Genomic DNA, 57,476 nt, shown 5'->3' on the forward strand with positions numbered 1-57,476 from the left:
GCCACGGTGATGGCAACGGCCACGGTGATGGCAACGGCCACGGTGATGGCAACGGCCATGGCGATGGCAACGGCCACGGTGATGGCACCGGCCACGGCAACGGAACCGGTCATGGCGACGGTATCGGCCATGGCGATGGCAACGGCCACGGTGACGGCAACGGCCACGGCAACGGAACCGGTCATGGCGACGGTAACGGCCATGGCGATGGCAACGGCCATGGCAACAATGGCGGACCAGGTAGCGGATCGTCAGGCCATGGCGGCGGTCACGGCGGCGGTCACGGCGGTGGCAACGGCGGCGGTCACGGCGGCGGCAACGGCGGTGGAAACGGCGGTGGAAACGGCGGTGGTAACGGCGGTGGTAACGGCGGTGGAAACGGCGGTGGAAACGGCGGTGGAAACGGCGGTGGAAACGGCGGTGGAAACGGCGGTGGAAACGGCGGCGGAAACGGCGGCGGCAGCGGCGGCGGTCACGGCGGCGGTCACGGCGGCGGTCATGGAGGCGGCAACGGTGGTGGCAACGGCGGCGGTGGTGGCGGCGGCGGAAACGGCGGCGGTCACGGCGGCGGTCATGGAGGCGGCAACGGTGGTGGCAACGGTGGTGGCAACGGTGGTGGCAACGGTGGTGGCAACGGTGGCGGCGGCGGCGGCGGAAACGGCGGCGGTCATTGAAGCAGGCAGCGCTTTGTGTGAACGAGGGGACACGGCGACAACTTCCGCTGTGTCCTCCCGGACCCGATCTCGTTGCTTCCGTGCGGCCAATCGATCAGCATCGCGAATGCGTTATTTCGCTGGTGCTTGTCGGCAGAAAATAATCGCCTCGGCGCACGTCGCTGCTTGGCGCGTGCACCGATTTACTTCAGGCGTTGGCGCTGGAGCTTTAAGTCTCGCTGCTACACGCGCTCCAAGTGTTTGCGCATCAATCAGGACGATCCATCCGCTGTTTAGATTGCGTCGTGCAGCGTGTCCGGGAATCAATTGACACATGCAGCCACGTGCCAGCCTCTAACGCTTCTCGCGCGAGCCTGTTTTGCATCATGCTCAAACCGGCGACAGAACTTCGCCATCGAGCCCTGCCATTTACCTGACACCATTCGAATAGGCTTGTCATGCCTGCCCTTGACTAAGCAGCTCATATTCTGCCTCGGCAATACTTAGCCGCAATGGCAGCGTAAGACTCCACCTCAATCGACGCGTTCTTAAAGAAAAAACGCAGCGAAGATTGCCGAAATCCGGGTGCAGCTTTGCTATTTGCGTGCTTAGCCACAGCGATCCTTTGCCGCGGTTCGCCAAGATACTATTCCATCGTTACCCCAAAAATATATTTGGCCATGACGACGATGACAGATGTCAATTCTCCCTAGCTGTTTATCGAGGCTTAAAAAACTCGACGACGGCACACGTGGCTTATCAACAGCCATGCTTTCAAATTCCTCGGTATATTGACGAACGCGTCGGCATCCCGTGACTGCACTCGATGCCGAGTGAATCTCCTATCTCGATGCGGCGCACAATCGCCCGACAAGATCAAGCGATACGAATTCCGAGCAAGACGTAGAATTCTGTCCAGTCTGGACCCGTTGCTCTTAGCATTCGTTCTGAACAAAAATAACAACAAGACTTAAAACAAGAACCAAAACCGGAATACAAGCACGCAGCGATTCAATGGCGTCGGGCGACTTATCGCGATGCCTAAGCAGCAACGGCCAAGAAAAAGACAACAGCGGATTTATCCCGAAGACTTTCTGGCAAGGCTTGTGAGGTGAGCTATGTCGCCGTGGCGCACCGGAGTATCGGAGCGTGTCAGGGAACCGGGCAATAAGCTGTGTCGATCGAATGCACTTGTCCTGGTCTGCACTGCCGCCATTTTTCGACATTCATACGATAAGGAGAGGACTTGATGTTCAGCTTTTTCACGCACGCCGCCTGCTATTTTGCCAGCATGCTCACCGGTGTCTTCGTGTGCGCTTTATGCGTCGCGCGAGCCAAAACGCCGGCCGATGACACGTAAGTCGGCGCCGAAAAACTCAGCACGCGATCCGGACGAAGCTGTGGTCGCTGAAAGAAACAACGAGAGGGCGTTCTCGAAAGATTGGAAAGCGATAGCGAAGCGGGCGGCACGCATCCAGGCGCGCCATGCAAACATCGATGCAGAAAAAATGTTGCAGCCAACCTCAGACGAACGGTCGCACGTAGCAGCCAGCGCGATTCCGGTCCATCACTCAAGGTTGAAAACCGTGCGCGCACACCACTACGTTTATTCCTTGAGCCTGCTCGGGCTGTGTTTCATATGGACGATGACCGGTTCGACCGCTTAGTCTCGCTTTTACTACGCGGCCGAGTTAGCGGGACTTTTATGTTTCACGCAACAATCAACGGTAAATTTGACGACGACACGAAACAATAAACGGGCCCCTTGAAACTGCCCCGCGAAGTTCGAGGTCGGAAAGATTCAAAAGATCAAGGTCGCTTGTCCGACCAAGCCACAAATCCTCACGCTAGCGTCCAAAGTGCCTGACTTCAGATACGTCGGACAATTAGAGCCTGGGCCGTTAATTTCCTGCTTTTTACGTTCACTCGCCCGGCACACTACAATCTAGCCCGTCGATGTCCTTCGTTTCATCCTGCCGACTGTCATGCACACCCTGTTTGCCCACTCGCTTGTCCGCCTCTCACTCGCATTACCCCTGCTCGCCCTCGCCGCTTGTGGCGGCAAGGCCGCGCCCACGCCTAGCTACCAGGCCGAAATGTTCTCGACGGGCGCGAGTCCCTTCGCGCACAACTACGACGCCACCAGTCAGGAAACCTGCGAAGCCTCGCGCCGCGCGCTGCTGAGCCAGGGTTACATGACGACCATGGCGCAGCCCGATACCGTCGATGCCACCAAGAACTTCCAGCCGGCGGCGGACACGCACGTGGTGGTGTCTTTTCATGTGGTCTGCACGGCGGGCGAGAACGCGAGCAACACGAGCATTGCGTATGTGAACGCGGTGCAGGACGGTTATACGCTGAAGAAAAGCGATACGTCGGCCAGCGTAGGATTGAGCGTGCTCGGCTCACTCTCGCTGCCGATCCGCTCGAACAGCGACTCGATGGTGAAAATCTCCAGCGAAACCGTGCCGGCAGGCAAGTTCTACGACCGCTTTTTTAGTCTGGTCGGCCACTATCTGAAAACGGTGCCGCGCAGCTCTCCCGTTCCTGGCGAGAACGTCAGCAGCCAAGCGCTTGCGCCGTCGCTGATCCTGAATTCGCCGGAGCTCACGCCGACGCCTATCGTCGTGCAGACGCCGGCCGCCAGTTCGGCCGCCCGCGCGGAATTGAAGGCCGGTGCCGTTTCAGCCGCCAGCGCCCCGGCGGTGACCGCAACGACAGTAACGGCTGCTGCTCCGGCGTCCGCGCCAGTGGCGGCATCGGCGACTACGCCTTAAGCGCTTGAAAAAGAGCGGGATCTGATCGGCGAGAGCAAATCCCCTTCAATTCGGCACATTCACACTGCCACCGCTAAACGTGATCGCATTCGCCCCCGGCGACGCCGATATCGCCGGCAAATTGCTCACCGTCAACACTGGCGCAGACCCCGCCGTACCGCCCCGCGGCACCGTATGCACGACCTGCGACGGCGGCAACGGCGCTCCGTTCTTCAAATGCGCCCACATCAGGTTCAGCGCCTGAAGGTTGTAGTAGTGCAGCGGCACGAAGCGTGTATCGAAGCCTGCGACGCCCAAGAATGCATCGAAATGCTGGCCGTTCGTAATCTCGTAAAACGACAGATTGCTTGAGTTACCTTCGGCCAGCTTGTTCATCGCGGCATACGGGCGCGACGCATGGTTGATCGGCACAAGCGTATCCGAGCGTCCCTGCACGATGATCGCCGGCTTGCCGCGCAGATTCGCATTTACGCGGATTGCGTTGACGCTTGTTGTCATCCGCGCATCGCCGTTCGTCCACAAGCCGCGAAGACAAAACGCGCCGGCAAAACTGGCGTCGGCGGTAGCGAATCGATGGTCCGCCGCACCCGCATTCCCCAGGTTGTAGACGAGGTTGATGCCGTTGGTTGGCGGCACGCCATTGCCGTTACCGAACACGGTTGGCATCGGCGATACAGCCGGGCTGACTCCCGCCGCGCCCGTCACGGCATTGGTCGTGCCGAAACTGAAATTGCAGAGGTTATCGGCGACGCTAGACCGCGTGTATGCATTCGCGTACGTCACGGCCACGGCCGGCACGGCTTGCGAATCCCACATCGGCGCCTGCAGGAAGTCGGAGTCCGTCTGATAACCCGCCTGATGCAGCAGAGCGAGCGCACTGTTGGCCTGACTGGTTAGGTCGCCGCCGGTAATCACGCCGTTCACGGCCAGCGACGCGCAGCGCGCCGCCCGGATCGACGCGGTCGTGGCCACAGGCAAGGTCGTGAGATACGGCGCGCCCGCTGCGGCCGGCGCCAACGCCGCGCACGGCTGCAGCAGGTTCGCGAGCGACATGTAATCGGCAAGCGGCCGGCCGAACGACGCCACCGCCACGCCGCCCTGCCTCACCGACACCTGCGATGGCACGTTCAGGTTAATCTGCGGCTCACCCACGACCACCGCCGTAATCCATCCTTGCGTGTCCTGCTCGGCTGCCGCGAGCGACGCGCCGCCGCCGTTGCTCACCGACGCCGCGATGGTCGTCACATCGCCGCGGTTATAGCGAACCTGGCGCGTGCTACCGTTGACGGAACCGTAGGTATCGTTGAGCGCCCAGTACGCAAATTGGATCGCCTGAAGCGTATTTGTGCCCCAGTTTTTCTCGGGATTTTGCTGCGAGTGAGCGTGCTTGAACGCGTAGCGATTCGGGAATTGCGCGTTGAACGTGGCGAGACCCGTGCTTCCAAGGTTCGCCGTGAACACGCTGGTCTTGCCGGCAGCGGCCGCATTGGTCAACCTGCCGTCGATCAGCGTAACCGTGTTCGTCGCCAGTTCGTGCGCGCCGTTGCCACTGCCTTTATCGGTGTAAGCGACCGCGCAGCCGCGTTTCAAACCCCATTCCCCCGCCGCCGATATAGCCCCGTACACGCCGCGCGAGCCGGACGATGTGGCAGTGACAATGCATGGCTGGTCGGGGTTGAAGCTCGCGGGAATCTGCACGAGCAAACTCACGTTGAGCGTGCCGCTGCCGTCGTCGGCGAAAGCCAGATATTCCTTGCCGGCGATCATCCCCTGGCCGAGCGTGTCGTTGCCGTTCAAGTCGACGTTCGGCCCCCAGAAGCGCCCGTAGCCGCCATTGGCGGACATATCGACGAGCGCGCGATAGTTCGAGTAAATCGCGAGACGGCGCAATTCAGCGGCGCTCGGCGCGGCTGGATTAGAGATGCCCGGTGGCGTAGCCGATGCCAACCCGTCCTTGCCCAGTCCCGCCGTCAGCAGGTCGTCGGTCGTGCCGTCGTAGGTTTGCGTACGCACGCCGCCGGAGATGAAGTTCGGCAGGGCATTGTTCTTGGAGCCATTGCCGTTGCCATGATCGTCATCGTCGCCATGGCAGGCCGTCAGTCCGAATACTGCCAATGTCAGGGCAAGCGCCGTGGCCGCCGTGGCCGCCGTGACCCGCGGGAAATTTTTCATCGTCGCCTCCACCCTGTCGTTTTTATCCGGCATGCTTCTTTCGATGCACCACGTCGCGAACCTGGCACCCGCTCTCAACCAGGAAGCCCGAGCCCATAACGCATAACGGGCTTCGGTGCTTAGCACCGGAGCCCGTTATTTAAACCACTGGAGAAATCCGCGTCGCTCGCTGCAATACCGCTGCAACGACGCGCGGCAGTCCAAGACTCAGCAGAGCATCAGCCTCCGCCATTCGGTGCAGCCACCGTAATCTTGTTGGACACTGAGGTCACTCCAGCGACGCCCTTCGCTGCTTCCTCTGCCTTCGGGATCTGTGCGGCGTCTGGCACCGTACCCGACAGTACGACCGCACCGCCGCGTGCGCGCACAAAGATCTTCGACACGTCGACGCCCTGTGTCTTGCTCAATGCACGGCGCACATCGAGGCCGAGCTTGCGGTTGACCTTCTTGGTGGTCTTGGCCGACATTGCTGCGTCAGGCGCGGCCATGGCATCACTTGATTGAGCATAAGCGCTCGACGCTACTGCAACGCATACCACGACGCTCAGCGCCTTCAACATATCGACTACTTTCATGACTTCTCCTTTTTGTTTCGCTTTGGACTTCGCAAAGTGTTGCTCTTGTGCTTCTTTGGACCGCATCAACCCAGCGGCTTGCTACGACATCTTGCGGTCTGTGTATCACCGGCGATCCGACGATCGACGACCCTACGACACAAACAAACCGGCGATGCTGGCGACACGGTGTTGCGAGAGACTGGCGAAAAAAAACGAATGTCCGGCCATTCTTATACGGAAGTCATTACCGCTGGCACAAGGACATAAGATGCTGCACATCATGCGACACGGCCGGTTCTGCTCGGAGTATTTTTCCGAATGCCGGTTTGGCGGCGCGGATGCTGGTTCTACGGCGGCGAACGTCAATTTAATCCAGCCTCGCGAGAAGCGCAAAGCATTTAACACGATGAAGCGCTGACTCGACCGTACTTGTCGTTATTGTCATACCAAGTTAGGGCCTGCCCGTGATCCACCGGCACGGGTGATCATGTACCATCGGCGAAAATTGCAACACGGCACTGGCAATGACCGTAACAGCATACGTATCGCTGTATTAGCACAAGCATATTTCATCGCCGCGACGGAATAAAAGGCTTATCGCGTAGGACAGGAAGATTTTAACCATCGCTAATGGATTGATGAATGACTGAATGCGAGGGTTTTCCCTTTCCCTTTCTCTTTTCCGCTGTCGTTTATAAAATCCGCTGCTTTCAAGGTTTGCGGTTTTGCGTCAACGCAGGTCCCCGCTCCATCGAACCCGACAATGACCCAAACTCCCGGCCAGGAACCTCCCCTTCAGGACACCCCGAAAAAATCCCGTGCGCGGCGCCTGCCGCCGACCATGGCGCGCTTTGTTGCCATCTCCTGGCGCGACCTCGCCGTATCGTTCGGACCGATCCTGCTGATCAGCGCCGCCGCAATCTATTTCGCCGTGCGCCTGATCCAGCCCGCGCCGCCCAACACACTGACCATGTCGGCGGGAACCAAGGGCAGTTCGTTCTGGAACGACGCGCAGCAGTACAAACGGATTCTCGCGCGCAACGGCGTCACGCTGAACGTGTTGGAGTCGCAAGGTTCGCTCGATAACCTGCAAAAACTCGAAGACCCGAAACAGAATGTCGATGTCGGTTTCGTACAGGGCGGCATGTCGGCGCCCGGCGCGCCGGACAAGCACGAGAATCTGGTCTCGCTCGGCAGCGTGGCGTATGTGCCGCTGGCGGTGTTTTATCGAGGACCGACGCTGACGCGGCTTTCGGAATTGAAGGGTAAGCGGCTCGCCATCAGCACCGAAGGCAGCGGCACGCGCGCGCTCGCGCTGGCGGTGCTGAAGGCAAATGGCATCGAGCCGGGCGGCGACACCGAATTGCTGCCGTTGAGCGGCGATGAGGCAGCCAGCGCGCTAACGGACGGGAGTATTGACGCCGCGTTTCTCACCGGCGACTCCGCGCAGCCGCCGACCATGGGCAAGCTGTTTCGCTCGCCCGGCATTCATTTCTTCGATTTCACCCAGGCCGACGCCTACGCCCGGCGCTTTCCGTACCTGAAGGTGATCGTCCTGCCAATGGGTTCGCTCGATCTGGCGAAGAACGTGCCGCCGCATCCCATCCACCTGATTGCGCCGACGGCCGAACTCATCGCCCGTGACGGGCTGCATCCGGCGCTGTCCGACCTGCTGATCGAAGCCGCGAAACAGGTGCATGGGCGCGCGAACCTGTTGCAGACGGCCAACGAATTCCCCGCGCCGCTTCAGCATGAATTTCATATCAGCGACGACGCCGAGCGTTACTACAAGTCAGGTAAAAGTTTCCTGTACCGGACGCTGCCGTTCTGGATCGCGAGCCTGGCGGATCGCGTGATCGTGCTGCTGGTGCCGATCATCGTGGTGCTGATTCCGGGGTTGCGGCTCGTGCCGAGTCTGTACAGATGGCGCGTGAAATCGCGGATCTACAAGATCTACGGCGCGCTGATCGGCATTGAACGCGAAGCCATGAGCGACCCCGAGCCGGCGCAGCGGGAGGCGCTAATCGAGCGGGTGGATGGCATCGAAAATGCGGTCAACCAGATGAAGATGCCGCTCGCCTACGCCGACCAGTTCTACGTGCTGCGCGAGCATATTGGCTTCGTGCGGCAGCGGCTGACCATCGCGCAGGCCGCCGCACTCGACGCTCAGGGAGACAGCGTTCAGCACACCACGTAATATCGATAGAAGAAACGACGGTAGCCGGTGTGACGGCTACCGCGACGAGCACCGCAACAGGGAGATTCATATGAGCGCCTCGCCTTCCATCGATCCGCGCCAGCCGTACTTTTTTTTCGATTTCAACTCTCCCTTTTCGTATCTGCTGCTCGAACAGCATGAAAAGTGGCCGAACATACCGTTCGAAATCCTGCCAATCGACTATCTAAAGCTGCTCAAGCATTGGGGCCAGCCGATGCCGGGCCTGATTCCGTCGAAGCGCGTGTTCATGTATCGATACGCGCTCTTTCGCGCCGAACAGCTTGGTATTCCGTTCAAAATGCCGCCATCGCATCCCTTCGATTCCAGCAAGGCGCTGCGTTTAGCCGTGGCGTCAGGCGGCGAGATCGGCTGTATCCGGGAGATTTTCCGGTTCATCTGGAAGGACGGCCGCGATCCGTCGACCGAGCAGGGTTTCGATGATCTGTGCCGCCACGTGGGCCTGCCCGATGGCGCGAAAATGATCGAACTCGAGGGCGTGAAGGCGAGGTTGATGGCAAATGTGGAACGAGCGATCGAACTCGGCGTGTTCGGCGTGCCGACTTTCGTCGTGAACGAGCAATTGTTCTGGGGCGAAGACACGCTTCCCATGGTGCTCTACGTTGCCCGTTCGCCAAACTGGCTGGAAGCTGCGGAAGTGCAGCGAATCAGCAATCTGCCTCGGACTGCGCCGGCCGTGTAGGCGGCGTGCAATGACGTTTGGCCAGATCGCCCGCGCTGTTCGACCGAAGGGCCGTATCCCACGCATAGCGTGCACGCTATGGCGTGAGCGCCCGGCCGGGCTTAATGTGGCACATACCGTGGCACATTCGGTGGCGCGTTCCGTAGCGCGTTCTCGACCAGGCGTGCACAACGCCTGATCGCCCCGCCACGCATTGCTACGCAACATTTAGCCAAGGGTCCACCCGAAGACCGCGCTCTCTCAATGACCAAATCCACCGATCCGACTGATCCCGCCGACTATGCCAGCTCCGCCCCGGATTCCCTCGACATCTGGTTGATCCGCGTGCTGCAAACGCTGCTGACCGAACGCAGCGTGACGCAGGCCGCGCTGCGGCTGGGGCAGACGCAACCCGCCATTAGCACGGCGCTGCGGCGGCTGCGCGAACTCCTGCGCGACCCCATTCTCGTGCGTGGCAAGCAAGGCATGGTGCCGACCGAGTACGGCGCGTCGCTGCTGCCGGCGGTGCAGCGCACGTTGCGCGAGGTCGAGTTTGTCGCCACGCCGCATGGCGCGTTCGATCCTGCCACGTCACGCCGCACGTTCCGGGTTGCCGCGCCGGATTACCTGAACGACTTTTTCATGCCGACGCTGATTCGCGCGTTCCGCGTGGCGGCGCCCAACGCGCGCCTGGAGATCGAATCGCTGACGCCGACGCTCGACCACGAACGCGCGCTCGATGAAGGCGAGCTCGATGTGGTGATCGGCAACTGGGAAAATCCTGAACCGCGTTTTGCGCGCCGCGAGCTTTTCACCGACAGCTTCGTGTGCCTCATGCGCCGCGGCCATCCGCTCGCACGCGAACCGCTGACGCCCGCACGCTACGCGCTCGCCGCGCATCTCGCGCCCACCACGTATAGCGGTGCGAAGCGTCATCCTATCGATATAGGTCTGGCGGGCGCGGGCATCCAGCGACGCATTGTCACGACCATTCCGTACTTCGGGCTCGTGCCGCAAGTGCTGCTGCAATCGGACTTGATCTTCACCGCCACGCGACGCTTCGCGCTGCATTACGCGGCGCTGCTACCGCTGGCGGTCATGAACTCGCCGATCGAGTTTCCGCCTATCGAAAGTTATCTGATGTCCCTGCCCGAAGTCAGCCGTCCCACCGATCTCGCCTGGTTGCAGGCGCTGATGGCCGATGTCTCCCTGGAATTGACCGGGCAGCCCGCGGCTGCGGAAAGCCGGTAAGAGTTTCTCGTTTCATCGCTTGATGCTGGGCGGTTGCCGCCCCGACTCAAAATTCTCTGCCGCAACGCAAAATTCCGCGAGCCCTTCTCCAGCAAGCCTTTCCGCTATTCTGCGGGCCCTGAAAACGTGTCTAACGAGTCACGTTCGTGCCCAACCTATGGGAAAATCACGCTTCTTCTGCAATATCAACCCCGCACTTACCCCAATGTCCACCGAAGCCCCTCTTTCCCGCCGTGCCGATCTAGCCATTACCGGACGGATCGTCTCGGTTGTCACGTTCACGTTCATCTGTTACCTGACCATCGGCATACCGCTCGCGGTGCTGCCGGGTTTCGTGCATACGGATCTAGGCTATGGGTCGGTCATGGCAGGCGTGGCAATCAGCGTCCAGTACTTCGCGACGCTTGCTTCGCGCCCGCTTGCCGGGCGCACGGCAGACACGATCGGGCCGAAGCAGACCGTGCTGTACGGACTGACCGCTTGCGCGATCAGCGGCGTGTTGTTGCTCAGCGCAGCGCTCGCATCGCAATGGCATTCGGTGAGTCTGGGGCTGCTGATTATCGGCCGTCTGGTGCTTGGTTTCGGCGAGAGCTGGGTCGGAACCGGTGCGATTACGTGGGGAATTGGACGGGTTGGAACCGGCAGCAGCGGACGGGTGATCTCGTGGAACGGCATTGCCACGTATGGCGCGCTGGCTATTGGCGCTCCGCTTGGTGTGGCGATGGAACGCTCGATCGGCTTCGCATCGCTGGGCGCGTTGGTGATCGCGCTTGGCGGCCTTGGATATTGGCTCGCCACACGGATGGACGCGGTTCCGATCGTGCATGGCGAGCGCATGTCGTATCGCAGCGTGTTCTTTCGCGTGTTGCCGCATGGCATGGGTCTCGCGCTGGGGTCTGCGGGTTTTGGATCGATCGCCACGTTCATCACGCTGTTTTATGCCGCGCACAACTGGCCTGACGCGGCGCTTTCGCTGACCGTGTTCGGCACGATGTTCGTCGGTTCGCGGCTTTTGTTTGCCAACACCATCAAGGTCTTCGGCGGCTTTCGCGTGGCTATTGTGTCGTTTGCGTTCGAATGCGCCGGCTTGCTGATGCTCTGGCTTGCCGCCGATCCTGCTTTCGCGCTTGCGGGCGCGGCGCTGACCGGGTTTGGCTTTGCGCTGATATTCCCGGCGCTCGGCGTGGAAGCGGTTGGGCTTGTGCCGCCGGCCAGCCGAGGCGCGGCATTGTCGGCGTATTCTGTGTTTTTAGATTTGTCGCTGGGCGTGACGGGGCCGCTGGCCGGGTATATCGCGGGAGAGTTCGGGTTCAGCTCGGTGTATCTGTTCGCTGCAGTTGCATCGGCGGCGGGCGTGGCGCTGACTGTCGCGATGTATATGCGCACAGGGCGCGGCGTGGGTGGGGCGGCTACGGCCTAAAAACCGGATCGCCTAACCGGTGACAACCGTCCGCTTCGGCGGACGTTTTGTTTGGCGAGTTCGAACGGATGAGAACAACGGGTGAGAACGGACGAGGGAGGACCCGAAGACAGCGCTCAACATTCTCCATGCCATAATTTCTGGCCTTCGTCCTTCGATAGCAATCGTCCTGCTTCACGACCCTGCATCACGAGCCCGTTGATCATGTCAAACCTGCTTTCCCGTCACTTCCTCAGCATGGCCTATAACAACGCGTGGTCGAATCATCGCTTGTTGAAGGCTTGCGCTCAGCTGAGTCAGGCGGATTTCGTTGCGTATCGAGCCAGCTTCTTTCCGTCGATCAAGACAACGCTTAACCACAATCTGACCGTCGACTGGCTTTACATCGATGCGCTCGAACGCGAGCAAAACAACCAGCCGCCCCATCCAGAGATCGTGTCGTTCTTCGAGCCGGAAGAACCTTACGACACCTGCGCCGACCTGCAGCGCGAGCAACGGCTGGCAGACCGCAGGCTGATCGACTACTGCGCCAATCTCACCGATACCACCCTCGAGCGCCAAGTCACCCTCCTGCGTCCGCGCGCAAAACAGCAGGAAACGCGTGCCCGGCTGCTCTGCCATGTGTTCCAGCATCAGATCCATCATCGCGGGCAAGTGCATGCGATGCTTGCCGACACATCGGTCGAACCGCCGCAGCTCGACGAATTTTTCTGCGATATCGATGCCTCCCTGCGCGCCGCCGATCTCGCCGAAATGGGCCTCAGCGAAGCGGCCGTCTGGGGATAAACAAAGCAATCAGCACTTTCCCCCGATCCGTTTAGCTTCTCATTCAATCCCCGTCGCCGCGCTGCTTGTCTTAGAATCGGCCCTTGGTCCCAACTTCTGCGCACTATGAACACGACATCGGAGGACCGCTGGCGCGACTTGCGCCCGGACCCGGACAGTGACACCCCGCTGTATCTCCAGCTCGCCCGCAAGCTCGGCAACGCCATTCATGACAATCGCTGGAATGCGGGCGAAGCGCTGCCCTCGGAACGCGTGCTGTCGGAGGCGCTCGGGGTATCGCGGATCACGTCGCGCAAAGCGATCGCGCTGCTGGTCGAACAAGGGCTGATCCGGCGCACGCAAGGCGCCGGTTCGTTCATCACGCCGCGCTATGAAGATCCGCTCTCGCGGCTGTCGAGCTTCAGCGAAATGCTGCGTCGACGCGGTTTTACCCCCGGTTCGAAGTGGCTTTCCCGCGTGATCGAACCCGCGAATCGCGATGAAGTGATCCAGCTGGGGTTATCGCCGGCAGCGGCCGTGACACGCTTGCGGCGCTTGCGCACGGCCGATGGCATCGTGATGGCGGTCGAGAACTCCACCTTTCCAGCGGCGCTGATTCCAGACCCGCAGGCCGTCGGCGATTCGCTTTATAGCTTCCTGGAACAGCGCAACTTGTCGATTGTGCGAGCCCTGCAGCATTTCCGCGCGGTCAACGCCAGCGATGAGATCGCCGAGCAAATGGGCATTGCGCCGCACGACGCGCTGCTGCTGATCACGCGCGTGGGTTACACGGCGGACCAGCGCCCGATCGAACTCACCGATACGTATTGCCGCAACGACTATTACGATTTCGTCGCGGAGCTGCGCAAGTAGTCGCAAGCAATCACCACCAGCGCGGCTGGTCAGTCCCGATAGGCACCGGCGGCGAGCCCCAATACGGCGGCGTCAGCGACATGCGTTCAGGCGGCTGCGTGCATGTGAGCATTCCAAACGGCGAAGCGGTGGTTTGCAGCATGTCGCGGACATCGTCGAGTTGGGGATCGGGCACGTTCTGGCCGTCTTCGACAAGTCCCATCGATTGCAACCAGCGCCCCGTGCTCGCCAGCGATACACGCACGTGCCAGCTTCCACCTTGCGTGGCGCGCCGATGCAACGCGATCATCGCGCCGAATGCCGCGAGATACCCCGTGGCGTGATCCAGCGCCTGGCAAGGCAAGTGTCGAGGTTGCGTCTGACCCGCTGCTTGCGCTTCCGTCCACGCGATGCCGCTCGCCGACTGCACGAGGCTGTCGAAACCGCGCCGCTGCGACCACGGGCCTTTGTGCCCATAAGCCGATATCGTCACGTACACAATGCCCGGCCGCAAGCGCGCGGCTTCATCGGGTCCGAATCCGAGCGCGGCCAACGCGCCGGGCCGATAACCCTGCAGGAACACATCGGCATCTTTCAATAACGTGCGCAGCGATTCACGGCCACTTTCTTCGCGAAGGTCGAGCGTCGCCGAACGCTTGCCGCGGCCGTTATCGATCACTAATGGCGGGATGTTCGGCAGATGCGGACCGTTGATAAGCAGGACGTCGGCGCCATGCTCGGCGAGCGTGCGACCCGCCACGGGCCCCGCGATGATCCGGCTCAGATCGAGCACGCGGACGCCTGACAACGGCCGATGCGGCTCGTCGCGGCCTATTGCTTCGGGCGGCGCATCGTCGAGTTTGACGATTTCCAGCAGCGGTATTTCCGCGATTGCGTGAGCCTGCGGTAAGCTCGCCCACTCTTCCGGCGAGCGGATCAGCGCAGCGCACAGGCCGGCATCGGCGAGTGCCTCGTCCAGGTTGGCGCCGTCCCAATGACGGATGGCATGCGTAACACCAGCGAGATCGTTCGCGCAACCGAGCAACTTCACCACACCGTCCCGATGATGCTTGAAGTTCGTATGAAGCTGGATCCAGCGGCCGTCACGGGTCTCGTAGAAGCCCATCAGCGGATCACGCAACTCGGGCGGGTTATCGGCGCCAATGCGCAGATAACGCTCGCTGCGAAACGCGATGGCCGCACGCCGCGTGTAGACATGCACGTCTTGCGGCCGCCCCGTGCGATGCCTGAAGCATTCGGCCGCCGCTAACGCGGACGCGCCCACGCTCGCCGCCGCCAACGCGCTCACCCGATACACCGACGGAAGTTGCCGTTCGTCGCCGCTGACCGTGAGATGGTTCAGCGCCTCAGGGTTTCCTTGCGCCAATCGCCAGAGTTCTTCGACAGCTTTCATCGCCATGCTCCCTTTCAATGCTGTATGCCTGGCCTTCGAGACTTGCGCATCCATCCTCGCTTGATATGGACCGCGGGCGCTCCGATCGGTTTCAAGCGTAGACCATTCGGCCCATCGATTGCTATGAAGATCGGCACGTTATGCCTGCCCACATCCACGTAAAATCACGGCACTCCCTCCGCCGGCTTCCTTCATGCCCGACACAATCCGCTCGAACGTTACACCTCCACCCTCCCCCCAATCGCTCACGGTCATGTTGTGGCTGGTCGCCACGGGTTTTTTCATGCAGACGCTCGATTCGACCATCGTCAATACGGCTCTGCCCGCCATGGCGAAGAGCCTCGGCGAAGCGCCGTTGCGCATGCAAGGCGTGGTCATTGCGTATTCGTTGACCATGGCGACGGTCATTCCGTTTTCCGGTTGGCTGGCCGACAAGCTCGGCACGCGCCATGTGTTCTTCAGCGCGATCCTGATCTTCACCATCGGCTCATTGCTTTGCGCGAATGCTCACTCGCTCATGCAACTAGTGATTTATCGCGTGGTGCAAGGGGTGGGCGGCGCGATGCTGCTGCCCGTCGGACGCCTTTCATTGCTACGCGTGGTGCCCGCAGAACGGTATCTCAGCGCGATGTCGTTCGTTGCCATTCCGGGGTTGATCGGGCCGCTCATAGGACCGACGCTCGGCGGCTGGATCGTGCAGATTGCCTCGTGGCACTGGATCTTCTTGATCAACGTGCCGGTGGGCGTGATCGGTTGTATTGCCACCCGGCTCTTCATGACCGATAGCCGCAATCCAGCGACGGCGCCTTTCGATCTCGCCGGTTATCTGATGCTCGCGGTCGGCATGGTCGCGTTGACCATTTCACTCGATGGCCTCGCCGATCTCGGCCTTCAACACGCTATCGTGCTCGTGTTGCTCGTGCTGAGCCTGGCGTGTTTTGTCGCTTACGGACTGCACGCCGTGCGCGTTCCGCAACCGATCTTCTCGCTTGATCTTTTCAAGATCCATACGTTCAGCGTCGGCTTGCTCGGCAACCTGTTCGCGCGCATCGGCAGCGGCGCGATGCCGTATCTGCTGCCGTTGTTGCTGCAGATCAGCCTGGGTTATTCGGCGTTTGAAGCCGGTCTCATGATGCTGCCCGTGGCGGCAGCCGGGATGCTGTCGAAGCGCATTGTGACGAGCCTGATCATGAAGCGAGGTTATCGAAAGGTACTGATGGTCAACACGGTGCTCGTCGGCCTCACAATGGCAAGTTTCTCCCTCACCAGCGCCGATCAGCCTCTGTGGCTGCGGCTCGTGCAACTGGCGTTCTTCGGTGGCGTCAACTCCATCCAGTTCACCGCGATGAACACGCTCACGCTGAAAGACCTTGGGACCGGGGGCGCCAGTAGCGGCAACAGTTTGTTCTCGCTCGTTCAGATGCTGTCGATGAGTCTTGGCGTCACGATCGCCGGCGCAGTGCTTGCGACCTTCACCGGCATTTTACCCAAGGTGACCGCGACGAATTCGCTGCCCGCCTTTCACGCGACGTTCCTGTGCGTCGGAATTATTACGGCTGCGTCAGCATGGATCTTTGCGCAGCTCGGGCCGGAGATTCGCGCGGTGAAGACGACGAAAACAGATCCGTCGGAAGCGCATTAGCGCGCGGAACTTGCGACCGTATTGGCGATGGCCATCCACGTGCCATCGCGAATCATCGCGGCGTGCGCGCTGCACTATGAAAGTGCACGCGCCCTCGCCCCATCGTCACGATAAAAACCGCCATCACGCCCCAGCCCCAGCGGGAGCCGGTTTCGGCGGGAATATCTCAATCGTCGGGCAAATGCGCATATTTCTTGCTCTTCAGGGAGCGGCCCTATCCTGTAAACTAGTTCTTCCCGATGTTTACTCCCACTCGAGCCGCGTTCGAACGCCTGCCAAAACCACCATGAGCATGGTTGATCTGGACCCTCCCCGCTTTCAGCCCCCTCGTCCCGTCGCGGGCGATGACGGCACGCGGCGCACTGTCCTGTACGGCGAGTACACGGTGTTCAGCGTTTTCCAGCCCGTGTTTTCCGTGTCGCATCGACGCGCAATCGGTTATCACGCATCGTTGCGAGCGCGGGATGATTCCGGCCGGCAAGTTCCATCGCATGAAGTCTTCACGCAGGCGGCGCGGCGCGGCGATCTGCTCGAACTCGGCCGGCTGGCTGAATCGCTGCACCTGGGCAACTTCTTTTCCTTCGATAGCGACGACGAATGGCTGTTCCTCAGCCTCCACCCGGCCGCGTTGATGGACACGAGCTACGGCGATGCGCTGCTGGCATCGCTGAAAAACATCGGACTGCCGCCGCAACGCGTGGTGCTTGAAGTGCCCGAGCAAGCCGGCGGCGAGACCACGCGCTTTGCTGAGATCATCGATTCATTGCGCAAGTCAGGCTTCCTGATCGCGCTGGACGGCTTCGGCGTGAAGCATTCGAATATCGACCGCGTGTGGCATTTGCGGCCCGATATCGTGACGCTCGATCGCTGCATCCTGCAGCAAGCGAGCGAACATTCGCATATCGAACGCGTATTGCCGGGGCTGGTTTCCCTGCTGCATGAATCAGGTCAACTGGTGTTAATGGGCGGCCTGAGCACCGAGCGCGATGCATTGATCGCGCTCGAATGCAACGTGGATTTCGTGCAAGGCGCGTATTTCGCCGGGCCCAGTGTGGAAGCCGTGAAGCCACAAGCTGCACAAGGCGTGCTGGATGCGCTGTCAGCCGCGTCCCGTGAACGCGTGGCTGCACGTGAACGCACGCAGTCGGCGCGGTTAGCGCCGTATGTGGGCGCGCTGGAAACGGCGGCGGCGCGTCTTATCGAAGGCGAAACGCTCGCCGATGCAACCCGCACGCTGTTGCAGCTTCACGAAACGGCGCGTTGTTTCCTGCTCGACTCATCCGGCCGGCAGATCGGTGACAACGTCTTGCCTGCCGCGCGTGCCTCGCAACGGGCCAAGCGTTTTCGGCCCTTGCTGCATTCGGAAGGCGCGAGCTGGGAACGCCGGCCGTATTTCATCGAAGCATTGCGCACGCCGGACCGGGTTAATCTGACTGCGCCTTATCTGTCGATCAACGAGGCGCATCTTTGCGTGACGGCGTCTATCGCCGCGCATACGCCACGAGGCTTGCAGGTCCTGTGCGTCGATATCAACTGGGACGTGACATCGCAACGGCGTTAAGCGTTGTGCGTTGTGCGTTTTGTGCCGCGGTCACACATGCGAGCGCGTCAGCGCAGCCTTCACGGTGCGCGCAAGATCCCCGATCTGAAACGGCTTCCTGAGCACCGCGTATCCTTCCACGCGGTCCTTCGATACATCTACATCAGCGTACCCCGTCGCCAGGATCACAGGCAGTTGTGGACGTGAGCGCTTCGCTTCGGCAATCACTTCCAGGCCGTTCATGCCGGGCATGGCGAAGTCGACCACGAGCAAGTCCGGATTGTCTGCGGACAGCCGCTCCAATCCCGCCCGACCATGCGCGGCCTCGGTGACCGCATAGCCGAGCATCTTCAGGCAATCGACGAGAGAGGTCCGTACGTCGACATCATCTTCAATCACGAGAATCCGTTCGTGCGCGCCCGTGATCTCCTCACCCGGCTCCGCAACCTCCGCCTCGACCACCACGCGCTCGCGCAAGGGCAGCCATATTTCGACCGTCGTGCCGTCGCCCGGCTCGCTGTGAATGCGCGCCGTTCCGCCAGCCTGACTCGCAATACCATAAACCTGGCTCAAGCCGAGACCCGTGCCCTTGCCGACCGGCTTGGTCGTGAAAAACGGATCGAAAACACGCGTCAGCAACTCCGGTGGAATGCCCGTGCCCGTATCGCTTACGCCGATCACCACATAGTGTCCCGGCGGCACCGTTTCGTCAGGCGCTGCGCGCTGGCTCACGCGAATAGTGAGCAAGCCGCCGTCGGGCATCGCGTCGCGGGCATTGATCGCCAAGTTGAGAACGGCGAGTTCGAGCTGGTTGGCATCGGCGTCGGTCCAGGCCTCCTTGACGTCAAAGCGCGTGCCGAAATGAATGCCCGTTCCCAGCGATAACGTCAGCATGTCGCGCATGCCATGCAGCATCGAAATGACGTCGATGGCCTTCAGGTCCAGATTGCTGCTGCGTGAAAACGTGAGCAGTTGCCCGGTCAGCTTCGCGCCGCGCTCGGTCGCGCGCTTGACCGTCTGCGCCATGGTCTGCACGCGCTCATCGCGGCTCACGCGCGTGATGAGTTCCGCGTTGCCCATGATCACGTTCAGGAGGTTGTTAAAGTCATGCGCGATGCCGCCGGTCAGTTGCCCGAGCGCTTCCATTTTTTGCGACTGCACGAGCACCGCCTGGACCTTCGCGCGCTCGTGGATCTCTTTCATCAGGCGGTCGTTCGCCGACGCCAGTTCCTGCGTCCGTTCCGCGATACGGCTCTCCAGCGTGTCGTTCAAACGCTCGACCACCATCTGGCTCGCGAGGATCTTCTCGTTGACTTCGTGACGGTCGGTGACATCCAGCGACACGCCGATAATCCGGGTCGTAGTCGTCCCCGGGACGCTGCCGGGCGCACGCATCGGGTGGCCGCGGGACTGGACCCAGTGAACGGTGTTGTCCGGCCAGATCACGCGATATTCAACCGTGAGGTTCGTGTTGTTATCGATGCAACTATCCAGTGCATGCTGACGCATCTCGCGGTCATCGGGATGCACGATCTGAATGATCTGCTCGTAGTCCACCGTGGGTCCCTTGTGCCCGTAGATCTTGCGAAACGCTTCGGTGGATCGCAGCGCGCCGGTCTCGACATCGAGTTCCCACGATCCCAACTGCCCCGCCGCCAGCGCCAGATGCAGCCGTTCCTGCGCTTCCACGCGCTCGGCGAGCTGGCGCCGCGCTTCGTATTGCCGCAAGCGTGCACGCAGCGCCGACGATACCGCGCGCCGCAACGTTTCGGCATTGAGCGGACGCTCCAGCACGACGACGTTACCCAGCAATTCGAGCCGGTCGAGCGCGTGTTTTGGGCGTCGTTCGGGGCGTTTAGTGGCAAGCAGAATGAGTGGAAAGTCGGACCACGTTGGCTGCTGGTTGAGCCACTGGAAGACCTGCGGCATGTCGTTATCGGAGAGTGCTTCTTCCGCGATCAGCGCCGTACCCGCATTGCTGCGCAGCTCGGTGTGAAGCATCGCGGCGTTCGCGCAAGCGACGCAGTTGCGGCTATCCTTGCTCAGCACTTCGCCGACTACGTCCGCGTCGCGGCCGCGTGGGGCGAGAATTAGGACACGGTTTTCCACGGCTTAACGACCCCTCGCGTGGGGGCCCAACATGGTTGACTCGCCGCGATACGTCGGCAGGCCGGCGAGCACGCCATCGAAGTCGCGCAATGCTTCACTCAACTCAAGGCCGCCGTGCGTCAGCCTGAACTGGCGGATCGTGCGTTCATGTGCGTTGCCGCGGCTTTTCACAGCGGCGAGCGCCGTCAGCACTTCGCCCTGATGTTCAAAGTATCGAAACAGGACCATGACGTCGCTGAGGTAGCTGATGTCGATGTCCGTCTGCACCTCGCCAACAATTCCATGCTGGCCGAGCACGAGCAAGGTCACGATGCCGCGCTGGTTGAGGTAGCCGAGCAACTCGTGCATCTGCAGCAGCAGGTAGCGCTCGCCGGGCATCGCTTGCAGATACGCGTTCAGGCTGTCGATGGCAACGTAGGTCACGCCGTCGTCTTCGACCGCCTCGCGTACGTCGCTGGTGAACTGGCCGGGCGACATCTCGGCGGGATCGACCTGGCGCAACGTCAGCAAACCGTTGTCGAGATACGTCGACAGATCCATGCCGAGCGACTTCGAACGCATCAACAGCGTGCCGAGCGTTTCATCAAAGAGATAGTAGATGCAACGCTCGCCGCGCTTGAGTGCCGCCACGAGGCAACACACCACGGTCGTGGTCTTGCCCACGCCGGATGGTCCGGTCAGCAGCGCATTCGTGCCGGGGATCAGGCCGCCGCCGAGCATGGTGTCGAGACCCTTAGACCCTGTCGATACCGGTGCGTTTGCGAATTCAGCGTGATGCTCGGCGGCCACCAGACGTGGATAGATATCGATACCGCCAGTCTCCAGCGTGAAGTCGTGGAAGCCCTCGCGAAACTTGATGCCGCGCATTTTTGCCACGCGCACACGGCGACGCGCGCCGCCGTAATCGTGGACTAGCTGGTCGAGGCTGATCACGCCGTGCGCGATGCTGTGAAGCTGGAGGTCGTTGGGGTCGGAGGTGTTGTCGTCGAGGAGGTAGACGGTGCATTCGCGCGTCGCGAAATAGCGCTTGAGCGCGAGGATCTGGCGGCGGTAACGCAACGGGTTCTGCGACAGCAGCCGGAGCTCCGACAAGCTATCTAGTACGATCCGTACGGGCTTGAGGGTTTCAACCTGGCGCATGACGTTTTCAACCGTCTCGCCCAGTTCTACTTCGGCCGGGTGCAGGATAGATTGCTCGTACTCGGGGTCCAGGCCTTCATCGGAGAGCAGTTCGATGATAGATAACGGGTCGACGTTCCAGCCATGGGCATCGGCTACGGCGAGTAATTCATCGCGCGTTTCGGACAGGGTGATGTATAAGCCGGCCTCGCCCAGTTCGGCGCCCTTCAGTAAAAATTGCAGGGCGAGAGTGGTTTTTCCAGCCCCCGGAGACCCTTCGACCAAGTACACGCGGTTCGGCGTCAATCCGCCGCCCAGGATGTTGTCTAGCCCGGTGATGCCCGTCGACATGCGTGGTGCGGGAAGGGACGGCTGACGTTGTGTGCTCATAGTAAGGATAGGATTCAATAGGCGCAGCGGTCTCGCAAGGGAACAGGGCCAGGGGCGGCTTCGCTCCCGATTGGCAGTCGCATATGTCAGGTAAAAGCAAAGATCAGGCCCAAGGGGTTGCTCGCGCCGGTGAACGGTTTTGAGGTGAGGCGGGGTTAGCGGTCGGGACAATTAACCCGACCGCTAACCTCAGAACCTAGCAACCCGCCACAAATCCCGCCCGCTACCCTCAAAACCTGACACCAATGCGCCCGCTAAAACCGCCCCTATGACCTCAAGACCGATGACTATCAAACACCACGTACTGCTAGCAGCTTCACTAGCATGGACAGCATCGCACTTGGCATTCGCCACGGAAACCATCGAAACCGCGCAACCATCCGCGCTAGTCAGCGACATCCACACCTTTGTTGTAGCCGAAGACGGCTCCCAGACCGAAGACGATGAAACCACCCTGCGCGCAAACACACCCGCAGGCGTCGGTGAAATCGCCCAACGCTACATCTGGTTCGACAAATCGACGTCAACCATCGACATAACCGACGCCTACTCCCTGGGCCGCGACGGCATCAAACACATCGTCGCCCCCGAACAGATCCGCGAGGTCCAAGAACCGCGTTCCGCAGGCGCACCCACGTTCGAAGACTCGCGCCTGAAAGCCGTCGTATTCCCCGGCGTAAGCACAGGATCCACCGTGCATCTGCGGTTTCACAAGACCCAGTCGAAGCCAGTCATCGCGGGGCAATTCGATTATTTCGTCGAGCCCGGACGTACCCCAGTGGAAGGACAACGGCTGATCTTCGACCTGCCCGCCGATAAACCGCTCTATGCCGACGCACGCGGCTACGTCGCCGTGCCGCCGGTCACCCAGGGCGGCCGCACGCGCTACGAATTCGACTACAGCCGCGCCCACTACGATCGGGTGGAAGCGGGCTCAGTCGGTTATGCGCAATACGGCGACCGGCTGATGGTGTCCACATTCCCGGACTTCCGCAGCTTTGCCGCGAGCTATCGCGATGGCACCATCGATCCGAGCGCGAACGATCCAGCCGTGCGCACCCTCGCGCAATCGCTTACACGCAACGAGTCCGACCCGCGTGCGAAAGCAGCCACGCTCTACGACTGGGTGCGCCACAACATCCGCTACGTGTCGCTGTTCCTGGGACAAAGTCCCGCCATTCCCCACCGAGCCGCCGATATCCTCGCCAACCGATACGGCGACTGCAAAGACTACGTCGCGCTCTACGGCGCGTTGCTGTCCGCGGTGGGTATCGAGAACGAGCCGGCCCTGATCGGCCTCGGCTCGGTCTACACGCTGCCGTCCGTTCCGGGCTATGGCGGCAGCGCGATCAATCACGTCATCACATGGATGCCCGGGCTGGGACTGTATGCCGACTCAACGGCGCTGAGCATCGAGTTCGGCAATCTCCCGCTCGCTGACATGGACCGTCCAACGCTGCTGGTCAACAGTGGCTCGCTGTCCCGCACGCCCGCTACCGAACCGCTGTCACGCACAGCGCGCTTACAAATCGATGTAGCACCCGATGGCTCCGCCGCGTTCGCCGATCAGGTGGAGGACGCCGGATGGAGCACCGGGCCGGAGCGATCGAACTTGCTGCACGCGACGGCCGAGCGCCGCAAGCAAATCGCCGATACCCGCCTTCGGGCCACCGGCCTGCGCGGCGTCGCCACGCTCACGGCCAGCGACCTGAACGCAAGCAATGGTCCGCTGACGACTACCATCGTCGGGACGCTCGACAACGTCGTGTGGACCACCGGCACGACCGCCCTGCCCGCGCTGACAAGCCTGTCCGGCGGGATCGCGTCGCAGGTTGAGAACCTGCTCGCCGAGCGCGTGCGTACCCAGCCGTTCATGTGCTCCGGCGGCACGTTCGATGAAGTCGCGCAAGTCACCTTGCCAAAGACCGTGCACGTCACCGATGTCCCCACCGACGCGAATTTCACCAACGCGTTCATCGATTATTCATCGCGTTATGTCTTCGATCCCGCGACAAACCTGTTTCAGGCAGAGCGTCATTTGAAGACAAACTTCGGCAAGCAGGTATGCACGCCCGAAGACTTCGCCGCCATGCAGCCAGTGTTGAAGCGCATCGAACGGGACGCAGATGCGCAGATCATCGTCAAGGCGATGCAGCCGTGACCGAGCCCGTCCGACCCGCGCGTAAGTTTTCGTAATCGCGGCATGCGTGCCTGTAACCGGAATGTCGGGCGACGCCGCTATGCTGCAAAACCAGCATCGACGGAACGTCCCAATGCACACGGCCAGGCCACGATGACCCAAGAACCCGCGAGAACCCCCGAACATCCGTCTGCGCCGATTGATCATTTGAGCGCGATCACGTCGCTCGATGCATCGGTTCACCGCGCGCTCGCCGATGCATGCCGCCTCGCCGGCGATGAACTCGGCGCGCTGGCGCAGCTGATCGCGGCCCACACGCTCGACGCGTACGCAACCGGCTCGCCGGACGCCCGCACGAACGGCTTGTGTGATGTCGCCACAGGCTATTTCATGAAGGGCGATCACGTAGTCGCCGTGCGCTGGTATGAACTCGTGCTCGCGCTCGACCCGAACATCGCCGTAGCGTGCCAGAACCTTGCGGCCATCCACACAGGCCAAGGAAACATGGCGCTTGCCGAGATTTATCGCGAGCGTGCTTATGGAATCCAGCGGGTTTTCGTCGAAGAAACACCGGGCTGGACTCGCTCTGTCCTGATCCTCTGCGCAGGAAAAAGTACAGGTAATGTTCCGTTCGACGCTTTGCTTCCGGGCGCGAGAAACCGCCGTATCAAGTACGCAATCGACTACGCCGCCGACGGCGAAGACGCTCATCTCCCCGCCTTCGATCTCGTGTTCAACGCCATCGGCGATCCGGATATTGCAGCGCCTCTGAATGACAGGCTCGCGCGTTTCGCGGCGCAGTGTTCGCGTCCGTGGCTCAACCCGAGTTCAGCCATCTCCCGGACTTCACGGCACAAGCTGCCCGCGCTGCTCGACGGTCTCGGTGACGTACAGACAGCGCCGTGCGTGCGCTACGAAGCGGAGAACAAAGCGCAAGACATCAATGCACTCGCTTCGCTACTCGCCGATCACGCCGTCACGTTTCCCCTCCTCGCCCGGCCCGTTGCCGCGCACGGCGGCGACGGCCTGATTCTCTGCGACACAATCGAAACACTTGAAGCCCGGTTATCGACGCAAGCTCAAGCAGGCGCCCAGTACCTGACGGCGTTTCGCGATTGCCAATCAGCCGATGACTTCTATCGCAAGTACCGCGTGATCTACGTCGATCGCCGGCCGCTCCCCTATCACCTTGTGATCTCGCCGCACTGGATCGCGCATTACTTTTCCGCCGATATGGAAAGCCACGCCTGGAAGCTCGACGAAGAACGTCGCTTCCTGCAAGACCCGCGTGCTACTCTCGGCGAGCGCGCGATGAACGCCATCGAAGCTATCGGGCAGCGGCTCGATCTGGACTACGGCGGTATTGATTTCACGCTTCTGCCCGACGGCCAGGTCTTCGTGTTCGAAGCCAACGCGACCATGCTCGCGCACTACGAGCGCGATAGCGGCGTGCTCGCTCACAAAAACCCGCATGTGCAACATATCATCGATGCGTTCGAGCGCATGCTGGCGCACCGGACGGCGGGCTGATGAACAAGACCATGAACTTTTCCGGCGGACCGGGCGCGTTACCGGCGTCGGTGCTGCGCGAAACGAGCGTTGCTATCAATGCATTGCCAGAGACCGGTTTGTCGGTGCTCGGAATGAGCCATCGATCCGACTGGTTCCGCAGCGTGCTCGATGAAGCCGAGCGTAACCTGCGCGTCCTGCTCGGCATCCCCGACACCTACCATGTGCTGTTCATGCAGGGCGGCAGCAGCCTGCAGTTCTCCATGCTGCCGATGAACTTCCTGCGTCACAGCGGCAAGCATGCCGAGTACATTGTGTCTGGTTACTGGAGCGCGAAGGCGCCGGTTGAAGCGCTGCACGAAGGAACAACGCGTGTGGTGTGGGACGGCAGCGCGGAGGGCTATCGACGTTTGCCTGGGACGGATGAATTGCAACTCGCGCCGGATGCCGCCTACCTGCATTACGTGTCCAACGAAACGGTCGAGGGGCTGGAATTTACGGACATCCCGGGCCTGCCCGACGTGCCGCTGGTCTGCGACATGTCGTCCAATCTGCTGGCCGCGCCAATCGACATTAGCCGTTACGCGATGATCTACGCGCACGCGCAGAAGAACCTCGGGCCAGCCGGCGTCACCGTGGTGATTCTGCGCGATGAATTCGCTCAACGGGCAACGCATGCGCTGCCAACCTTCCTTGATTATCGGACGCATATTCAGGCGCGTTCGGTGTACAACACGCCGCCGGTGTTCGCCATCTATGTATTGATGCTGGTGACGCGCTGGCTGCGCGACGAGATAGGTGGCGTCCACAACATGGCGGCAATCAACCTCGCGAAATCGGAGCGGCTGTATCGCGCGATTGATGCGGAGCCAGAGTTCTATCGCGTGCACGGTGAGCGTGCTTGCCGGTCGACGATGAACGTCGCCTTCCGTCTTCCCGATGCCGCCATGGAAGCGCGGTTTATCGATGACGCTCGCCGCGCGGGCTTACATGGACTGGAAGGGCATCGGTCGATCGGCGGCCTGCGGGCTTCGCTCTATAACGCGGTAACGCCCGAAGCAGTTGCGGCGCTGTCGGAGTGGCTGAGAGAGTTTCGCCGGCTGCGAGGTTAAAGGCCTTTAAACCGATAGGCGTAAAGGCGGCTCTCGCTCAGCTTGTCCGCGTGACTGCGCAACGTCAGCGTGAGTTCGCCGCTTTCGTCGCGTAACGCGCTCACAATGGCATCACAACGCACAAGGGTGCTGCGATCAATCTGCCAGAAAGTGTCCGCATCGAGTTGCAATTGCAGTTCGCGCAGCGAGATCCTGATCAGGTGTTCGCGTTCGGCCGTAACCACAGGAACGTATTTATCGGCAGCTTCGAAATAGAGCACGTCGGCGATCGGCACCATGGTGATGGTGTTGCCGGCGCTCGCCTGGATCAGCCGCATCGGGATCGCGGGCGCAAGTTTGCCTTGAGGGCTCGCAGCATTGGTATTCGCATGCAAGAGCTCACGCAACGTACGAATGGCAGCATCCAGCGATGGCTCCGCGGCCTGGGATAACTCCCTCTGCCGCAACGCAATCGGCAGCACGCTCATTGAGGTTCTGCCGGGATCAGCGGAAAGCGGATTTCGAATTTGGTCCCTACGCCTTCGCGGGAGACGAAATCGATCTGCCCGCTTAAAGCACCGCAAAGCTCCTTGACGATTGCGAGACCTAGACCGGTGCCAGGAATATCTTCGCCTGCGGCCCGTTCGAATTCGTCGAACACTCGGTCTGAGTCCTCAGGCGCGATTCCCATACCCGTGTCGAACACGCGGATCGACCACTGCTCCGAGCCGGCCATGGAGAAGTTCAGGCTGATTTCACCCGACGTCGTGTATTTGGTCGCGTTCGATAACAGGTTGATCGCAATTTGCTTCAGCTTAAGACGATTAGACGTGACGGTGGCCAGCGCAGGGTCGAAACTCGCGCGCCACGTCAGCCCTTTGGCCTCGATAGCCGGCCGTGCGGAGGTGACGAGTTCATCATAGAGTTCTTGTAAATCGACTTGTTCGAGCGTGAGCGGAGCGGCGTCGCCAAGCACGACCGAGTACTCGACCATTTGATCGACGAGTTCTTTCATGTCGGCGGCCTGCCGATTGGCCATCGTTAGCGCCACGTCGGCTTTTAAGGGCGCGCGACCGATTAGCTGCAGAGCAACTGAAAACGCATTCAGAAAATTGCGCAGATCGTGGACCACGCTGCGCGTGATCTGCATGCGCGATTCGTAGAGATCGCTGACCAGCCGTTGCTTGAGCGTCAGCTCGTGGTTGGCGCGCTCGAGCCGGCCTGTGTACTCGTCGATCTTGCGGTCACGTTCGCTGACCACTTCCTTGATCGACGTGAGCGTTACCATGCTGAGTGTTTCGGCAACGAGGCGCCGTGCCCGCCCTTCGTGGCGACGAGTGAACGTGCTGTCCTGGTCGGCGAATTCTTCCAGGGCGTTCGCGAGCGCCTGATGAAACAAATCGAGTTCGCGAACGAGCTCCTCGATCCGATAGCCCTGGCGCCAGCGGACCAAACCATGGCTTCTCGCGTCGCGCTCGATGGCCGGCTCGACACGTTCGAGATCTTCGACGTCGAGCGCGGCGCACAATCCGTCGAGAATTTCCGGCAAGTGATCGGCGAGCTGCTCGTAAGTGAGCTTGTCAGCGCCGACGAGGTCGACGTCGCCGAAAACGGCCTTCATCCATTGCTCGGTCAGGCGGACCCGATGCTTGCGAATGAAGTCGGAGAATTTGCGCAGCGGGCGAACAGGCGTATCGATCATTGAGAGCCACGAGACAAGAATTGTATAAAAACAGATGTCCGAGCTTACGGGCAAGGGCGTACTGGCAGCAATAGTTACCGTGCCGCAAAATCATTCTTCTATCACCATTGCCTGCTTCGGGGCTGGCGTCCAAACGAATCGATTAACGCGACCAGCACCAGCGGCGACTGTCCTTTTTGGCAGTAGCCGTCAAACGACGTGTGCAATAGATGCCGGAGGACCTCTGCCTCATCGAGCGCGGTAAAAGCGATGATCACGATACTGCTTGTTCGCAAATCACGCCTTAGCGCATGCGTTGCCTCGAGCCCATTCAGCCCAGGCATAGAAATGTCCATCACAATCACATCAGGCAACCAAGCGGTTGCCATTTTAATGGCTTGAGCACCGCTCAGGGCAATTCGGCACTCCACGGGGTCGAGCGAAAGGTAGGCGGCGAGCGCTTCAGCACCATTTATGTTGTCGTCGACCACTAATACACGCAGGGGCTCGGTATAGGCCGCAATACGTCGGTCGGTCCAGGCTCGCGAGAGCGAGCTTTTGAGATAGGGTTGCTTTGAACTTTCGAGATTTGAAGGCATAGGGGCTCAGAATTTGGTCCATCGTGAGCACCGTTTGTGCCCATACCTATAGGGATGCCAAAATACCTTAATCTATATGACGATGTCCTTCGTCGCGTATGAGCGAATCGACACGTGATCGAGATCGTGGCTGAATCAAGTTGGTCGTGCTGCAGCGCGACGGATTAGTGAGACTACCCGGACTTAGGCGAATCGTTCAATGCAGTGGGCGGCGGTGGGCGATAAGACCTGCTGGCGCGGGGCGCGTGTACTAGAAGGGCGCCACTCGCCGAAGGCCGCAGCCGACCACAGCGGCCAGTCGGTTTTCCAGCAAGCGGCCGTTCGCTTCCCGAAAGAAAAGAATCACCAGTGCGTTGCGCTCGGGTATTACCTGAAACGGGTTTTTCTCGACTCGACGCTGCGGTGCCGTCTGTTGTGAAACGAATGAGATGGGGCCGTGCCGTTCCTTAGACGATGTCTTTTGTAAAGTCTGAATACCATGCCTCGAAGTTCACCGCCGCTAGCGGCTTGGCTATGTGATATCCCTGAGCTTCGTCACACTTCCATCCAGCCACCGCTTCATGGATTTCGAGCGTTTCAACGCCCTCGGCCACAACCCGATAATCAAGCTTGTGCGCAAGAGCGATAATGCCTTCGACCAGAATTCTCGAGTACTGCGAATCCAGGACACGGCGAATCAAACTTTGATCGATCTTGAGTACCGAGGCCGAGTAATGCTGCAGCGCGGACAGATTGCTGTAGCCCGTACCGAAATCATCGATGGCAATCGTGCTGCCCATCCGCGCGACGTCGCGAAGATTGCCCGTCACGGATTGCCCGTTCAGGGATAGCACCCCCTCGGTCACCTCCAACTCCACCTGCGCAGGTTCAATGCCATGATTGTGCAGCAGGGAGGTGTAGCGAATAACGAAGCCACGCTGCTCCAGATTAAGTACAGATACGTTGATGGACATATTCAATAGCATGCCGGCCCGCCGCCACGTCGATAGCTGTTTCAGTGCGTTGTCCATGACCCAGTCGGTGAGCGCGGGCATCAGTGCGGTCTTTTCCGCAAGCGGGATAAATTCTGCCGGTGAAACTGCGCCCAGCAGCGGATGAAACCAGCGTAGCAACGCTTCAACACCCACACATCGGCCCGTGCGCAAATCGATTCGTGGCTGGTAAGCCAGACTCAATTGACGCTCGTCGCGCAGTGCTTGAGGCAATGCGTTGAGAATCAAGAAGGTACGTTCCTGGGCCGCAAACATGCGCTTTGCAAACTTTCTGAATGGAACACGTGCGCGTCTGGCGACCTCAGACGCTGACATCAAGGCCCGTAGGACATCGGTAGGTTCATCGATGCCGGACAAGTCGACCAAACCCGCAGTTGGGGATAAATCAACCGGAATTCTGTTGACCACCAGCGGTGCGTCGAAGGCCCTCAATGCTGCTTCAATGACGCGCATGGCGGCGCTCTCGCTTCCATAGACGAACACGGCAAAACGCGCGTAGTCCACCCGATACACCGTACCCTTTTCGGCAAGCGCCTGCTCGACACGCACAGAAATCGCTGCCATCAGCCTGTCGGCAGCGACAATGCCGACCGAGATCGATGTTTGATCGAGATACCCTAGAGGAACGACGTTAATCAGGACAGCGTGGGTCGGGAATGCGCGCCCGGTTCGGCGTTCCTCGAACATCGTACGAACGTCATCACTGAACCGTGCGCGGTTTAGGAGTTTCGTGGGTGGATCGACGAATGCGATCGAGCGTAGCGCTTCGATCCTGTCCATTGCCATTTCGGCCAGTTGCGATAGCAATTCCTGCTGCGACTCGTTAAAGTCATCGCGCGATTTGGTATCGATTACGCACAAGCTGCCGAGAGGTACGCCCGAACGCGTTCGCAACGGAGCGCCGGCGTAGAACCGGATGTTAGGATCACCAAGCACCAGCCGGTTCTCCTTGAACCGCGGATCGAGCAAAGCATCGGGCACGATCAGAACATTGTGACGAAGGATCGTATGCGCGCAAAATGCGTCCCTGCGTTCGGTTTCGGCCACCTCCACGCCAACGCGTGCCTTGAACCATTGGCGCTTCTCATCAATCAGGGAAATCAGTGCAATTGGTACGCCGAATAGACGCGCGGCAAGCTCGGTGACACGATCCAGCGCGGCATCTGGCGGCGTGTCCAAAAGACACGATGCTTGCAGGACATAGAGTCGATGTCGCTCTATAAGGGGGGACGGCAATTCGAACTGATTAGGCGGATTCAACGGATTCTCCGTGAGATTTTGCCGATACAGATTTGACTCGGACATGTGTTCGAAAGGATGACGAACGACTATACACGCATAAATTCACAGGCTGTTACAACTCGTTGCGATGAAGACGACGGCGCTTTCTCGTGGGCTGATGGTTTTCCGGAGTGCTCGACGCTCAATGAGCGTGATGCGCCGGTTTATGCCGGGCGGGGGCTGGGAACAGGTCGAGTTCAGCATGACGCTACGACTCGGCTAGAAAGCCAGCTTGAGGGGCACTGAAGACGAGCGTAAAGGTGGGATGCGAGAGGGCAACGAGCCATCGATGACTGCCTTGTCGAATTAGGACCCGCCGCATGCTCTTTCAGGGCTTCCCTTGGACCTGTAGGGCGTATCAGCATCGCGACTGGACCGATTTTCAGGCCCTCAAAGCTTCCCTAGCATGTGATGTCTGCTCGGTCAACGTGGAGCTACTTGTTGGAATTCACTGGTACTTTCAGCCGAGTGAATTTCTCATTGAAAAGCTTCGCTCTTACAGTGTGCTGTCGTTGGTCTGGGTTCTGACAGCACTGCGCGAGCGTGCGCGCTCATCGTTCATGTATGTGGGACCCACCTGTTTTGGGTACTCGGAAGACTACGACAAGCCCAATGCGGAAGCAGACCTGCTCGCCATCGTGGATGGTGAGTCAATTCTCTGCGAGGTAAGCTAAAAGTCAGCGTGGCGCAGTCTGCGAACCGTGCACCTGAAGGAGTTCATCCATATTGCAAAGCGTCTCAGACCGGTTCGCGCAATCCTGGCCGTCATGGAAGATGACAAGCGATTCGAAGAGGAAATCCGTAAAGCGCAGTGTGAGCTGAAGACGGATGGCATCGAGTTCGAACTGCTGACACTGGCGACATATCGTCCGCACGACGATCCGATGCTTGTCGGCATTAGCTGTCTCACGCTGAAAAGCAGAAAGCCCTCGGAGGGAGGGCTTTCATTTCTTCTACCTTTTCCAAACTTTATTGCAACGCGTTGTCCCGATTTTCCAATCTTTATTGCACTTTCCGAACTATATTGTCACGCTCGAACAACGAACCTCAAGCGCCGAAATTCTTCGCCGCAAAGTCCCAGTTCGCAATGTTCCAGTACGCTTCAATGAACTTCGGGCGAGCATTGCGATAGTCAATGTAATACGCGTGTTCCCACACGTCGATGGTCAGCAGCGCCTTCGCATCGGTGGTCAGCGGCGTAGCGGCATTGCTGGTGGAGACGATATCGAGCGAGCCGTCGGTCTTCTTCACGAGCCACGTCCAGCCCGAACCGAATGTGCCGGTTGCGACCTTCGCGAACTCTTCCTTGAATTTATCGAACGAGCCGTACTTCGCATTGATGGCGTCAGCCAAAGCGCCCGTCGGAGCGCCGCCACCCTTGGGCGACAGGCTGTTCCAGAAGAACGTGTGGTTCCACACCTGGGCTGCGTTGTTGAACACGCCACCTGATGCTTTCTTGACGATTTCTTCGAGCGACAGATTTTCGAATTCGGTACCCGGAATCAGCTTGTTCAGGTTCGTCACATAGGTTTGATGATGCTTGCCATAGTGATACTCAAGCGTTTCTTCCGACATGTTCGGAGCAAGCGCATTCTTGTCGAACGGCAACGGCGGGAGGGTATGTTCCATGGTGTGAGCTTCCTTCTATGATGATTATGGGGGACGTGAGGAGTGAAGCAATGGAGCACTCGATTGTAGGCGAGTTGGGATAACCCCGCAAATTGCGGGTTTTTATGAGCAGTATCGATTACGAAGCTTTAACAGCGGCGTAAAAAATGCTCGAACGTTCCTTCTAAGCCGTCAAAAATACGGGCTTTGAACTACCCGCGCAGGTCTTGTAAAAACTCATGCGCGCATCGCATGAAAGCAGCAGTCGATGCACACCGCCCGAGCGTCAGAACCAATCAGCCAATCAGAATTCATTGGAAAGCCGCGGCTGGATATCGGCCAGCACAATATCCGCCGATCCTTCCGCCAAATGCACGGTCAATGGCCGTTCTGGCTTCAGCGCATTCGGCGCGCGTACGGCGCGTCCGGATTGGGTATCGATCAAAGCCGCGTAGCCGCGCTCGAGCGTGCGTTGCGGGCTCAACACCTGCAACCTCGCCGATAACTCCGACACCCGCGCCGCCGCTCGTTCATGCCGGCGCCCTTGCGACACACTCAGGCGTTGTGAAAGACGCATCAGATGTTCCCGCTCGGCGGCGAGATCCGGACGCCAGCGCTGCCAGCGCATGTGCACGAGCGCAAAACGCGCGCGGGCGTCGCGGACCGGACGCGCACCGGCGGAGGCCAGCCGCACCGCCAGTTGCCGCAAGTGCGTGCGCTGACGTTCCAGGCGCTCCGCCGGGCTGACCAGCCGCCGCGCCAGCCAGTCGAGCTGCTGCGCACGCCGTTCCATCGTCCGGCCGAAACCACGGGCGAGCGCAGCATGGCGATGATCGAGATCGCGCAGCAACAACACGCGCTGCGGACTGACCAGTTCGGCGGCTGCTGTGGGCGTGGGCGCGCGGACATCGGCGGCAAAATCGGCGATGGTGAAATCCGTCTCGTGGCCTACGCCGCTAACGACCGGCATCGCACTTTCGGCTATTGCCCGAGCGAGGACTTCCTCGTTGAACGCCCACAGGTCTTCAATCGAACCGCCTCCACGACACACGATCAACACATCGACTTCGCGGCGTGCGCTGGCCTGATCGACCATCGCGGCGAGCTTCGCGGCCACGCCCGCGCCCTGCACCGGCGCGGGATACACGATCACCGGCACGTGCGGCGCGCGCCGCGAGAGCGTGGTGAGCACATCGCGCAACGCCGCCGCCTGCAACGACGTCACGATGCCAATCGCTTTCGGATGCTGCGGCAGCGCACGCTTGCGTTCGGCCGCGAACAGCCCCTCGGCTTCAAGTTTCGCCTTCAGCTTCAAGAAGGCTTCGTACAGACGACCTTGGCCCGTGCGCCGCACCGCTTCCACGCCGAGTTGCAATTCGCCGCGCGGTTCATACATGGTCACGAGCCCGCGGACCTCGATCCGGTCGCCTTCGCGCGGCGTGAACTCGGCGTACTGCGCACGGCCGCGGAACATCACGCAGCGCATCTGCGCCTGCGCGTCCTTGATCGAGAAATACCAGTGGCCGCTGGCCGCTTTCGTAAAATTCGATACTTCACCCGATACCCAGACCAGCGGGAACGAGCGTTCGAGCATTGACCCGATCGCCCGGTTCAGCGCCGACACGGGGATGACGGCATCGGCACTGGCGGCTGAACCGGATGATGCGAAAGGATCGGAGCTCATCGAAGAAAAAGTCGTCGTTTCGGGTTGAAAACAGGGTCAAAAGTCGCATGCTCGCGGACATATAAACAGGCCAACAAGAGCCATTCCCGCACCGCCGAACGCTCTAGTAACAAGGCATGGACGATAGACCAATCAGAATCCGAAGTGTAGCAAGTGTCCACAATGCACAAGTTACCGAAAGCTGACATCGGCACGTGCGAAACGATGATGAATGCGCCTTAAGCCGTTGATTTAACGATGTTTTCTATCCCTAATTCATGAAGAAGCCGATCTACGTCTTTCGCGGTGCCGATTTCGGCCCGCTGCCGCTCAAGTTGTTCACAGAGTTATCCACAGGCGGATTGTGAATAGCTTGCGAGCAAAATGGAGCATGTAATCTACCCGTTTTCCCGGCTTGAATCGAGGTCGGCACTGCCCTTCGACTGGCGCCCCAGGCATCGCCGCGCTAGAGTGCCGGGTTCAAGGGCGAGCGCGACATGTGCCCTGCGTCGTCCATCGACCCCTTACCATCTGCTTGCCATTCGCCCAAATTCGCTCATTCTGGAGATCCGCCTCGATGCAAAGGTGCCGGCTGTTATCGCAAACATCGTCCTTTCTCTCGCCGCTACACCGCCCACCGTTGCTGTCGTCCGAAGATATTGACCGCAAGGCGCGCCATGTCTGACTTCAAGCCGCCGATTGAAAACTTCCTCGCCCGTGAGTGGCGCAAGCGCGGCTGGGTCGCGTGGTCGCTGACGCCCTTCGCATGCGTGTTCGGCCTGATCGCCGCCATTCGACGCGCGTTTTTCACGCTCGGCTTGATCAAGCAGGTGAACGTGGGCGTGCCGGTGGTCGTGGTCGGTAACGTAACCGTGGGCGGCACCGGCAAGACGCCGACGGTGATCGCGCTGGTCGAAGCACTGCGCGCCGCCGGCTTTCAGCCGGGCGTCGTCTCGCGCGGTTACGGCGCGAAGATCCACGAAGCCACGCGGGTCACCGCCGACAGTCAACCCTCCGAAGTCGGCGATGAACCCCTGCTGATCGCGCGCCGCACGCATGCGCCGGTGATGGTGTCGCCGGATCGCGTCGCGGCGGCTCAAGCGTTGCTGAAGGCGAATCCATCGGTCGATGTAATCGTCAGCGACGACGGCCTGCAGCACTATCGCATGGCCCGCGCGTTCGAACTCGTGGTCTTCGACGACCGTCTGGGCGGCAACGGTTTCCTGCTGCCAGCAGGACCTCTGCGTGAGCCGATGTCGCGACGTCGCGACGCCACGCTCATCAACAGCCCGTACGACCGCACGTTGCCGCCGTGGCCGAACACGTTCTCGCTTGACCTGGCCACCGGCGACGCGTGGCGTCTCGACGATCCGGCCGTGCGCCGTCCGCTAACCGCGTTCAAGGGCGAACGGATCGCGGCAGCAGCGGGCATCGGCTCGCCGGAGCGGTTCTTCGCGTCGCTGCGTGCCGCCGGCCTCGCGCCGGCCACGCGCGCGTTCCCGGACCACTACGATTATCGTGACAATCCGTTCGCCGGCATCGACGCCGATACGATCCTGATCACCGAGAAGGATGCAGTAAAATTCGGGGCCTGGCGTGACGCGCGCATCTGGGTGGTTCCAGTCGAAGCCGTGCTCAGCCCCCGCCTCATCGCATTAGTTGTGGAGAAACTCCGTGGACGCACGCCTGCTTGAAATCCTTGTCTGCCCTATTTGCAAGACCCAGCTCACGCATGACCGCGCGGCGCAGGAACTCATCTGCAACGTCGACAAGCTCGCCTACCCCATCCGCGACGGCATTCCCATCATGCTGCCCGATGAAGCCCGCCAGACCGTGGAAGGCACGCCCATCGAACCGTTGAAACCCTCCGACGGAAACTGAGATTTCTTGGATTTCTGAGATTCAACGCTGAGGTTTTATGAACGCACACGTTCCGGTCGCGCCGCCCTTTATCGCCGTCGTGCCCGCGCGGCTCGCGTCCACGCGGCTGCCGGACAAGCCGCTGGCCGATATCGGCGGCAAGCCGATGGTCGTGCGCGTCGCCGAGCGCGCGCGTTTGTCGGGTGCGCTGCAAGTGCTGATCGCAACAGACTCGCAGCGTGTGGTCGAGGTCGCGAAGGAGCATGGTTTCGAGGCGCTGCTCACCCGCGCCGATCATCCGAACGGAACCGACCGGCTCGCCGAAGTCGCGACGCATTTCGGCTGGAGCGACGACACCATCGTGGTCAATGTGCAAGGCGACGAGCCCTTGATCGACCCGGCGCTCGTGCGCAATGTGGCGGCGCATCTGGCGGCGCATCCGTCGTGCGTGATCGCCACCGCGGCACATCCCATTCACGATCCCGCCGATGTCTTCAACCCGAACGTCGTGAAAGTCGTGCTGGATTCGAAGAGCGTGGCGTTGTATTTTTCGCGCGCGCCGATTCCCTGGTCGCGTGACGCGTGGCAAAAGGACTGGCCAAATGTCGCCGCGCTCAGCGCGCGTCCGTCCGTTCCCGCCAACGTGTTGCGCCACATCGGCTTGTACGCGTATCGCGCGAAGTTCTTGCGGATTTATCCCACGATGTCAGTGGCGCCGATCGAAGAAGCCGAAGCGCTCGAGCAATTGCGCGCGCTCTGGCACGGCGAGCGCATCGCAGTGCTGACGACGAACGACGCGCCGCCGCCGGGTGTCGATACCCCCAATGATCTGGCCCGCGTCCGCGCGCTGTTCGAGGCGTCGGCATAAGAGTACGGGCAGCACGCTTAAGCCGCGCTTTCGCAGCAGCGTGCCTTCCGCAGTTCCGTTGTCGTGCCCTCCAGTCGCGCGCCGAGCATCGACCTATCCATCGCTTCTCATAGCGATTACGACCCGCGAAATCGGCGCGTTTCCACCTGTTCCTAGCGCGCCATGCCGCTCTCGATCAACTCGCGTTAACCCCCGCTGCGTGCGACTTTCCGGGCTTTCCAGCCTCGGATTCGGGCCGCGATTGTGACGATGCGTGGCATAATCGATTGGTAGCGCGAGCCTTCCGGTCAGCGCCAACGCTCCTGAGCGCCTATGTCGACTGGTGCCGCGCCGTCTCTCGAATTCGGCTCGTCGCGCCTCGTTTGCGGCTTCAGCCGGGCGATATGCCACAGCGACCGGATGCCAGATAAGCCTCGCAGCGCAGCGGTTTCTATTCGATTCGGAGATATCACCATGCGTTTGATCCTGTTGGGCGCCCCCGGCGCCGGCAAGGGCACCCAGGCCACGTTCATCAAGCAAAAGTTCGGCATCCCGCAGATCTCGACGGGCGACATGCTGCGCGCCGCCGTGAAAGCAGGTTCGCCGCTTGGCGTGGAAGCCAAGCGCTTCATGGACGCCGGCGAACTCGTGCCGGACACGCTCATCATCAACCTCGTGAAAGAACGCCTGCAGGAAGCGGACTGCGCGAACGGCTATCTATTCGACGGTTTCCCGCGCACGCTTCCCCAAGCGGACGCCATGAAGGAAGCCGGTGTTGCTATCGACTATGTGCTTGAGATCGACGTGCCGTTCGCGGACATCATCGAGCGCATGAGCGGTCGGCGCTCGCATGCAGCGTCGGGGCGCACGTATCACATCAAGTTCAATCCGCCGAAAGTGGAAGGTCTTGACGACGTCACCGGCGAACCGCTGATCCAGCGCGACGACGACAAGGAAGAGACCGTGAAGAAGCGGCTCGACGTGTACGTTGCGCAGACCAAGCCGCTGATCGAGTACTACAACACGTGGTCCAAACATGGCGATAACAACGGCCTGAAAGCGCCGGAGTATCGGCGGATCTCGGGGCTCGGTACCGTCGATGAAATCCGCACGCGCGTGTTCGATGCATTGACCTGATTGTCACTGAGCGCTCATACCTGGGCGCTCGGGGCACGCCTTCTGAAACCCGCTCGCGCTCCATCGGCCGAGCGGGTTTTTCGTTTTCGTCCTGAGCGATCCCTGGGACGAAACATGTTCTACGACTCACCCTCATCAAGGAGCACACAGCATGGACATCCAGGACAACGTCTTTCTCGTCACCGGCGGCGCATCGGGCCTTGGCGCGGCGACGGCTCAGCTTATCCGCGACCACGGCGGTAAGGTCGTGCTCGCCGACATGAACGAAGCCGGCGGCGAGAAGCTCGCAAAGGAACTCGGCGGTGTGTTCGTGAAATGCGACGTGAGCCGCGAGGAAGATGGCCAGCGCGCTGTGGAAGCCGCGACGCAACTCGGCAGCTTGCGCGGGCTGGTCAATTGCGCGGGCATCGCGCCGGCGGCGAAGACGGTGGGCAAGGATGGCCCGCATGCGCTCGATCTGTTCGCGAAGACGATCGGCGTGAATTTGATCGGCACGTTCAACATGATCCGTTTGGCGGCAGCGGCCATGTCGAAGAACGAACCGAACGCAGCGGGCGAACGAGGTGTGATCGTGAGCACGGCATCGGTGGCCGCCTACGATGGCCAGATCGGCCAGGCGGCGTATGCGGCATCAAAAGGCGGCGTGGTCGGCATGACATTGCCGATCGCCCGGGATTTATCGCGCAACGGCATTCGCGTGATGACGATTGCGCCAGGTATCTTCGAAACGCCCATGCTGCTCGGCATGCCGAAGGAGGTGCAGGACGCGCTCGGCGCAATGGTGCCTTTCCCCTCGCGTCTCGGCAAACCGAACGAGTACGCCATGCTCGTCAAGCACATCTTCGACAACCCCATGCTCAACGGCGAAGTGATTCGCCTCGACGGCGCGATCCGGATGCAGCCGAAGTAAATTTTTCAACTTGGGGGTGGGCAGCGGCTAGCGAGCTTAGGCATAGATAAAAAACGGCGGCCATCGAAGAGATGAGCCGCCGTTTTTTACTTCAGCAAAGCTGGAAAAATTACTCGCCATTGTGCTGCGTACGCTGCCGCAACTCATGCAATTCCGTCTCCACGACGGTGGCATCTTCAGCCTCGGGCCGATCATCGAGATACCGGCGCAGATCTTCCATCGCCGGACGCAAGTAGTCCAAGCGCGCATATGCGAAGCCCCGATCGCGCACTTCTTCGATACTTCCCGGCATCAGGATCACGAGCCGTTGCTGCACGGCGAGCAGCCGTTGCCAGCGCTCCGTCTGAAGATAAATGCTCTTCAAATTGCGTAGCATTCGTCCGATGATTTCGCGGCGCGTAGCCGGCTGCAACAATACCCGCAACGCACTGCCAATCGATTCGCCCACTCGCTGCACATACGGTTCGAGCATCTCGACCATCGCCGATTCGGACAAGGAATGGCCGGTGGTGGGATCGAGCATCACGTCGCCGTCGGGCGTGGTCACGCGCAGCAGGAAGTGCGCGGGAAACGAAACGCCACGCACCGGAATACCGAGTTGCTCGCTCATTTCCAGATACACGACGGCCAGCGAAATCGGAATCCCGCGACGCCGCTTCAGCACCATGTTCAGGTGGCTATTATCGGGGTCGTAGTAATCGTTGAGATTGCTCGTGAAACCCAGCTCGCGGAAGAAAAAGCGATTCAGCACGCCGACCTTCTGCTTGATGTCGGCGTCTTCGGGCATACGGCGGCGCACGCGTAACACCAGTTCGTCGATCTCAGCCAGCACGCCCTGCAGATCGAGATCCGGATACGCGTCCTGGGCGAGCGACAACGCCGCCTCGGTGAGCGGCAGACTGTCGTCCTCCGCCACAAGCGAGGTGAAATAGTCGAGGATGCGCGTCGTCGTCATTACAGCGTTCGCCTTCTGAAATACGCGTATTTAAAACCCATCGCGGAGAGCATACCGAAATATAGCGCACCGAATACAACCAGGCTTGCACCGAGAAGCATGATTCGCTCCAGAGGTGCGGCACGCATGCCGATCCAGTCGAAATTGCCGGCCACCCAATGCATCACGCCCGCGAGCACGAGGCACGCGCCGACGAGTTGCGCGAAGAAGCGCGTCCATCCTGGCGACGGCTGGTAAATTCCGCGCTTGCGCAAGCCGATGAACAAAAGCGTGGCATTTACGCAGGCGCCCAAGCCGATCGATAGCGTCAATCCAGCGTGCGCGAAAATAGGCACGAAAATCAGATTGCTGATCTGAATAGCGATCAACACGATGATGCCAATAATCACCGGCGTCTTGATGTCCTGCTTCGCATAAAAACCGGGCGTGAGGATCTTGATCAAGATGAGTCCGACCAGCCCGACGCCATACGCCGATAACGCCCGTCCGACCATGACGACGGAATTTGCGTCGAATTTACCGTAGTGAAACAACGTGGCCGTCAGTGGAACGGCGAAGAAAAACAGCGCAACGCCGCTGGGTGCCGCCATCAGGAACGTGATGCGCAGGCCCCAGTCCAGCAGCGCGGAATATTCGACCGGATCGGCGTCCACGTGCGCCTTGGAAAGGCTCGGCAGCAGGATGGTGCCCAGCGCTGCGCCGAGCAGCGCGGTGGGAAACTCCATCAGCCGATCGGAGTAATTGATCCACGACACCGCGCCCGGCCCGAGTCGCGACGCAATGTTCGTATTGATGATCAGGCTCAATTGCGCGACCGACACGCCGAACGTCATGGGGACCATCTTGATCAGCACGCGCTTGACGCCCGGATGCCGCAACGCACGGAAAAAATTCAAGCCGATGCGCGGGATCATGTCGATCTTCTTGAGACCGGGCAACTGCACGAGAAACTGCAGCACGCCGCCCACGATCACCGCATAGGCGAGCGCGTAGACCGGCACTTTCAGGTGCGGCGCGAGGAAGATGGCGGCCGCGATGAACGACACGTTGAGCAGCACGGGTGCGAACGCGGGCAGCGAGAATTGCCGGTACGTGTTGAGCACTCCGGACGCCAGCGATGTCAGCGAGATGAAGATGATGTACGGGAACATGATCTGGGTCATGGTCACCGCAAGGCCGAACGCGCGGCCGTCGTGCTCGAGGCCCGAGGCGACGGCGAAGACGACCCACGATGCGCCCGCTACGCCTGCGAGCGATACGACCGCCAGCGCCCACGCGAGCACCGTCGACATGGCGTCGACGAGCGCTCTGGTGGCGTCGTGGCCTTCGGTGTTCTTGAACTCTGCAAGGATGGGCACGAACGCCTGCGAGAACGCTCCTTCAGCGGACAAGCGCCGCAGCAGGTTCGGGATGCGGAAGGCGACGTAGAACGCGTCGGTGAATTGACTGGCGCCGAAGGCTCGCGCGATCAGCGTTTCGCGGACCAGGCCGGTCACGCGGGAAAGCAGCGTGAAGCCGCTGACCGTCAGTAGGGCTCGGAATAGATTCATGGGGCGTTGATTATACGGGCCGCATTATGAACGCGACGCGTTGCAACATCGGCGGAATCGTTAGAATTTGCAACTTGGATGGCACAAGGGCGCGTGGCTGCAGCTGTTAAACTGCGCGGCTCGATGCATCCGGCTCTTTGCCGTTGCTCATTGCGGTTGCTCATTGCGGTTGATTCCCTGCCACACGCGGCAAAAACCAGCCGCGCTTGCCAGTCCCATGATTTCGTTGCTATAATCGCCGGTTTCGAAGCTCCTGAATCTGCCTTCGGCACTTTTAGGTACGTTGCTGACGAAGTACAAAGCACGGCGGCTTCGCGACTTCTTTCGACGTTTTTTGCGCTTTCGGGCAATCGATCCCGAGGGTTTGATCATAAACAGCGCATCGGATTGACCTCGTTTTATCTTGTGTGGAGTCGGGCCAGCATTGAGTTGGATCTGATCCAGAAGCAAAACGGGAAGCGCTGAAACACATAGCTGGAACAGGATAAGGAACCGTCATGGCAAATACCGCACAAGCCCGCAAGCGCGCCCGTCAAGGCGCCAAGGCAAACTCGCACAACTCGGCGCTGCGCTCGAAATTCCGCACCGCCATCAAGGCCGTTCGCAAGGCGATCGACGCCGGCGACCAAGCCAAGGCTGCAGAAATCTACAAGACGTCGGTCAAGACCATCGACATCATTGCGGACAAGCGCATCGTCCACAAGAACAAGGCTGCTCGTCATAAAAGCCGTCTGTCGGCCGCTATCAAGGGTCTGCAAGCACCCGCGGCTTAAAGATTCTGTTGCGTCGCCCGCTGCGCGCCTTTAGTTTGACGAGTGCGTGACAGGCAAAAAGGCACCCATAAGCAGCAATAAGACAGCAATAAAAAACCCGCTAAAAGCGGGTTTTTTGTCGTGTGCATCGGTAGGAGGCCTTCTCAAAGCCCCCTGCTACTCAGCTAGCCATGTTGCTGCTGGGTGGCGTGATGTGGCGGCAACTCGCACGCCTCGGTCACGAGCAGGTCATTGTCCTTGGCAAAATTCATCACGAAATCAAAAGCCATGGGCTCGATGTCACGCAATCGGGAATCAAGGATCACTGTCTTCACATTACCGAGCAACGTCGGGCGGACATAGACGGAATACTGCAACCGGGCGTTTGGACCGCGCTTGCCCGGGCCGAACCCGGACATCACGCCGCAAAGCCTTTCCGACCAGTCGCTCGGCCGAAAAGTCTTGCCGTTCGACGTAATGCCCTGGATGAAGTATTCGGTTGGAATTGTTTCGGCCATGTAGGAATACCTGTTTGACGACCGGCGAAGAACGCCGGCGAACGCGCATGCATGGTTGGCAAGGTGAACCGGAAAGTCATCGGCTGCAACCTCCGGCGCTGAACTTCGCCTCGTCCGGCAGCGTCGCGGCCGGTAAGATCCAGCCTCTTTTTCGACCTGCATCTACCCGCTTATCGACTACTCATCGACCGCTCATTGACCATTTATTCGCCTGAGCGCGACGCCGCCCGAGCCGACCTGTGCGCGCGATCAACTCATGCCGAACGCGTTCACGGCTGCAATCCATACGGACTGCCTGGACAGGTAGACAAGTGCCAGCGAGACGAACTCGCGTGAAAACGCGAACCGCCTGGACTCCCGCAGATTTATGCCGAAAAGCAACCTGGAATCTGCGTGTTTAGCTCGCGGATTGACTTGGCTTAACGTGCCAGCGGGTCTGATTCGTAAGCAGTCGAAAGGTATCAGGACTGCCGGAGAAACCTGCCGGATTATACAGCAGAGGCCCTTTTTCCGCACTGCACACAAAGCCTCTAAACCACGTCAGACGGCGTATGGCGGCGCGCGTTGGCTCGCGCGTTGGCTATTTGGCGGCCTCGTCAAACACCGGAAATTCCTTTATGCTGAAATTCGATACCACCACGACGGCGGCGCCGTCCGGCGCAATTGCCGGCTGAAGCCGCCGTACGCATTTTTCATGACCGAAAAAAAAATTCGCCATTATTTGCAGTTCAAGGATTTCTCTCTCGACGACTATGACTACGTGCTCGAACGCGCGCGTATTCTCAAGCGCAAGTTCAAGAGCTACGAGACCTACCATCCGCTGCACGACCGCACGCTGGCGATGATCTTCGAGAAGAATTCAACGCGTACGCGGCTCTCGTTCGAAGCGGGTATCTTCCAGCTTGGCGGTCACGCCGTGTTCCTCAGCACACGCGACACGCAACTCGGCCGCGGTGAACCCATCGAGGACGCGGCGCAAGTGGTGTCGCGCATGGTCGACATCATTATGATCCGCACGTTCGGCCAGCACATCATCCAGCGCTTCGCGGACAACTCGCGCGTACCGGTGATCAACGGTCTGACGAACGAATATCACCCATGCCAGGTCCTGGCCGACGTCTTCACCTATTACGAATTGCGCGGCCCCATCGCAGGGAAAACCGTGGCCTGGGTCGGCGACGCGAACAACATGCTGTACACGTGGATTGAAGCGGCGCAGATTCTCGGCTTCAAACTGCGCCTGTCCACGCCGCCGGGTTACTCGCTCGATCATGCGCTGGTGTCGCCTGATAGCGCGCCCTTCTACGAAGAATTCGCCGATCCGAACGACGCCTGCACTGGCGCCGACCTTGTCACCACCGACGTCTGGACCAGCATGGGTTTCGAAGCTGAGAACGAAGTGCGCAAGAAGGCCTTCGCCGATTGGTGTGTCGATTCGGAAATGATGGCGCGCGCGAATCCGGATGCGCTGTTCATGCATTGCCTGCCGGCGCATCGTGGTGAAGAAGTCAGCGCGGACGTGATCGACGGCCCCCAGAGCGTGGTCTGGGATGAGGCCGAAAACCGGCTGCACGTCCAGAAGGCGCTGATGGAATATCTGCTGCTCGGCAAACTCAATCACTGAGCGGCTGCAGCGTTTAGCTAACCGCGCGGGGTTTCCATCGAAACGCCGCGTCGCCCCGAAAATGCGGAACAGCCGCCATTTGATGTCAAAATAGCGGTTTTCCGCGCGCTGAAAGCCCGGCGCACACCGTTTTCCAGCCATACGAGTTCACCATGAGCGATATCAAAAAAGTCGTGCTCGCCTACTCAGGCGGCCTCGATACCTCCGTCATCCTGAAGTGGTTGCAGGACAACTACGACGCCGAAGTCGTGACGTTCACCGCTGACATCGGTCAGGGCGAAGAACTCGAACCGGCGCGCAAGAAAGCACTGCAGCTTGGCATCAAGCAGGACAACATCTTTATCGAAGATCTGCGTGAGGAATTTGTCCGCGACTTCGTGTTCCCCATGTTCCGCGCCAATACCGTTTATGAAGGCGAGTATTTGCTCGGCACGTCGATCGCGCGTCCGCTGATCGCGAAACGCCAGATCGAAATCGCGCGTGCGGTGGGTGCCCAATCCGTGTCGCACGGCGCGACCGGCAAGGGCAACGACCAGGTGCGTTTCGAGTTGGGTTATTACTCGCTCGAGCCGGGTATCAAGGTGATCGCACCGTGGCGTGAATGGGATCTGCTGTCGCGCGAGAAGCTGCTCGCTTACGCGGAAAAGGCAGGTATTCCGATCGAAATGAAGCATAAGCAAGGCGGCGCGCCCTACTCCATGGACGCGAACCTGCTGCACATTTCGTTCGAAGGCCGTCACCTGGAAGATCCGAAAGCCGAGGCTGAAGCCGATATGTGGCGCTGGACGGTCGCGCCCGAAGATGCGCCGGATCAGCCGGAATATCTGGATATCGAATACGAGAAGGGTGATCCGGTTGCGCTGAACGGCAAGCGTTTGTCGCCATCAGAGATGCTCACGCAATTGAACGCGATTGGCGGCAAGCACGGTATTGGCCGGCTGGATCTGGTCGAAAACCGCTATGTCGGCATGAAGTCGCGCGGTTGTTATGAAACGCCGGGTGGCACGATCATGCTCAAGGCGCATCGTGGGATTGAGTCGATCACGCTGGATCGCGAAGTGGCGCACTTGAAAGACGACCTGATGCCGCGCTACGCCGCGCTGATTTACAACGGCTACTGGTGGAGCCCGGAGCGCCGCGCGCTGCAAGTGTTGATCGACCATACGCAAGACAAGGTCAACGGCTGGACGCGCGTGAAGCTGTACAAGGGCAGCGTGACGGTGGTGGCGCGCGATTCGAAGGAAACACTGTTCGACAAGAACATTGCCACGTTCGATGACGACGGCGGCGCGTACGATCAAGCCGATGCCGGCGGATTCATCAAGCTGAACGCGTTGCGCATGCGGATTGCGGAAAATGCGCGTCGCAAGCGTGGTGGTTGAGTTGGCTACGCTTGGTTGATGTGGAAATGGTAGAAATGAAAAACCCGCCTTCGGCGGGTTTTTTGTTGCTGCGTGTGACGCCGCGATAACCATGTTAACGGCGTTAAGCCGCGTTAGCTCACACACACACCGGCTCCGCTTCAAGCTCGACCGCGAAACGCGCGTGTACGTCGCGTTTAATGGCGTCGGCAAGCTCCAGGATTTGCGCGCCCGACGCGCCGCCTCGATTCACCAGAACCAGCGCCTGCCGGTCGTGCACAGCGGCCGCACCGATTGCGCGGCCTTTCCAGCCACATTGGTCGATCAGCCAGCCTGCCGCCAGCTTGAACTGGCCATCGTGTTGCTTGTAAGACACGAGATCGGGTTCAAGCGCCTTCAGCGCGTCGAAGGCCGCGGCGCTCACTACCGGGTTCTTGAAGAAACTCCCGGCGTTCCCGAGCACACGCCAGTCAGGTAACTTTGCCTGACGCACCGCGACGACAGCATCGAAGATAGCCTGGGGATTGTTCGCGCCGCTTGTCTCAAGCGCACGCGCGATATCCGCATAATCTGCGCGTGGCGTCCACGCTTTCGGCAGACGAAAGGTCACCGATACGATTACAAAGCGCCCGCGGCCTTCTCGCTTGAAAAAACTGTCGCGGTAGCCAAACGCGCACGCATCGCGATCGAATTCCCGTGTTTCTCCCGTCGATATTTCAATCGCCTGCAGACTCTCGAAACGCTCGCCCATTTCGAGCCCGTAGGCGCCTATATTCTGGATCGGCGCCGCGCCCACCGTGCCGGGGATCAGCGCGAGATTTTCGAGGCCGGGCAAGCCTTGCGACAAGGTCCACGCAACGAATTCATGCCAGTTTTCACCCGCGCCGGCTTCCACCAAGACAGCGTCATGATATTCGCCAATCACGCGGCGGCCGCGCAATTCCACCAGCAACGCGACCCCATCGAAGTTGCGCGTCAGCACGATGTTGCTGCCACCGCCAAGCACCAGTTGCGGCAGGCCGCTGAGCCGGGCATCGCGAGCAAGCGCCGGAATTTGCGCTTCTTCCGTTAGCCGAACGGCATGCTTGGCGCGGACGTCGAAACCGAACGTGTTATGCGCGAGCAGCGGGTAATCGGAGAGCATTTTGAACTCGGACATTGAGCAGCGTTGGGTCGGATCGGGCGGCGCCCTTGGGCAAACCGGGACGTCATCGGTAGAATGACGTTGGTCCGTGATTATAGCGAGTGCGTGCGAGCCTTACGCCACGCCTCGCCTCAACGAAGGGGAATGCAGATGCCATCGTTTGACGTCGTCAGCGAAGCAAACATGATCGAGGTGAAAAACGCCATCGAACAATCGAACAAGGAAATTGCCACGCGCTTCGACTTCAAGGGTTCGGACGCGCGCGTCGAGCAAAAGGATCGTGATCTGACGCTTTTTGCCGACGACGATTTCAAGCTCGGCCAGGTCAAGGACGTGGTGTTGTCGAAACTCGCAAAACGCAATGTGGACGTGCGTTTTCTCGATTACGGCAAGATCGAGAAAATCGGCGGCGACAAGCTGAAGCAGGTCGTCGAGGTCAAGAAGGGTGTCAGCGGTGATCTGGCGAAGAAAATCGTCAAGATGATCAAGGACAGCAAGATCAAGGTCCAGGCCAGCATTCAGGGCGACGCGGTGCGCATCAACGGTACGAAGCGCGACGACCTGCAAAGCGCTATTGCGTTGCTGAAGAAGGACGTGACGGATACGCCGCTGGATTTCAATAATTTCCGCGATTGAGCGTGAGCGGATTGCGTTGATTCAGCGTTGTCGTGAGCAAGAAAGAAAGCAAGAAAGCCGCCCTCGGGGCGGCTTTCTTGCTTTCGTGGCGCAGTTTTGCAGCCTCCTATTCAACCGCCTCCGCCGCCCGCTTCTTCTCTCCGATCCGGCTTTCCTTCCCATCCAGCAGCTTCTTGATATTCGCGCGATGCCGCCAGATCAACAGCGCGCTCATCGCGGCAACGGCCAGCGAGATACGGCTGGGGCCGAAAAGAAAGACATCGAAGAAAGGCGCGAACACCGCCGACACCAACGCGGCCAGCGATGAATATCGGAAGAAAACAGCGATGATCACCCACGTCAGCAAAGTGGCCAGCCCCAACACCGGGTTGATGGCGAGCAGCACGCCCGCCGCCGTCGCCACGCCTTTGCCGCCCTGGAATTTAAAGAATATCGGGAACAAATGCCCGAGAAATACGGCAATTGCTGCAAGCGCGACAGCCGTGGAATCAAGCCCGAACCGCGCGCCGAAATGCACGACAACCCACACGGGCAGCCAGCCTTTGAACGCATCGCCAATCAGCGTCAGGATGGCCGCGAGCTTGTTGCCCGTGCGCAGCACATTCGTCGCGCCGGGGTTGCCCGAACCGTAAGAACGCGGGTCGGCAAGACCCATGGCCGAACTGACAACCACCGCGAACGAGATCGAGCCGATCAGGTAAGCCAGCACAGCGACAATCACATTGTTCATTGATTTCTTCTTATCTTCGGGGAACGCCAAGCGTGAATGGGACGAATGGGACGTGAGCAAAACTTCACGACGCGCATTTTAATCGACGCTCGCGCAATTCACGGGTGTCGCCTTCAGCAGGTCGGTCAGGACCGGGGGCGCGATGCTCACCAGATATCCGCGTCGTCCGCCGTTCAGATAGATCGTACCCAGGTCCAGGATGCTCGATTCCACGTACACCGGCATCGCCTTCTTCGTGCCAAATGGCGACGTGCCGCCAATCAGGAAACCAGAATGGCGATTGGCCACTTCCGGCTTGCACGGCTCAACGCGCTTCGCGCCAATCTGCCGCGCGAGATTCTTGGTCGAGACCGTTTTGTCGCCGTGCATGAGCACGATCAGCGGCTTCGCATGCTCGTCCTCCATCACGAGCGTCTTGACCACGCAATGTTCATCCACACCCAACTGCCGCGCCGATTCTTCCGTGCCACCATGCTCGACATACTCATAAGGATGCTCACCGAACGCGACCTTGTGCCGACGCAAAAACTGCGTTGCGGGGGTTTCGGAAATGTGTTTTACCTTGGACATGACGGCATTGTAGCGGCGCGAAGGCATGGCCACCATCGGCCAAAAGGCCAATTGTGCAAGCCGATTTCATGTGGCACGATCGTTCGGAATTGCTCATCCGGCGTAAGCTACCAGGGAGATTCAACGTGATTCGCGATTCAGAAACCCAGACGCTCCTTGAAGACGCCATCCACCGTTTCGTACGCGAAACGCTCGTGCCGCGCGAAGCGGAAGTCGACGAAACCGACCAGATTCCCGCCGATGTGCTCGCCGCCATGCGCGAGATCGGCTTGTTCGGGCTGACCATTCCGGAGGCCTACGGCGGACTCGGCCTGACGATGGAAGAGGAAGTGCGCGTGGCGTTCGAACTCGGCCAGACATCGCCGGCATTCAGGTCTGTGATCGGGACGAATAACGGCATCGGATCGATCGGCATTCTGCTCGACGGCAGCGAGCAGCAGAAGCAGCGCTATTTGCCAAAGCTCGCTGCGGGCGATCTGATCGGCTCGTTCTGCCTGACCGAGCCGGACGCGGGTTCAGACGCGGCGTCGCTGAAAACCACAGCGCGCAAAGACGGCGGCCACTACGTGCTGAACGGCACGAAACGTTTCATCACGAACGCGCCGGAAGCCGGCATCTTTACCGTGATGGCGCGCACAAGCGACGCTAAAGGCGCAAGCGGCATTTCCGCGTTCATTGTCGAGCGGGAATCGCCGGGATTATCGCTTGGCAAACCCGACAAGAAAATGGGCCAGCGCGGCGCGCACACCTGCGACGTGATCTTCGAGGATTGCCGCATTCCGGCCGCGCAACTGATTGGCGGCGTGGAAGGCGTCGGGTTCAAGACGGCCATGAAAGTACTCGATAAAGGGCGTTTGCACATTGCAGCGATCGCGATAGGCGCGGCCAAGCGAATGCTGCGCGACGCCCTCGCCTACGCCATGCAACGCAAGCAGTTCGGCCAGCCGATAGCGGAATTCCAGCTCGTGCAAGCCATGCTGGCCGATAGCAAGACGGAGATCTACGCGGCCGAATGCATGGTGCTCGATGCCGCGCGCCGCCGCGACGAGGGCCGCGACGTGTCCATAGAAGCGTCGTGCGCCAAATATTTCGCTACCGAGATGTGTGGCCGCGTGGCCGATCGCGCAGTGCAAGTGCATGGCGGAGCGGGGTATATCTCGGAATACGGCATCGAGCGTTTTTATCGCGACGTGCGGCTGTTCAGGCTTTACGAAGGCACGTCGCAGATTCAACAAGTGATCATCGCGCGCGGACTCATGCGCGGCACGGAGATTTGATATGGACGTAGATGTTGCCGCCTTGCTCGCTGTGTTGCCGACGCGTATTTCCGATATCCCCGCGCGCCTTGCCGCCCGCGATCCGCAGCACGTCGTGTTGATCGAAGACGAGCGGCGGCTGAACGCGGCGGAGCTCGTTGAGGCCATCGACAACACCGTCCGCCAGCTCGCGCAAGCCGGCGTGCAAGGCGGCGATCGCGTGATGATCGTGAGCGAGAATTGCGTGGCGCAAGTCGTGCTGATGTTCGCCGTGGCAAAGCTCGACGCGTGGTGTTTGCTCACGAACGCCCGGCTTTCGGCAAGTGAAGTCGACGCAATCCGCGACCACGCGAAGCCGCGCGTGGTCGCGTTCACCGTCGATGCCTCGAAGGATGCCGCGAATCATGCGGACCGCTTCAACGCTGCTGGAGCGCCGGCCGCGGCGAACGTGGGCGCGTGGCGTTTTATCGTCGATGAAAACGTATCGTCCGAGCCTGTTCAAGCCGATCCCGCCCGTCAATGTGCCGCGCTGATCTACACCACGGGCACGACCGGCGCGCCGAAAGGCGTGATGCTTTCACATAGGAACGTGTTGTTTATTGCGGCCATGTCGAGCACGTTGCGGCGCGTGACGCCTCAGGACGTGGTGTACGCCGTGCTGCCGATTACGCATATCTACGGGCTCGCGTCGGTGTGTCTCGGCAGTCTTTACGCGGGCGCCACCCTTCGGCTCGCGCCGCGTTTCGCCCCGGACGCCGTACGACGGGCATTGGCCGAAGAGAACGTTTCGATCTTCCAGGGCGTGCCGGCCATGCACGCGAAGCTCGTCGAACACGTGCAGACCAGCGGCACGCCGTGGGGCGCGCCCGCGCTGCGCTTCGCGTATTCCGGCGGATCTGCGCTCGATGCCGCGCTGAAGGCGCGCGTAGAAGGCTTGTACAAAGTGCCGCTGCACAACGGCTATGGCATGACGGAAAGCAGTCCGACCATATCGCAGACCATGCTCGATGCGCCGCGCGACGACTGTTCGGCAGGCGATCCCATTCCCGGTATCGAATTGCGATTCGTCGCGCTGGATGGCGAGGATGTGGCGGTAGGTGAAGTCGGTGAACTATGGGTACGCGGGCCAAACGTGATGCTCGGGTACTACCGAAATGAAGCGCAGACGCGGGCAACGGTCACGCAAGATGGCTGGCTGCGGACGGGCGATCTCGCGCGTCTGGCCCCGGATGGCGCGCTGTATATCGTCGGGCGCAGCAAGGAGTTGATCATCCGTTCGGGCTTTAACGTCTATCCGGCTGAAGTCGAGAACGTGCTGAATTTACATCCCGATGTGCTGCAATCCGCCGTGATCGGGCGGGCGGTCGAGGGCAACGAGGAAGTGATTGCGTTCGTCGAACTGCGGCCGTCGGTGCATGCGCTACCCGACGATATCGTCCAGTGGTGTGCGGAACGTCTTGCGCCTTACAAGCGTCCCGCCGAGATCCGCGTGCTGGCCGCGCTGCCGGCGGCATCGACGGGAAAGGTGCTGAAACATAAGCTCAGGGATCAGCTTTAAGCTGATGACCTTTCCGACCGTTTAACCGCGCGGATGGTGATCGTGATGCAGCGTTTTCAGCCGCTCGCGTGCGACGTGGGTGTAGATCTGCGTGGTGGAAATATCGGTGTGACCGAGGAGCATTTGCACCACGCGTAAATCGGCCCCGTGATTCAGCAAATGCGTGGCAAACGCGTGCCGCAAGGTGTGAGGTGAGAGCGGCGCGCGCACATTGGCTGTGAACGCGTGGCGCTTGATGATGTTCCAGAACTGCTGACGCGTCATGCCTTCGCCGCGCGTGGTGACGAACAGCGCATCGGCGGCGCGTGCACCAAGCAACGCCGGCCGCGACTCGCGCAAATATCGCTCGATCCAGTCATGCGCAACCGCCCCGAACGGGATCAGGCGCTCCTTCGAGCCCTTGCCCATCACGCGCACCACGCCTTCATTCAGGCCCACTTCCACTGTCTTCAGCGTCACGAGTTCGGTCACACGCAAGCCGCTCGCGTACATCAGCTCGAGCATGGTCCGGTCGCGCAGGCCGAGCGCGGTTTCCACATCGGGCGCGTTCAGCAACGCTTCGACCTGGGCTTCGTTCAAGGTCTTGGGAAAGCGCGGGGCCTGTTTGGCCGAACGCAGCTTGAGCGTAGGATCGCCGAGCGCGCGATGCTCTCGCAACGCCCACGCGTAGTAGCGTCGAAACACTGACAACCGCCGGTTCGCGGACGTCGCTTTATCCGCGCGGCGAGCGGCGAGATAGCCGTTCATGTCGGCTTCGGTGGCAGTGTCCACACTGCCGCCGCGCGTCTTCGATAACCACTCGGAGAACAAGCGCAAATCGCGCCGGTACGCTTCGAGCGAGTTCTTGGCGAGACCATGTTCCAGCCAGAGCGCGTCGCAAAAAAGATCGATCGATGCACTGCTCGACACGAGTTCCGGCGCGCGTTCTGCCTCGGTCACTTCCATTGATTTTTCCTGTGGGCGTGAAGTCAATCGTGAGGTCATGTGTGAATTCATGCTTCCTGGCGCAGCGCCCATTCGACGTGTTCCCGGACCAGACCTGATTCATCCGCGGCGCGAGCATTCAAGGCATCGCGTATTGCCAAGCGCTCATCGGCGCCCAACGCTGGCGAGCGCAACGCGTTGCCCATCGCCACCGCAATATTACGCAACCATTGCTCGTGTCCGATACGGCGAATCGCGCTGCCCTGCATGCGTTCATCGAAATCACGGGCGCTCCAGCCAAACAGCATCACGAGCGACGCGCGATCGAGCCCGTGGCGTACATCGAAATCCGCGACCGGCGCCGCCTGCGCGAATTTGTTCCACGGACATACGAGCTGGCAATCGTCGCAACCATAAACCCGATTGCCGATCAGCGGCCGCATGTCTTCGGGAATGCTGCCTTTCAACTCGATGGTCAGATACGAAATGCAACGGCGCGCGTCCACGCGATACGGCGCGACGATCGCCCCGGTCGGGCATACATCGATGCACCGTGTACAGCTTCCGCAATGCGCGCCATCGTGTTCCGGCGCTTGATCGGGATGGGTCAAAGCATCGGGCGGCAGAGGAATATCCACCAGAATCTCGCCGATAAAAAACAGCGACCCGGCATCGCTGTCCAGTAACAACGTGTGTTTTCCACGCCAGCCGTTGCCCGCCTTTTGCGCCAGCTCGACCTCGAGAACGGGCGCGGAATCCGTGAATACGCGATACCCGTAGGCACCAATCTCGGCTTCTATGCGCTCGGCCAACTGCTGCAAGCGGTTACGCATGACCTTGTGATAATCACGGCCGCGAGCGTAGACCGACACAACCGCCGCCGCTGGATCGTCGATTCGAGCCCATTCCGCCGCGCGCCAGTCCAATGCCTGACCGTCGGCTGTCGCGGCACTTTCGCGCGCCTTGCCGTCGAGCGTCGATGCCGGCAGATAGGCCATTCGAACTGTAATAACACGTCGCGTGCCGGCCACAAGCTCGGCCGGCCTTGCGCGTTTCATCCCATGTTTGGCCATATAATCCATCTCGCCGTGATAGCCTGCTTCGAGCCATGCAGTCAGGCCTTCTTCGGCTTCCGTCAAGTCGGCGTCGCTGACGCCGACTGCAGCGAACCCCAGCTCGCGCCCCCACGCCTTGATGCGTAGCGCGAGTTTAGCCAGCGCGGCTTCGTCGTCAAATCTGAAGTGGCGCGTGTCCGCGACGGCGTCGTCTGACGCGCTCTCGCGTTCCACAGGGTGTTCCGGCAAACGGTTCATCACGACATTTTACGAGAATGCCCGACAGCCTCACTCGATCGTTTGCAAACCCTCCCGCCGCGCTGCTCGAACGCCGCTTCGACCTGCCCGACGAAGACGCGACGCTCGCCTTCGGTGGCCGCTTCGCGCAGGCGATCCTGCAGGCCCGCGGACTGACCGATTCACAAAATTCGACCACTCCGAACGAACGTTTTCCCGGTTTGCAGGTCCAGTTGATCGGCGACCTGGGCGCGGGCAAAACCACGCTGGTGCGCGCAACGTTGCGCGCACTCGGGCATGCGGGCCGCGTGCGCAGTCCCACTTACACGCTTGTCGAACCCTACTCGCTTGCTACGGAAACGGGTCCGCTCGAGCTTTATCACTTCGATCTTTATCGCTTTGCCGATCCAGCCGAATGGGCCGATGCCGGCTTTCGCGAATACTTCGATGCAGGCGCAATCTGCCTGGTCGAATGGCCGCAACGCGCGGGCGGTCTGCTAGGTGTGCCGGATCTCGAATTCACGCTGGAACAGGAAGGCGAAGGCCGCGTGCTGACAGCGCGCGCGTTTAGCAAAACAGGAAAGTCATGTCTCGAAAGCTGTTGATCAAGCCGTTTCATTCGATCGAATCGACCGCCACGGCCTCGCACAACTGGCGGCGGCGCCAAGTGCTGCGCGCGGGTGCTTCGACTATCGCGCTCGCGCTGCTCGGACCGAAGCTCGCTTATGCAAGTTCGGTGCTGGGCGTGCGCGTGTGGCCTGCCCGCGATTACACGCGGGTCACGATCGAGTCCGATCAGCCGCTGCAAAACACTCAGCAACTGCTGCAGGGTCCGGACCGGCTGGTGGTCGACCTGAATGGGCTCGACCTCGATCAGGAACTGAAGGATCTCGTCTCGAAGATCACGCCGAACGATCCGCAGATTCAGTCGGTACGCATCGGCCAATATCAGCCTCATGTGGTTCGGATGGTGTTCGACCTGAAGGGGTCCGTGAAACCGCAAGTATTCACGTTGACGCCGATTGGCAGCTACAAATATCGGCTGGTCTTCGATTTGTATCCGGCCGTGGCTCCCGACCCGTTGATGGATTTGCTCGCCCAGTCCGAGCATAAGCAACAAACCTTCGATCAAACCAATCCCAATCCAACACCGCCGCCCGCCACGCTGAGCGGCCCCGCCACGCCGCCGAAAACGAACGCGCCGGACAACACGGACGAATTTTTTCAGAAATACGCGCAAGCCGATCAGCCGCGCGTGCCATTGCCTTCATCTCCGTCTTCTCCATCGATACCCGTTCCGCCGATTGCAGCGGCTCCGAAGCCCCGGCCCACGGTCAAAGCTGCACCGCCTACAGCCTTGGCGAACCAGGACAACTCGTCCGACAGCAACACCAGCGACGACTACGGCTTCTCCAATCCGAAGGGCGGCAAGTCCGGGACAACGCGCCTGCTCACTGTTGCCATTGACCCGGGACACGGCGGCGAAGATCCGGGTGCGATCGGCAGCGCCGGAACGTACGAGAAGCACATTGCCCTTGATGTCGCGAAGAAGCTGCGGGCGAAGATCGATGCGCAGCCGAACATGCGCGCCATGATGACGCGCGACGCCGACTTCTTCGTGCCGCTCAACGTGCGTGTGCAGAAGGCGCGACGCGTGGGCGCGGACCTTTTCGTCTCCATTCACGCCGATGCATTCACCACGCCCTCGGCGCGCGGTTCATCGGTGTTCGCGCTTTCCGATCACGGCGCTTCGAGTGCGGCCGCGCGCTGGATGGCGAACAAGGAAAACTCCTCGGACTCCATTGGCGGCATCAATGTGACGACGCAAGACGCGAGCGTCAACCGGGCGTTGTTCGACATGTCGACGACCGCTCAGATTCGCGACTCCATGCGCTACGGCAATTTCGTGCTCAACGAGATTGGCGATATCAACAAGCTGCACAAGGGCTCGGTGGAACAAGCTGGTTTTGCGGTGTTGAAAGCGCCGGATATTCCGTCGATCCTGGTGGAAACCGCGTTTATCAGTAACCCCGAAGAGGAGCAGCGCCTGAACGACGATGCTTATCGTGACAAGATGGCTAACGCAATCATGAAGGGCATCAAACGTTATTTCGCGGCCAATCCGCCGCTCGCAAAGAGCCGGATGACGTAAAGAGCCAGGTTCGCTCGCGGGCCTACAAACAGGTAAAGGCCGAGCGAACCAATCGCCCGGTCTTTACCCACCGGCTTTCGGCCTAACGCGCCGCCGATACAAGCCGCTGCCTCAACCACCCGCCGAACACATTCACGACCAGTCCGACCATCACCAGCACCGCCCCCACGAATTGCATCGGGCTGAGTCCTTCATCGAGCAGCAATGCCGCTGATGCCAGCCCGATAATGGGCACGAGCAACGAAAACGGCGCGACCTGACTTGCCGGATAACGCGCCAGCAGCTTTCCCCACAAGGTGTAGCCAAGCATCGTCGCGATGAATGCGAGATAGACGATCGCCATGACCGACGTGAGCGAAATGCCCGACAAGCTGGCCGAAATGCGCGCGGGCCCCTCAACCATCAGCGAAAGCACGAGGAACGGCAGCGGCGGCACCAGGCTTGCCCACACCACGAGCGACAACAGGTCGACCTTGCCCATGCGCTTCGTGATGACATTGCCCATGCCCCACATGGACGCCGCCGCGAGCGTGAGCAGGAAGCCGGCAACGGTCATGGCGTGGCCCGCCTGAGCGCCGATCACAGCCAGCCCGCACGCAGCGATCAGCAAGCCCACGACGTTCGGCGCGCGAAAGCGCTCACCGAGGATCATGGCCGCGAAGATCAGCGTGAAAAACGCCTGCGCCTGCAACACCAGCGACGCAAGCCCGGCCGGCATGCCAACGGACATTGCGTAGAAAAGCAGCACGAATTGCCCGAACGAGATCGTCGCGCCATAAGCAAACAGCCAGCGAAACGGGATGGCTGGGCGCTTGACGAAGAACACGGCCGGGAATGCGACCAAGGCGAAGCGCAAGGCGCCAAGCAGCATGGGTGGAACGCCGTGCAAGCCCACCTTGATCACGACGAAGTTCACGCCCCAGGCGAGAATGACAATCAGCGCGGACAACAAATCCTTGGGCGACATCGCCGTCTCCGTGAGTTTTTTCGAAGCTGTGTTCAGGATCAGACCGGAGTCCCGAAGCCCCGAGTCAAGATCGAACGCAATTCGACACTGTAGCGGACGATTTTGCAAATGCGCTGCACAAACTCACGTCATAGACCATTCGGATAAGGCCATCTCTCGTGACGGACCAACGAAAAAAGCGCTTGCGCCGGTCAGGGCACAAGCGCTTTCTATCTGAAACGTTACCTCTTGAAACGAAATGCCCCGGGCGTCCCAAACTACTTGCTTTGACCGTTTTCCGTCGCGGCACTGGCGCCCGTTTCCACTGCGGGTGTTTTGCTCGGGTTGGCCGATTGCCCGACCGACGACTGCGGGTTCGCATGCTTGCGCATCTTGTGCTTTTTCATCGGCGCGGAAGCGGCGTCGGATGAATCAGCGCCTTGCATTGCCGGCGCGGTCGACGAATCGCCGTTCGACGTTTGGGCGTAGGCGGCGGTGGTGGCGAACAGTCCGGCGGCTATGGCGATCAAAAGCGTGTTCTTCGTCATGGTGAAACTCCTGTTTAGGCTAGGTGAAAAGGTCCATCGCAAAGGTGTATCGAAATGGTCCGTCGAAAGTTGCACGCTTGAACG

Annotated in this window: 50 protein-coding genes and 1 pseudogene; 28 read left to right on the forward strand and 23 right to left on the reverse strand. The window is 60.4% G+C overall.

Annotated elements, in window-relative coordinates; translation table 11 throughout:
- Both ACSQ83_RS12595 and ACSQ83_RS12600 read right to left on the reverse strand, forming a co-directional pair.
- Positions 1-221, reverse strand: a pseudogene (locus tag ACSQ83_RS12595) (hypothetical protein); the annotation flags it as partial.
- A gap of 30 nt (positions 222-251) precedes the next feature.
- On the reverse strand, positions 252-671 hold the full coding sequence (locus ACSQ83_RS12600) for a hypothetical protein (RefSeq protein ID WP_436228342.1): 420 nt from the start codon (positions 669-671) through the stop codon (positions 252-254).
- Between the two features lie 1,967 nt (positions 672-2,638).
- On the opposite strand from ACSQ83_RS12600, the gene ACSQ83_RS12605 reads away from it, so the two are divergent.
- Positions 2,639-3,430, forward strand: a complete 792-nt coding sequence (locus tag ACSQ83_RS12605) for a DUF2242 domain-containing protein (protein ID WP_436228343.1) — start codon at positions 2,639-2,641, stop codon at positions 3,428-3,430.
- 45 nt (positions 3,431-3,475) lie between these two features.
- On the opposite strand, the gene ACSQ83_RS12610 is transcribed toward ACSQ83_RS12605, so the two are convergent.
- Positions 3,476-5,602, reverse strand: a complete 2,127-nt coding sequence (locus ACSQ83_RS12610; protein WP_436228344.1) for a D-(-)-3-hydroxybutyrate oligomer hydrolase — start codon at positions 5,600-5,602, stop codon at positions 3,476-3,478.
- Between the two features lie 218 nt (positions 5,603-5,820).
- Positions 5,821-6,177, reverse strand: coding sequence for a BON domain-containing protein (locus ACSQ83_RS12615; protein WP_436228345.1), 357 nt, complete (start codon positions 6,175-6,177; stop codon positions 5,821-5,823).
- A 250-nt stretch (positions 6,178-6,427) separates the two neighbouring features.
- On the opposite strand from ACSQ83_RS12615, the gene ACSQ83_RS12620 reads away from it, so the two are divergent.
- The 7 genes from ACSQ83_RS12620 (at position 6,428) to ACSQ83_RS12650 (ending at position 13,365) form a co-directional block, all read left to right on the forward strand.
- Positions 6,428-6,577 (forward strand): hypothetical protein, encoded by a 150-nt coding sequence (locus ACSQ83_RS12620; RefSeq protein ID WP_436228346.1) that lies wholly within the window; start codon positions 6,428-6,430, stop codon positions 6,575-6,577.
- 345 nt (positions 6,578-6,922) lie between these two features.
- Positions 6,923-8,356: a TAXI family TRAP transporter solute-binding subunit gene (locus ACSQ83_RS12625; RefSeq protein ID WP_436228347.1), complete on the forward strand. Its 1,434-nt coding sequence runs from the start codon at positions 6,923-6,925 to the stop codon at positions 8,354-8,356.
- Positions 8,357-8,426: 70 nt separating this feature from the next.
- Complete coding sequence (locus ACSQ83_RS12630; RefSeq protein ID WP_436228348.1) at positions 8,427-9,077, forward strand: 2-hydroxychromene-2-carboxylate isomerase; 651 nt, start codon at positions 8,427-8,429, stop codon at positions 9,075-9,077.
- Positions 9,078-9,320: 243 nt separating this feature from the next.
- Entirely contained in the window at positions 9,321-10,307 is a 987-nt protein-coding gene (locus ACSQ83_RS12635) for a LysR family transcriptional regulator (RefSeq protein ID WP_436228349.1), read from the forward strand.
- A 205-nt stretch (positions 10,308-10,512) separates the two neighbouring features.
- Positions 10,513-11,727: an MFS transporter gene (locus ACSQ83_RS12640; RefSeq protein WP_436228350.1), complete on the forward strand. Its 1,215-nt coding sequence runs from the start codon at positions 10,513-10,515 to the stop codon at positions 11,725-11,727.
- A gap of 204 nt (positions 11,728-11,931) precedes the next feature.
- Positions 11,932-12,513, forward strand: a complete 582-nt coding sequence (locus tag ACSQ83_RS12645) for a DinB family protein (protein WP_436228351.1) — start codon at positions 11,932-11,934, stop codon at positions 12,511-12,513.
- Between the two features lie 105 nt (positions 12,514-12,618).
- The gene (locus tag ACSQ83_RS12650) at positions 12,619-13,365 is read left to right on the forward strand and encodes a GntR family transcriptional regulator (RefSeq protein WP_089166381.1); all 747 of its coding nucleotides are present in this window, start codon (positions 12,619-12,621) and stop codon (positions 13,363-13,365) included.
- A 10-nt stretch (positions 13,366-13,375) separates the two neighbouring features.
- Here the strand turns inward: ACSQ83_RS12650 and ACSQ83_RS12655 are convergent, their stop codons facing one another.
- Positions 13,376-14,758 carry a CoA transferase gene (locus ACSQ83_RS12655; RefSeq protein ID WP_436228352.1) on the reverse strand — a complete coding sequence of 461 codons (1,383 nt, stop codon included), beginning with the start codon at positions 14,756-14,758 and terminating at the stop codon, positions 13,376-13,378.
- A 193-nt stretch (positions 14,759-14,951) separates the two neighbouring features.
- Here ACSQ83_RS12655 and mdtD point away from each other — a divergent pair, with 193 nt between their 5' ends.
- Both mdtD and ACSQ83_RS12665 read left to right on the forward strand, forming a co-directional pair.
- Entirely contained in the window at positions 14,952-16,400 is a 1,449-nt protein-coding gene (gene mdtD, locus ACSQ83_RS12660) for a multidrug transporter subunit MdtD (RefSeq protein ID WP_436228353.1), read from the forward strand.
- 286 nt (positions 16,401-16,686) lie between these two features.
- Positions 16,687-17,961, forward strand: coding sequence for an EAL domain-containing protein (locus ACSQ83_RS12665; protein WP_436228354.1), 1,275 nt, complete (start codon positions 16,687-16,689; stop codon positions 17,959-17,961).
- Between the two features lie 30 nt (positions 17,962-17,991).
- Here the strand turns inward: ACSQ83_RS12665 and ACSQ83_RS12670 are convergent, their stop codons facing one another.
- Positions 17,992-20,049 carry an ATP-binding protein gene (locus tag ACSQ83_RS12670; RefSeq protein ID WP_436228355.1) on the reverse strand — a complete coding sequence of 686 codons (2,058 nt, stop codon included), beginning with the start codon at positions 20,047-20,049 and terminating at the stop codon, positions 17,992-17,994.
- A 3-nt stretch (positions 20,050-20,052) separates the two neighbouring features.
- Positions 20,053-21,558, reverse strand: coding sequence for an ATPase domain-containing protein (locus ACSQ83_RS12675; RefSeq protein ID WP_436228356.1), 1,506 nt, complete (start codon positions 21,556-21,558; stop codon positions 20,053-20,055).
- A gap of 340 nt (positions 21,559-21,898) precedes the next feature.
- Here ACSQ83_RS12675 and ACSQ83_RS12680 point away from each other — a divergent pair, with 340 nt between their 5' ends.
- From ACSQ83_RS12680 to ACSQ83_RS12690, 3 genes are all read left to right on the forward strand, one after another.
- Positions 21,899-23,719 (forward strand): DUF3857 domain-containing transglutaminase family protein, encoded by a 1,821-nt coding sequence (locus ACSQ83_RS12680; protein ID WP_436228357.1) that lies wholly within the window; start codon positions 21,899-21,901, stop codon positions 23,717-23,719.
- A gap of 132 nt (positions 23,720-23,851) precedes the next feature.
- Entirely contained in the window at positions 23,852-25,228 is a 1,377-nt protein-coding gene (locus ACSQ83_RS12685) for a hypothetical protein (protein WP_436228358.1), read from the forward strand.
- Positions 25,225-26,319, forward strand: a complete 1,095-nt coding sequence (locus ACSQ83_RS12690) for a phosphoserine transaminase (RefSeq protein ID WP_436228486.1) — start codon at positions 25,225-25,227, stop codon at positions 26,317-26,319. Before ACSQ83_RS12685 ends, ACSQ83_RS12690 begins: the two co-directional genes overlap by 4 nt.
- On the opposite strand, the gene ACSQ83_RS12695 is transcribed toward ACSQ83_RS12690, so the two are convergent.
- The 4 genes from ACSQ83_RS12695 to ACSQ83_RS12710 form a co-directional block, all read right to left on the reverse strand.
- A complete protein-coding gene (locus tag ACSQ83_RS12695; protein WP_436228359.1) occupies positions 26,316-26,786 on the reverse strand; it encodes a LytTR family DNA-binding domain-containing protein in 471 nt (156 codons plus the stop codon). The two genes, ACSQ83_RS12690 and ACSQ83_RS12695, sit on opposite strands and share 4 nt — an antisense overlap.
- On the reverse strand, positions 26,783-28,000 hold the full coding sequence (locus ACSQ83_RS12700) for a sensor histidine kinase (protein WP_436228360.1): 1,218 nt from the start codon (positions 27,998-28,000) through the stop codon (positions 26,783-26,785). Before ACSQ83_RS12700 ends, ACSQ83_RS12695 begins: the two co-directional genes overlap by 4 nt.
- Positions 28,001-28,101: 101 nt before the next feature.
- Positions 28,102-28,578 carry a response regulator gene (locus ACSQ83_RS12705; protein ID WP_436228361.1) on the reverse strand — a complete coding sequence of 159 codons (477 nt, stop codon included), beginning with the start codon at positions 28,576-28,578 and terminating at the stop codon, positions 28,102-28,104.
- A gap of 446 nt (positions 28,579-29,024) precedes the next feature.
- Positions 29,025-30,830: a putative bifunctional diguanylate cyclase/phosphodiesterase gene (locus ACSQ83_RS12710; RefSeq protein WP_436228362.1), complete on the reverse strand. Its 1,806-nt coding sequence runs from the start codon at positions 30,828-30,830 to the stop codon at positions 29,025-29,027.
- A gap of 341 nt (positions 30,831-31,171) precedes the next feature.
- Here ACSQ83_RS12710 and ACSQ83_RS12715 point away from each other — a divergent pair, with 341 nt between their 5' ends.
- Positions 31,172-31,525: a hypothetical protein gene (locus ACSQ83_RS12715; protein ID WP_436228363.1), complete on the forward strand. Its 354-nt coding sequence runs from the start codon at positions 31,172-31,174 to the stop codon at positions 31,523-31,525.
- Positions 31,526-31,898: 373 nt separating this feature from the next.
- On the opposite strand, the gene sodB is transcribed toward ACSQ83_RS12715, so the two are convergent.
- Together sodB and xseA are read right to left on the reverse strand one after the other, a co-directional pair.
- Positions 31,899-32,480 (reverse strand): superoxide dismutase [Fe], encoded by a 582-nt coding sequence (gene sodB / locus ACSQ83_RS12720; RefSeq protein ID WP_436228364.1) that lies wholly within the window; start codon positions 32,478-32,480, stop codon positions 31,899-31,901.
- A 283-nt stretch (positions 32,481-32,763) separates the two neighbouring features.
- The gene (gene xseA / locus ACSQ83_RS12725; protein WP_436228365.1) at positions 32,764-34,143 is read right to left on the reverse strand and encodes an exodeoxyribonuclease VII large subunit; all 1,380 of its coding nucleotides are present in this window, start codon (positions 34,141-34,143) and stop codon (positions 32,764-32,766) included.
- A gap of 656 nt (positions 34,144-34,799) precedes the next feature.
- On the opposite strand from xseA, the gene lpxK reads away from it, so the two are divergent.
- From lpxK to ACSQ83_RS12750, 5 genes are all read left to right on the forward strand, one after another.
- Positions 34,800-35,816: a tetraacyldisaccharide 4'-kinase gene (lpxK, locus tag ACSQ83_RS12730; protein ID WP_436228366.1), complete on the forward strand. Its 1,017-nt coding sequence runs from the start codon at positions 34,800-34,802 to the stop codon at positions 35,814-35,816.
- The gene (locus tag ACSQ83_RS12735) at positions 35,797-36,003 is read left to right on the forward strand and encodes a Trm112 family protein (RefSeq protein WP_436228367.1); all 207 of its coding nucleotides are present in this window, start codon (positions 35,797-35,799) and stop codon (positions 36,001-36,003) included. The genes lpxK and ACSQ83_RS12735 overlap by 20 nt, the downstream gene beginning before the upstream one ends.
- Before the next feature lie 37 nt (positions 36,004-36,040).
- Positions 36,041-36,850 (forward strand): 3-deoxy-manno-octulosonate cytidylyltransferase, encoded by an 810-nt coding sequence (kdsB, locus tag ACSQ83_RS12740; protein WP_436228368.1) that lies wholly within the window; start codon positions 36,041-36,043, stop codon positions 36,848-36,850.
- 453 nt (positions 36,851-37,303) lie between these two features.
- Positions 37,304-37,966: an adenylate kinase gene (adk, locus tag ACSQ83_RS12745; RefSeq protein WP_414949495.1), complete on the forward strand. Its 663-nt coding sequence runs from the start codon at positions 37,304-37,306 to the stop codon at positions 37,964-37,966.
- A gap of 151 nt (positions 37,967-38,117) precedes the next feature.
- The gene (locus tag ACSQ83_RS12750) at positions 38,118-38,876 is read left to right on the forward strand and encodes a 3-hydroxyacyl-CoA dehydrogenase (RefSeq protein ID WP_436228369.1); all 759 of its coding nucleotides are present in this window, start codon (positions 38,118-38,120) and stop codon (positions 38,874-38,876) included.
- 109 nt (positions 38,877-38,985) lie between these two features.
- Here the strand turns inward: ACSQ83_RS12750 and ACSQ83_RS12755 are convergent, their stop codons facing one another.
- Together ACSQ83_RS12755 and murJ are read right to left on the reverse strand one after the other, a co-directional pair.
- A complete protein-coding gene (locus tag ACSQ83_RS12755; RefSeq protein WP_299703327.1) occupies positions 38,986-39,831 on the reverse strand; it encodes a SirB1 family protein in 846 nt (281 codons plus the stop codon).
- The gene (murJ, locus tag ACSQ83_RS12760) at positions 39,831-41,381 is read right to left on the reverse strand and encodes a murein biosynthesis integral membrane protein MurJ (protein WP_436228370.1); all 1,551 of its coding nucleotides are present in this window, start codon (positions 41,379-41,381) and stop codon (positions 39,831-39,833) included. Before murJ ends, ACSQ83_RS12755 begins: the two co-directional genes overlap by 1 nt.
- 93 nt (positions 41,382-41,474) lie before the next feature.
- Here murJ and ACSQ83_RS12765 point away from each other — a divergent pair, with 93 nt between their 5' ends.
- Both ACSQ83_RS12765 and rpsT read left to right on the forward strand, forming a co-directional pair.
- Positions 41,475-41,846 carry a hypothetical protein gene (locus ACSQ83_RS12765; protein WP_436228371.1) on the forward strand — a complete coding sequence of 124 codons (372 nt, stop codon included), beginning with the start codon at positions 41,475-41,477 and terminating at the stop codon, positions 41,844-41,846.
- A gap of 32 nt (positions 41,847-41,878) precedes the next feature.
- Positions 41,879-42,154, forward strand: coding sequence for a 30S ribosomal protein S20 (rpsT, locus tag ACSQ83_RS12770; protein ID WP_031361387.1), 276 nt, complete (start codon positions 41,879-41,881; stop codon positions 42,152-42,154).
- Positions 42,155-42,318: 164 nt separating this feature from the next.
- Here rpsT and ACSQ83_RS12775 read toward each other — a convergent pair whose 3' ends face one another.
- The gene (locus ACSQ83_RS12775) at positions 42,319-42,651 is read right to left on the reverse strand and encodes a DUF3579 domain-containing protein (RefSeq protein WP_213767252.1); all 333 of its coding nucleotides are present in this window, start codon (positions 42,649-42,651) and stop codon (positions 42,319-42,321) included.
- Positions 42,652-43,345: 694 nt separating this feature from the next.
- Between ACSQ83_RS12775 and argF the strand changes: the two genes are divergently transcribed.
- Complete coding sequence (argF, locus tag ACSQ83_RS12780) at positions 43,346-44,275, forward strand: ornithine carbamoyltransferase (RefSeq protein ID WP_414967483.1); 930 nt, start codon at positions 43,346-43,348, stop codon at positions 44,273-44,275.
- 152 nt (positions 44,276-44,427) lie between these two features.
- Complete coding sequence (locus tag ACSQ83_RS12785) at positions 44,428-45,657, forward strand: argininosuccinate synthase (protein ID WP_436228372.1); 1,230 nt, start codon at positions 44,428-44,430, stop codon at positions 45,655-45,657.
- 118 nt (positions 45,658-45,775) lie between these two features.
- On the opposite strand, the gene murB is transcribed toward ACSQ83_RS12785, so the two are convergent.
- Positions 45,776-46,795, reverse strand: coding sequence for a UDP-N-acetylmuramate dehydrogenase (gene murB, locus ACSQ83_RS12790; RefSeq protein WP_436228373.1), 1,020 nt, complete (start codon positions 46,793-46,795; stop codon positions 45,776-45,778).
- Positions 46,796-46,930: 135 nt separating this feature from the next.
- Here murB and ACSQ83_RS12795 point away from each other — a divergent pair, with 135 nt between their 5' ends.
- Positions 46,931-47,416 (forward strand): YajQ family cyclic di-GMP-binding protein, encoded by a 486-nt coding sequence (locus ACSQ83_RS12795; RefSeq protein ID WP_299699301.1) that lies wholly within the window; start codon positions 46,931-46,933, stop codon positions 47,414-47,416.
- 106 nt (positions 47,417-47,522) lie between these two features.
- Here the strand turns inward: ACSQ83_RS12795 and plsY are convergent, their stop codons facing one another.
- Together plsY and ACSQ83_RS12805 are read right to left on the reverse strand one after the other, a co-directional pair.
- Positions 47,523-48,146: a glycerol-3-phosphate 1-O-acyltransferase PlsY gene (gene plsY / locus ACSQ83_RS12800; protein WP_436228374.1), complete on the reverse strand. Its 624-nt coding sequence runs from the start codon at positions 48,144-48,146 to the stop codon at positions 47,523-47,525.
- A 78-nt stretch (positions 48,147-48,224) separates the two neighbouring features.
- Positions 48,225-48,716: an aminoacyl-tRNA deacylase gene (locus ACSQ83_RS12805; protein WP_299699316.1), complete on the reverse strand. Its 492-nt coding sequence runs from the start codon at positions 48,714-48,716 to the stop codon at positions 48,225-48,227.
- A 125-nt stretch (positions 48,717-48,841) separates the two neighbouring features.
- Between ACSQ83_RS12805 and ACSQ83_RS12810 the strand changes: the two genes are divergently transcribed.
- Positions 48,842-49,993, forward strand: coding sequence for an acyl-CoA dehydrogenase family protein (locus ACSQ83_RS12810; RefSeq protein WP_414949508.1), 1,152 nt, complete (start codon positions 48,842-48,844; stop codon positions 49,991-49,993).
- Between the two features lies 1 nt (position 49,994).
- Complete coding sequence (locus ACSQ83_RS12815; protein WP_436228375.1) at positions 49,995-51,530, forward strand: class I adenylate-forming enzyme family protein; 1,536 nt, start codon at positions 49,995-49,997, stop codon at positions 51,528-51,530.
- A 21-nt stretch (positions 51,531-51,551) separates the two neighbouring features.
- On the opposite strand, the gene xerD is transcribed toward ACSQ83_RS12815, so the two are convergent.
- Together xerD and queG are read right to left on the reverse strand one after the other, a co-directional pair.
- Positions 51,552-52,475, reverse strand: a complete 924-nt coding sequence (gene xerD / locus ACSQ83_RS12820) for a site-specific tyrosine recombinase XerD (RefSeq protein WP_436228376.1) — start codon at positions 52,473-52,475, stop codon at positions 51,552-51,554.
- A 47-nt stretch (positions 52,476-52,522) separates the two neighbouring features.
- Positions 52,523-53,767 carry a tRNA epoxyqueuosine(34) reductase QueG gene (gene queG, locus ACSQ83_RS12825; protein ID WP_436228377.1) on the reverse strand — a complete coding sequence of 415 codons (1,245 nt, stop codon included), beginning with the start codon at positions 53,765-53,767 and terminating at the stop codon, positions 52,523-52,525.
- Positions 53,768-53,784: 17 nt separating this feature from the next.
- On the opposite strand from queG, the gene tsaE reads away from it, so the two are divergent.
- Positions 53,785-54,351 (forward strand): tRNA (adenosine(37)-N6)-threonylcarbamoyltransferase complex ATPase subunit type 1 TsaE, encoded by a 567-nt coding sequence (gene tsaE, locus ACSQ83_RS12830; RefSeq protein ID WP_436228378.1) that lies wholly within the window; start codon positions 53,785-53,787, stop codon positions 54,349-54,351.
- Positions 54,333-55,898: an N-acetylmuramoyl-L-alanine amidase gene (locus tag ACSQ83_RS12835; RefSeq protein WP_436228379.1), complete on the forward strand. Its 1,566-nt coding sequence runs from the start codon at positions 54,333-54,335 to the stop codon at positions 55,896-55,898. The genes tsaE and ACSQ83_RS12835 overlap by 19 nt, the downstream gene beginning before the upstream one ends.
- Before the next feature lie 82 nt (positions 55,899-55,980).
- On the opposite strand, the gene ACSQ83_RS12840 is transcribed toward ACSQ83_RS12835, so the two are convergent.
- Together ACSQ83_RS12840 and ACSQ83_RS12845 are read right to left on the reverse strand one after the other, a co-directional pair.
- Entirely contained in the window at positions 55,981-56,865 is an 885-nt protein-coding gene (locus ACSQ83_RS12840; RefSeq protein WP_436228380.1) for an EamA family transporter, read from the reverse strand.
- Between the two features lie 257 nt (positions 56,866-57,122).
- A complete protein-coding gene (locus ACSQ83_RS12845; RefSeq protein ID WP_436228381.1) occupies positions 57,123-57,392 on the reverse strand; it encodes a hypothetical protein in 270 nt (89 codons plus the stop codon).
- Between the last annotated feature and the right edge of the window lie 84 nt (positions 57,393-57,476).

The organism is Caballeronia sp. LjRoot29 (assembly GCF_964252755.1).
Classification (GTDB): domain Bacteria; phylum Pseudomonadota; class Gammaproteobacteria; order Burkholderiales; family Burkholderiaceae; genus Caballeronia.

Coding starts and splice junctions, on each gene's coding strand:
- ACSQ83_RS12600 (WP_436228342.1), bottom strand. CDS start 671: ATGACCGCCGCCGTTTCCGCCGCCGCCGCCGCCACCGTTGCCACCACC.
- ACSQ83_RS12605 (WP_436228343.1), top strand. CDS start 2,639: ATGCACACCCTGTTTGCCCACTCGCTTGTCCGCCTCTCACTCGCATTA.
- ACSQ83_RS12610 (WP_436228344.1), bottom strand. CDS start 5,602: ATGAAAAATTTCCCGCGGGTCACGGCGGCCACGGCGGCCACGGCGCTT.
- ACSQ83_RS12615 (WP_436228345.1), bottom strand. CDS start 6,177: ATGAAAGTAGTCGATATGTTGAAGGCGCTGAGCGTCGTGGTATGCGTT.
- ACSQ83_RS12620 (WP_436228346.1), top strand. CDS start 6,428: ATGCTGCACATCATGCGACACGGCCGGTTCTGCTCGGAGTATTTTTCC.
- ACSQ83_RS12625 (WP_436228347.1), top strand. CDS start 6,923: ATGACCCAAACTCCCGGCCAGGAACCTCCCCTTCAGGACACCCCGAAA.
- ACSQ83_RS12630 (WP_436228348.1), top strand. CDS start 8,427: ATGAGCGCCTCGCCTTCCATCGATCCGCGCCAGCCGTACTTTTTTTTC.
- ACSQ83_RS12635 (WP_436228349.1), top strand. CDS start 9,321: ATGACCAAATCCACCGATCCGACTGATCCCGCCGACTATGCCAGCTCC.
- ACSQ83_RS12640 (WP_436228350.1), top strand. CDS start 10,513: ATGTCCACCGAAGCCCCTCTTTCCCGCCGTGCCGATCTAGCCATTACC.
- ACSQ83_RS12645 (WP_436228351.1), top strand. CDS start 11,932: ATGTCAAACCTGCTTTCCCGTCACTTCCTCAGCATGGCCTATAACAAC.
- ACSQ83_RS12650 (WP_089166381.1), top strand. CDS start 12,619: ATGAACACGACATCGGAGGACCGCTGGCGCGACTTGCGCCCGGACCCG.
- ACSQ83_RS12655 (WP_436228352.1), bottom strand. CDS start 14,758: ATGAAAGCTGTCGAAGAACTCTGGCGATTGGCGCAAGGAAACCCTGAG.
- mdtD (WP_436228353.1), top strand. CDS start 14,952: ATGCCCGACACAATCCGCTCGAACGTTACACCTCCACCCTCCCCCCAA.
- ACSQ83_RS12665 (WP_436228354.1), top strand. CDS start 16,687: ATGAGCATGGTTGATCTGGACCCTCCCCGCTTTCAGCCCCCTCGTCCC.
- ACSQ83_RS12675 (WP_436228356.1), bottom strand. CDS start 21,558: ATGAGCACACAACGTCAGCCGTCCCTTCCCGCACCACGCATGTCGACG.
- ACSQ83_RS12685 (WP_436228358.1), top strand. CDS start 23,852: ATGACCCAAGAACCCGCGAGAACCCCCGAACATCCGTCTGCGCCGATT.
- ACSQ83_RS12695 (WP_436228359.1), bottom strand. CDS start 26,786: ATGAGCGTGCTGCCGATTGCGTTGCGGCAGAGGGAGTTATCCCAGGCC.
- ACSQ83_RS12700 (WP_436228360.1), bottom strand. CDS start 28,000: ATGATCGATACGCCTGTTCGCCCGCTGCGCAAATTCTCCGACTTCATT.
- ACSQ83_RS12705 (WP_436228361.1), bottom strand. CDS start 28,578: ATGCCTTCAAATCTCGAAAGTTCAAAGCAACCCTATCTCAAAAGCTCG.
- ACSQ83_RS12715 (WP_436228363.1), top strand. CDS start 31,172: ATGCTCTTTCAGGGCTTCCCTTGGACCTGTAGGGCGTATCAGCATCGC.
- sodB (WP_436228364.1), bottom strand. CDS start 32,480: ATGGAACATACCCTCCCGCCGTTGCCGTTCGACAAGAATGCGCTTGCT.
- xseA (WP_436228365.1), bottom strand. CDS start 34,143: ATGAGCTCCGATCCTTTCGCATCATCCGGTTCAGCCGCCAGTGCCGAT.
- lpxK (WP_436228366.1), top strand. CDS start 34,800: ATGTCTGACTTCAAGCCGCCGATTGAAAACTTCCTCGCCCGTGAGTGG.
- kdsB (WP_436228368.1), top strand. CDS start 36,041: ATGAACGCACACGTTCCGGTCGCGCCGCCCTTTATCGCCGTCGTGCCC.
- adk (WP_414949495.1), top strand. CDS start 37,304: ATGCGTTTGATCCTGTTGGGCGCCCCCGGCGCCGGCAAGGGCACCCAG.
- ACSQ83_RS12750 (WP_436228369.1), top strand. CDS start 38,118: ATGGACATCCAGGACAACGTCTTTCTCGTCACCGGCGGCGCATCGGGC.
- ACSQ83_RS12755 (WP_299703327.1), bottom strand. CDS start 39,831: ATGACGACGACGCGCATCCTCGACTATTTCACCTCGCTTGTGGCGGAG.
- murJ (WP_436228370.1), bottom strand. CDS start 41,381: ATGAATCTATTCCGAGCCCTACTGACGGTCAGCGGCTTCACGCTGCTT.
- rpsT (WP_031361387.1), top strand. CDS start 41,879: ATGGCAAATACCGCACAAGCCCGCAAGCGCGCCCGTCAAGGCGCCAAG.
- ACSQ83_RS12775 (WP_213767252.1), bottom strand. CDS start 42,651: ATGGCCGAAACAATTCCAACCGAATACTTCATCCAGGGCATTACGTCG.
- argF (WP_414967483.1), top strand. CDS start 43,346: ATGACCGAAAAAAAAATTCGCCATTATTTGCAGTTCAAGGATTTCTCT.
- ACSQ83_RS12785 (WP_436228372.1), top strand. CDS start 44,428: ATGAGCGATATCAAAAAAGTCGTGCTCGCCTACTCAGGCGGCCTCGAT.
- murB (WP_436228373.1), bottom strand. CDS start 46,795: ATGTCCGAGTTCAAAATGCTCTCCGATTACCCGCTGCTCGCGCATAAC.
- ACSQ83_RS12795 (WP_299699301.1), top strand. CDS start 46,931: ATGCCATCGTTTGACGTCGTCAGCGAAGCAAACATGATCGAGGTGAAA.
- plsY (WP_436228374.1), bottom strand. CDS start 48,146: ATGAACAATGTGATTGTCGCTGTGCTGGCTTACCTGATCGGCTCGATC.
- ACSQ83_RS12805 (WP_299699316.1), bottom strand. CDS start 48,716: ATGTCCAAGGTAAAACACATTTCCGAAACCCCCGCAACGCAGTTTTTG.
- ACSQ83_RS12815 (WP_436228375.1), top strand. CDS start 49,995: ATGGACGTAGATGTTGCCGCCTTGCTCGCTGTGTTGCCGACGCGTATT.
- xerD (WP_436228376.1), bottom strand. CDS start 52,475: ATGGAAGTGACCGAGGCAGAACGCGCGCCGGAACTCGTGTCGAGCAGT.
- queG (WP_436228377.1), bottom strand. CDS start 53,767: ATGAACCGTTTGCCGGAACACCCTGTGGAACGCGAGAGCGCGTCAGAC.
- tsaE (WP_436228378.1), top strand. CDS start 53,785: ATGCCCGACAGCCTCACTCGATCGTTTGCAAACCCTCCCGCCGCGCTG.
- ACSQ83_RS12835 (WP_436228379.1), top strand. CDS start 54,333: ATGTCTCGAAAGCTGTTGATCAAGCCGTTTCATTCGATCGAATCGACC.
- ACSQ83_RS12840 (WP_436228380.1), bottom strand. CDS start 56,865: ATGTCGCCCAAGGATTTGTTGTCCGCGCTGATTGTCATTCTCGCCTGG.
- ACSQ83_RS12845 (WP_436228381.1), bottom strand. CDS start 57,392: ATGACGAAGAACACGCTTTTGATCGCCATAGCCGCCGGACTGTTCGCC.